This is a genomic window from Rhizobium album, assembly GCF_003122325.1.
GTDB lineage: Bacteria > Pseudomonadota > Alphaproteobacteria > Rhizobiales > Rhizobiaceae > Metarhizobium > Metarhizobium album.
In genome coordinates this window covers 115,343-172,428 of record NZ_QFBC01000015.1, presented here as the reverse complement: position 1 = coordinate 172,428, position 57,086 = coordinate 115,343, and the positions used below count along the sequence as shown (strand labels likewise).

General features: G+C 62.9%; 46 protein-coding genes and 4 pseudogenes (1 of these 50 cut by a window edge). 34 read left to right on the top strand and 16 right to left on the bottom strand.

All coding sequences use genetic code 11. From position 1 onward, the window contains the following. Positions 1 to 344: 344 nt before the first annotated feature. The 6 genes from DEM27_RS25575 to DEM27_RS25550 all read left to right on the top strand — a co-directional run bounded on the left by DEM27_RS25575 (position 345) and on the right by DEM27_RS25550 (position 7,498). Positions 345 to 1,004: an HAD family hydrolase gene (locus DEM27_RS25575; protein ID WP_109461072.1), complete on the top strand. Its 660-nt coding sequence runs from the start codon at positions 345 to 347 to the stop codon at positions 1,002 to 1,004. 27 nt (positions 1,005 to 1,031) lie between these two features. Further along, complete coding sequence (locus DEM27_RS25570; protein ID WP_109461071.1) at positions 1,032 to 2,213, top strand: MFS transporter; 1,182 nt, start codon at positions 1,032 to 1,034, stop codon at positions 2,211 to 2,213. A 145-nt stretch (positions 2,214 to 2,358) separates the two neighbouring features. Next, on the top strand, positions 2,359 to 3,966 hold the full coding sequence (locus DEM27_RS25565; protein ID WP_165823594.1) for a GMC family oxidoreductase: 1,608 nt from the start codon (positions 2,359 to 2,361) through the stop codon (positions 3,964 to 3,966). Positions 3,967 to 4,342: 376 nt separating this feature from the next. Further along, positions 4,343 to 5,416, top strand: a complete 1,074-nt coding sequence (locus tag DEM27_RS25560) for a substrate-binding domain-containing protein (protein ID WP_109461069.1) — start codon at positions 4,343 to 4,345, stop codon at positions 5,414 to 5,416. A 65-nt stretch (positions 5,417 to 5,481) separates the two neighbouring features. Beyond that, a complete protein-coding gene (locus tag DEM27_RS25555) occupies positions 5,482 to 6,282 on the top strand; it encodes an ATP-binding cassette domain-containing protein (protein WP_109461068.1) in 801 nt (266 codons plus the stop codon). Further along, the gene (locus DEM27_RS25550; RefSeq protein WP_205908961.1) at positions 6,275 to 7,498 is read left to right on the top strand and encodes a sugar ABC transporter permease; all 1,224 of its coding nucleotides are present in this window, start codon (positions 6,275 to 6,277) and stop codon (positions 7,496 to 7,498) included. The genes DEM27_RS25555 and DEM27_RS25550 overlap by 8 nt, the downstream gene beginning before the upstream one ends. A gap of 84 nt (positions 7,499 to 7,582) precedes the next feature. Here DEM27_RS25550 and DEM27_RS25545 read toward each other — a convergent pair whose 3' ends face one another. Beyond that, on the bottom strand, positions 7,583 to 8,548 hold the full coding sequence (locus DEM27_RS25545; protein ID WP_109461067.1) for a LysR family transcriptional regulator: 966 nt from the start codon (positions 8,546 to 8,548) through the stop codon (positions 7,583 to 7,585). A 117-nt stretch (positions 8,549 to 8,665) separates the two neighbouring features. On the opposite strand from DEM27_RS25545, the gene DEM27_RS25540 reads away from it, so the two are divergent. From DEM27_RS25540 to DEM27_RS25525, 4 genes and pseudogenes are all read left to right on the top strand, one after another. Further along, a complete protein-coding gene (locus DEM27_RS25540) occupies positions 8,666 to 9,652 on the top strand; it encodes an amidohydrolase family protein (RefSeq protein WP_165823592.1) in 987 nt (328 codons plus the stop codon). A 7-nt stretch (positions 9,653 to 9,659) separates the two neighbouring features. After that, positions 9,660 to 10,883, top strand: coding sequence for a metal-dependent hydrolase family protein (locus tag DEM27_RS25535; RefSeq protein WP_109461065.1), 1,224 nt, complete (start codon positions 9,660 to 9,662; stop codon positions 10,881 to 10,883). 113 nt (positions 10,884 to 10,996) lie between these two features. Then, the gene (locus DEM27_RS25530; RefSeq protein WP_109461064.1) at positions 10,997 to 11,239 is read left to right on the top strand and encodes a hypothetical protein; all 243 of its coding nucleotides are present in this window, start codon (positions 10,997 to 10,999) and stop codon (positions 11,237 to 11,239) included. Between the two features lie 103 nt (positions 11,240 to 11,342). Beyond that, positions 11,343 to 11,871: pseudogene (locus DEM27_RS25525) on the top strand (NAD-binding protein); the annotation flags it as partial. Here the strand turns inward: DEM27_RS25525 and DEM27_RS25520 are convergent. The 3 genes from DEM27_RS25520 to DEM27_RS33680 all read right to left on the bottom strand — a co-directional run bounded on the left by DEM27_RS25520 (position 11,762) and on the right by DEM27_RS33680 (position 13,941). Then, positions 11,762 to 12,154, bottom strand: a complete 393-nt coding sequence (locus DEM27_RS25520; RefSeq protein WP_165823589.1) for an aldo/keto reductase — start codon at positions 12,152 to 12,154, stop codon at positions 11,762 to 11,764. The pseudogene DEM27_RS25525 and the gene DEM27_RS25520 overlap by 110 nt on opposite strands. Next, a complete protein-coding gene (locus tag DEM27_RS25515; protein WP_109461063.1) occupies positions 12,154 to 13,671 on the bottom strand; it encodes a malonate--CoA ligase in 1,518 nt (505 codons plus the stop codon). Before DEM27_RS25515 ends, DEM27_RS25520 begins: the two co-directional genes overlap by 1 nt. Before the next feature lie 72 nt (positions 13,672 to 13,743). Further along, positions 13,744 to 13,941, bottom strand: coding sequence for a hypothetical protein (locus DEM27_RS33680; protein WP_128755569.1), 198 nt, complete (start codon positions 13,939 to 13,941; stop codon positions 13,744 to 13,746). Between the two features lie 416 nt (positions 13,942 to 14,357). On the opposite strand from DEM27_RS33680, the gene DEM27_RS25505 reads away from it, so the two are divergent. The 14 genes and pseudogenes from DEM27_RS25505 to DEM27_RS35285 all read left to right on the top strand — a co-directional run. After that, positions 14,358 to 15,713, top strand: coding sequence for an NAD(P)/FAD-dependent oxidoreductase (locus DEM27_RS25505; RefSeq protein WP_109461061.1), 1,356 nt, complete (start codon positions 14,358 to 14,360; stop codon positions 15,711 to 15,713). Positions 15,714 to 15,797: 84 nt separating this feature from the next. Next, positions 15,798 to 16,646 carry an IclR family transcriptional regulator gene (locus DEM27_RS25500; RefSeq protein WP_205908960.1) on the top strand — a complete coding sequence of 283 codons (849 nt, stop codon included), beginning with the start codon at positions 15,798 to 15,800 and terminating at the stop codon, positions 16,644 to 16,646. Positions 16,647 to 16,662: 16 nt separating this feature from the next. Next, the gene (locus DEM27_RS25495) at positions 16,663 to 17,016 is read left to right on the top strand and encodes a RidA family protein (protein ID WP_109461060.1); all 354 of its coding nucleotides are present in this window, start codon (positions 16,663 to 16,665) and stop codon (positions 17,014 to 17,016) included. 56 nt (positions 17,017 to 17,072) lie between these two features. Further along, positions 17,073 to 18,083: an ABC transporter substrate-binding protein gene (locus DEM27_RS25490; RefSeq protein WP_109461059.1), complete on the top strand. Its 1,011-nt coding sequence runs from the start codon at positions 17,073 to 17,075 to the stop codon at positions 18,081 to 18,083. Between the two features lie 69 nt (positions 18,084 to 18,152). Further along, the gene (locus tag DEM27_RS25485; protein ID WP_128755568.1) at positions 18,153 to 19,040 is read left to right on the top strand and encodes an ABC transporter permease; all 888 of its coding nucleotides are present in this window, start codon (positions 18,153 to 18,155) and stop codon (positions 19,038 to 19,040) included. Position 19,041: 1 nt separating this feature from the next. Beyond that, positions 19,042 to 19,821 (top strand): ABC transporter permease, encoded by a 780-nt coding sequence (locus tag DEM27_RS25480; protein ID WP_109461057.1) that lies wholly within the window; start codon positions 19,042 to 19,044, stop codon positions 19,819 to 19,821. Next, positions 19,818 to 20,924: an ABC transporter ATP-binding protein gene (locus tag DEM27_RS25475; protein WP_109461056.1), complete on the top strand. Its 1,107-nt coding sequence runs from the start codon at positions 19,818 to 19,820 to the stop codon at positions 20,922 to 20,924. The genes DEM27_RS25480 and DEM27_RS25475 overlap by 4 nt, the downstream gene beginning before the upstream one ends. A gap of 26 nt (positions 20,925 to 20,950) precedes the next feature. Then, positions 20,951 to 22,417 (top strand): 2Fe-2S iron-sulfur cluster-binding protein, encoded by a 1,467-nt coding sequence (locus DEM27_RS25470; protein WP_109461055.1) that lies wholly within the window; start codon positions 20,951 to 20,953, stop codon positions 22,415 to 22,417. After that, positions 22,414 to 23,571 carry an NAD(P)/FAD-dependent oxidoreductase gene (locus tag DEM27_RS25465; protein WP_109461054.1) on the top strand — a complete coding sequence of 386 codons (1,158 nt, stop codon included), beginning with the start codon at positions 22,414 to 22,416 and terminating at the stop codon, positions 23,569 to 23,571. Before DEM27_RS25470 ends, DEM27_RS25465 begins: the two co-directional genes overlap by 4 nt. A gap of 47 nt (positions 23,572 to 23,618) precedes the next feature. Further along, entirely contained in the window at positions 23,619 to 25,046 is a 1,428-nt protein-coding gene (locus tag DEM27_RS25460; protein WP_109461053.1) for an aldehyde dehydrogenase family protein, read from the top strand. Between the two features lie 235 nt (positions 25,047 to 25,281). Further along, positions 25,282 to 25,449 (top strand): annotated as a pseudogene (locus DEM27_RS25455) (class II glutamine amidotransferase); the annotation flags it as partial. 248 nt (positions 25,450 to 25,697) lie between these two features. Continuing rightward, a complete protein-coding gene (locus tag DEM27_RS25450) occupies positions 25,698 to 26,351 on the top strand; it encodes a helix-turn-helix domain-containing protein (RefSeq protein WP_109461052.1) in 654 nt (217 codons plus the stop codon). A gap of 245 nt (positions 26,352 to 26,596) precedes the next feature. Further along, positions 26,597 to 27,019, top strand: coding sequence for an SRPBCC family protein (locus tag DEM27_RS25445; RefSeq protein WP_420028858.1), 423 nt, complete (start codon positions 26,597 to 26,599; stop codon positions 27,017 to 27,019). Between the two features lie 4 nt (positions 27,020 to 27,023). Further along, a pseudogene (locus tag DEM27_RS35285) lies at positions 27,024 to 27,131 on the top strand (ATP-binding protein); the annotation flags it as partial. Positions 27,132 to 27,163: 32 nt separating this feature from the next. On the opposite strand, the gene DEM27_RS25435 reads toward DEM27_RS35285, so the two are convergent. From DEM27_RS25435 to DEM27_RS25395, 10 genes are all read right to left on the bottom strand, one after another. Then, positions 27,164 to 28,927, bottom strand: a complete 1,764-nt coding sequence (locus DEM27_RS25435; protein ID WP_109461050.1) for a sulfite reductase subunit alpha — start codon at positions 28,925 to 28,927, stop codon at positions 27,164 to 27,166. Between the two features lie 8 nt (positions 28,928 to 28,935). Next, on the bottom strand, positions 28,936 to 34,434 hold the full coding sequence (locus tag DEM27_RS25430; RefSeq protein ID WP_109461049.1) for a glutamate synthase-related protein: 5,499 nt from the start codon (positions 34,432 to 34,434) through the stop codon (positions 28,936 to 28,938). Positions 34,435 to 35,006: 572 nt separating this feature from the next. Further along, positions 35,007 to 35,156 carry a hypothetical protein gene (locus DEM27_RS34180; protein WP_165823587.1) on the bottom strand — a complete coding sequence of 50 codons (150 nt, stop codon included), beginning with the start codon at positions 35,154 to 35,156 and terminating at the stop codon, positions 35,007 to 35,009. A 34-nt stretch (positions 35,157 to 35,190) separates the two neighbouring features. Further along, positions 35,191 to 36,120: an FAD:protein FMN transferase gene (locus DEM27_RS25425; RefSeq protein WP_109461048.1), complete on the bottom strand. Its 930-nt coding sequence runs from the start codon at positions 36,118 to 36,120 to the stop codon at positions 35,191 to 35,193. 3 nt (positions 36,121 to 36,123) lie between these two features. Next, positions 36,124 to 36,705 (bottom strand): nitrous oxide reductase accessory protein NosL, encoded by a 582-nt coding sequence (locus DEM27_RS25420; RefSeq protein WP_109461047.1) that lies wholly within the window; start codon positions 36,703 to 36,705, stop codon positions 36,124 to 36,126. Further along, a complete protein-coding gene (locus DEM27_RS25415) occupies positions 36,702 to 37,523 on the bottom strand; it encodes an ABC transporter permease (RefSeq protein WP_109461046.1) in 822 nt (273 codons plus the stop codon). Before DEM27_RS25415 ends, DEM27_RS25420 begins: the two co-directional genes overlap by 4 nt. Beyond that, positions 37,520 to 38,419 carry an ABC transporter ATP-binding protein gene (locus DEM27_RS25410; protein ID WP_109461045.1) on the bottom strand — a complete coding sequence of 300 codons (900 nt, stop codon included), beginning with the start codon at positions 38,417 to 38,419 and terminating at the stop codon, positions 37,520 to 37,522. Before DEM27_RS25410 ends, DEM27_RS25415 begins: the two co-directional genes overlap by 4 nt. Beyond that, a complete protein-coding gene (locus tag DEM27_RS25405) occupies positions 38,385 to 39,713 on the bottom strand; it encodes a nitrous oxide reductase family maturation protein NosD (protein WP_109461044.1) in 1,329 nt (442 codons plus the stop codon). Before DEM27_RS25405 ends, DEM27_RS25410 begins: the two co-directional genes overlap by 35 nt. 3 nt (positions 39,714 to 39,716) lie before the next feature. Next, positions 39,717 to 41,645 (bottom strand): TAT-dependent nitrous-oxide reductase, encoded by a 1,929-nt coding sequence (nosZ, locus tag DEM27_RS25400; protein WP_109461043.1) that lies wholly within the window; start codon positions 41,643 to 41,645, stop codon positions 39,717 to 39,719. 18 nt (positions 41,646 to 41,663) lie between these two features. Continuing rightward, a complete protein-coding gene (locus DEM27_RS25395; RefSeq protein ID WP_109461042.1) occupies positions 41,664 to 43,820 on the bottom strand; it encodes a NosR/NirI family protein in 2,157 nt (718 codons plus the stop codon). Positions 43,821 to 44,091: 271 nt separating this feature from the next. Here DEM27_RS25395 and DEM27_RS25390 point away from each other — a divergent pair, with 271 nt between their 5' ends. Continuing rightward, the gene (locus DEM27_RS25390; RefSeq protein ID WP_109461041.1) at positions 44,092 to 44,340 is read left to right on the top strand and encodes a COG3415 family protein; all 249 of its coding nucleotides are present in this window, start codon (positions 44,092 to 44,094) and stop codon (positions 44,338 to 44,340) included. Positions 44,341 to 44,560: 220 nt separating this feature from the next. Here DEM27_RS25390 and DEM27_RS25385 read toward each other — a convergent pair whose 3' ends face one another. Then, the gene (locus tag DEM27_RS25385; protein ID WP_109461040.1) at positions 44,561 to 45,355 is read right to left on the bottom strand and encodes a DeoR/GlpR family DNA-binding transcription regulator; all 795 of its coding nucleotides are present in this window, start codon (positions 45,353 to 45,355) and stop codon (positions 44,561 to 44,563) included. A gap of 239 nt (positions 45,356 to 45,594) precedes the next feature. Between DEM27_RS25385 and DEM27_RS25380 the strand changes: the two genes are divergently transcribed. The 8 genes and pseudogenes from DEM27_RS25380 to DEM27_RS25350 all read left to right on the top strand — a co-directional run bounded on the left by DEM27_RS25380 (position 45,595) and on the right by DEM27_RS25350 (position 56,371). Then, positions 45,595 to 46,560, top strand: a complete 966-nt coding sequence (locus DEM27_RS25380; protein WP_109461039.1) for an ABC transporter substrate-binding protein — start codon at positions 45,595 to 45,597, stop codon at positions 46,558 to 46,560. Between the two features lie 99 nt (positions 46,561 to 46,659). Continuing rightward, positions 46,660 to 47,673 carry a quaternary amine ABC transporter ATP-binding protein gene (locus tag DEM27_RS25375; protein WP_109461038.1) on the top strand — a complete coding sequence of 338 codons (1,014 nt, stop codon included), beginning with the start codon at positions 46,660 to 46,662 and terminating at the stop codon, positions 47,671 to 47,673. A gap of 2 nt (positions 47,674 to 47,675) precedes the next feature. Continuing rightward, entirely contained in the window at positions 47,676 to 49,697 is a 2,022-nt protein-coding gene (locus DEM27_RS25370) for an ABC transporter permease (RefSeq protein WP_109461037.1), read from the top strand. Next, positions 49,694 to 50,602 (top strand): phosphotransferase, encoded by a 909-nt coding sequence (locus tag DEM27_RS25365; protein ID WP_109461036.1) that lies wholly within the window; start codon positions 49,694 to 49,696, stop codon positions 50,600 to 50,602. The genes DEM27_RS25370 and DEM27_RS25365 overlap by 4 nt, the downstream gene beginning before the upstream one ends. After that, on the top strand, positions 50,599 to 53,040 hold the full coding sequence (locus DEM27_RS25360) for a GcvT family protein (RefSeq protein WP_109461035.1): 2,442 nt from the start codon (positions 50,599 to 50,601) through the stop codon (positions 53,038 to 53,040). The genes DEM27_RS25365 and DEM27_RS25360 overlap by 4 nt, the downstream gene beginning before the upstream one ends. 10 nt (positions 53,041 to 53,050) lie before the next feature. Then, positions 53,051 to 53,563 (top strand): annotated as a pseudogene (locus DEM27_RS35000) (NAD(P)/FAD-dependent oxidoreductase); the annotation flags it as partial. Between the two features lie 31 nt (positions 53,564 to 53,594). After that, positions 53,595 to 55,460, top strand: coding sequence for a GcvT family protein (locus tag DEM27_RS34770; protein WP_280954536.1), 1,866 nt, complete (start codon positions 53,595 to 53,597; stop codon positions 55,458 to 55,460). Then, positions 55,457 to 56,371, top strand: coding sequence for a choline kinase family protein (locus DEM27_RS25350; RefSeq protein ID WP_109461034.1), 915 nt, complete (start codon positions 55,457 to 55,459; stop codon positions 56,369 to 56,371). The genes DEM27_RS34770 and DEM27_RS25350 overlap by 4 nt, the downstream gene beginning before the upstream one ends. 4 nt (positions 56,372 to 56,375) lie before the next feature. On the opposite strand, the gene DEM27_RS25345 is transcribed toward DEM27_RS25350, so the two are convergent. Continuing rightward, complete coding sequence (locus DEM27_RS25345) at positions 56,376 to 56,843, bottom strand: Lrp/AsnC family transcriptional regulator (RefSeq protein ID WP_420028856.1); 468 nt, start codon at positions 56,841 to 56,843, stop codon at positions 56,376 to 56,378. A gap of 119 nt (positions 56,844 to 56,962) precedes the next feature. On the opposite strand from DEM27_RS25345, the gene DEM27_RS25340 reads away from it, so the two are divergent. After that, positions 56,963 to 57,086, top strand: partial view of an alpha-ketoacid dehydrogenase subunit alpha/beta gene (locus tag DEM27_RS25340; protein WP_109461032.1) — the start only. The gene runs 1,955 nt beyond the window's last position; the window shows 124 of its 2,079 coding nt (coding positions 1-124); it begins with the start codon at positions 56,963 to 56,965; the stop codon falls past the right edge of the window.

Sequence of the window (57,086 nt, the reverse complement as noted above, 5' to 3'; positions counted from 1 at the left end):
AGCAGTTTCCTTCTGTGAGACGTCCAATCCGACATACTGTTTCACTGTGATGTCCTCCCGTTGTCACTGGGACCAATCTGCCACCATCGAGGAGACTGGGACATGCCGGCAGCAATTACGTCATCGTGTAAAAAATAGAACCACGGGAAACCTGATTGATATGAGTTATGTAAACGTTTACAAATAAAATGAATGGAATGCAACGTGCGGACCTTGCCGAAAATGACGATGCTTCGACGAGATCGATACCTCCCTTGCGAGGAGTGGTGCACATCGCATCCCGAATCGGGTATGGCACGGACGCAGCCAACCGCTTCCGTGCCCGTCTGCAGCCGGAGGATGACATGCCCTATCTCGACCGTTTCAAGACCGTCATCTTCGACTTCGACGGGGTGATCCTCGATTCCGCACGCCTGAAAACCGCCGCCTTCGCCGAGACATACCGTTGTGAAGAGCCTGATAAACTGGCCGAAGTCGTTGCCTACCAGCAGCGGCATGGCGGCATCGGCCGGCGGCAGAAATTCGAATATTTCGAACGCGAGATTTTTGGCCGGCCGGGCGACGAGGAAACGGTGAACCGACTTTGCAACCGGTTCGGACAGATCATCGAAGAAAGCATGCTCTCCTGCGCTTTCATTCCGGGCGCCGAGGCGCTTTTGGCGCACCTCAAAGACATTGTGCCTATGCATGTGGTTTCCGGCATGCCGGAGGACGACCTGAAAATCGTCATCGAGCGCCGCGGCCTGTCGCAGTATTTCCGCACGGTATCCGGCTCACCCCAATCCAAGCATGCCGCGTTCCTGGCCATCATGCAGATGGAAAATGCCGAGGCTTCCGAGTGCCTTGCCGTCGGCGACTCCTTGACGGAGTTTCATGCAGCCCGCAAGATCGGCAATCCATTCCTCGCAATCGTCGCGCCCGATGCGGCCGACCTCTTTCCCGCCGAGACCCAGAAAACAAGCGATCTCACTGACTTCGAGCGCGCCGCTCGCCAGGCCCGGTGACCCGCCGCAGTGACGAGCCCTTTTGACATGATAGCAGCGCATCAACGACCATATCTCTCATTTTTCCTGCTGGCGATTGCGACCGGGGCCTTCATGGCCCGTATTCCGGATCTGCAGACGCGTCTTGGCATCGACAAGGCGCAGCTTGGCCTGACGTTGATCGGCCTGGCGATCGGCTCGCTGATTTCGCTGTCGGCCTCGGCGCCGATCATCGAGCGCCTGGGCAGCAAGCGGACACTGTCCATCGCCATACCGGGGATCGCCTTTCTGCTGGCCTTCACGCCGATGATGCCGAGCGCGCCCTTCGTGTTCGGCCTGCTGTTTCTCGCGGGGCTTTTGGCCGGAACGCTGGAATTGACGTTGAACGTCGAAATCGGCCGGATCGAAGCGCAATGCGGCTTCAGCATCATGAACCGTGCTCATGGCTTCTGGAGCATCGGGTTTTTCGTCACCGCGGTGACCGCATCATTCATTCGCCAGGCGGGCATTCCGATGCAGACGCATATGGTCGTCGTGGCAGCCATCGTATTCGCCCTTGCTGTCGTCAACTTCAAGGGCATGGTCAATGCCCCGAAACCGGCGATCGTGACCGACGACAAACCGCCTCTCGTTGCTTTTCCGACGCTCGCCCTGATGCCGCTCTGCATCATCGGGATCTCGGCATGCCTGGTGGAAGGCGCCGGCATCGACTGGTCGGCGATCTACATGCGCGACGTCTTCCAGTCCGAGCCATTTGTCGGCGGATCGGGGCTGACGCTGTTCGCCTTCTTCATGGCGCTGACGCGGGTGACCATCGATCCGGTGGTGGATCGCTTCGGTGCAAGCGTGGTGGCGCGTGTGCTTCTGGTTGTCGCCGCGGCCGGCCTGTCGATGGTCTGGCTGGCCGACCACGAATATGTCGCGCTTGCTGGTTTCGCGTTGATGGGCGGCGGCTGCAGCGCCGTCTATCCGATGGCGATTTCCGCCGCCGGCCAGAAGACCGACAGGCCGGCGGCCATCAACGTCGCCGCCGTCGGGCAGATGGCCTTCGCCGTGTTCTTTCTTGCGCCGCCGCTTCTCGGTTTCGTGGCGGAAGCATGGGGCATGAAGGCGGTCTATGTCGTCTGCCTGCCCCTGATTCTGGTTTCCATCTTCGCCAGCGGCGCGCTGAAGTCCGGTTCGCGGTCGAAATCGACTGTGAGCCCGGCGAGCCACGAGACGGCGCTGTAGGCGTCCGGCAGGATCGCCATGCCGCGCAGATGGCCCTTGCGGCGTATAGTATGACTCAAAGTCATGGACGAACGAGTGCGCGTGGCTTGATGGAGGGGCCGCTTTGGGCGAGTTAGGAAAGAAAGCGAATGTGGAGCCGGTTGCCGTGAGCAGTGAAAATTTCGATTTTGTCATCGTCGGCGGCGGGTCTGCCGGAAGCGTTCTGGCCAACCGGCTGAGCGCACGCGGCGACCGCGTACTGCTTCTGGAAGCCGGCGGCTCGGGCCGCGAAATCTCCTACGACCTGCCGTTCCTGGCCGCCAAGCTGTTTTCGTTCAAGCGCAACAACTGGGCCTACAACTGCCTGCCGCAGAAAAACATGGACGGCCGCACGCAGTATTTTCCCCGCGGCAAGATGCTGGGCGGTTCGTTCATCTTCAACGGCGCGCAATATATTCGCGGCAACCCGTCCGATTTCGACACCTGGCGCCAACTCGGCAATCCGGGCTGGTCGTTCGAGGACGTGCTGCCCTATTTCCGCAAGTCGGAGAAATATTTCGGCGGCGACAATGCCTTTCACAGCACCCGCGGGCCGATGCCCGTCGCCAAGCCGCCGATGGTCAGCGAACTGACGGAAGCCTATCTCGAAGCCTGCCGGCAGGCCGGCTATCCGTTGAACGACGACTTCAATGGCGCTTCGCAGGACGGCTTTGGCGTCTACGACTTCAACATCGCCGGCGGACGCCGCCAGACGACGGCGAAGACCTTCCTGCGCCCCGCCATGAGCCGGCCGAACCTCAAGGTGGAGGTGAACGCCAATGTCCACAAGGTGGTAGTCGAGAAAGGCGTGGCGGTTGCCGTGGAATACGAGAAGGGCGGCGCGGTCCATCGGGTACGCGCCAACCGCGAGATCGTTCTGGCCGCCGGCTCGTTCAACTCACCAAAAATCCTGATGCTGTCGGGCATCGGCGATCAGGAGGCACTCGGCAAGCTCGGCATTTCCGCCGTAAAGCACCTGCCGGGCGTCGGCGCCAACCTGCAGGATCACGTCAACGTATCGGTGGCGCACAGTTCGAAGAAACCCGTGTCGATGGCTTCGTCGCTGCGCATCCATTCGCTGACGCTGGCGATGATGAACAGCCTGCTGTTCAAAAAAGGCCAGGTCTCGCAGAGCCCGCTCGAAGCCGGCGGCTTTTTCAGCACCCAGGCAGGCGTCGATGCGCCGGAATGCCAGGCCGTGTTCATTCCCTATTATCCGGGGCAGGGGCTGAAGATCTGGATGCCCTGGGCGGACAAGCTGGAGGGCCATTCCTATGTGGTGCATGTCTGGCCGAACCGCCCGGAAAGCCGCGGCAAGATGTGGCTGAAATCGGCCGATCCGAAGGAGGCGCCGATCTTCGATCCGAATTTCCTGTCGTCCGAATACGATATGGCGATCACGCGGGAGGCCATCCGGGTCACCCGCAAGATTTTCGCGCAGGAGGCTTTCGAACCCTATCGCGGGCCGGAATTGACGCCGGGCGCCGATGTCCGCTCGGACGCGGAACTGGACGCCTATATCCGCAGCACGTCCGGCATCGGTCACCACACCTGTGGTACGGCCAAGATGGGACAGGACGCCATGGCGGTGGTCGACGAGACGCTGCGCGTCCACGGCATCGCCAAACTGCGCGTCGCCGATGCGTCGATCATGCCGACCATGGTCAGCGGCAATACCAATGCGGCTACGATCATGATCGCCGAAAAGGCTGCCGACATGGTGCTTGCGGCCTGAACCATCGACTGAATGTCCCGACTGCCGCCCGGCGTGTGAGACGGCTGGCCAGGCACAGATGCGCAATGACAGATCCGGCCCCGATGACGCCTGGCGTCGTCGGGGCTGTTTTCGTCTGGTCCGACAGCTGATGTTCGGCTTTGCGGTGCGGTGTTCCTTGACGAACGTCATGCGGGCAAACGCATGAGAAAAAGTCATGATGGAATGACGGGGCTTATCTTGAGCACTCGAAGGCGCCGCAATAGCCTGTTCCTACCTGATGAAACGGAGGAAGCGATCCGCCGCAAGGCGGCCCCCTTCAGGCAATAAAAATAATGGTGAAATCTATGTCTTCTGCGGCCGGCTGGCCATATGGATTACAAAAGGGGAATGACCAATGAAAAGAACTATCTCCGCCGCGCTGCTATCGGCCGTTGCTCTCTTCGGCACCGTGCCCGCAATGGCCGCCGAGCCTTCCGGCACGGTCTACCTGCTGGTGCCCAACGTCACCACCAATCGCTGGGCCAAGTTCGATATTCCGAACATGACAGAAGCGATGAAGAAATACGCGCCCGGCATCGAGCTGCAGGTCCTGAACGCCAACGACGACATGCAGCAGCAGGTTTCGCAGGCTGAATCGGCGCTCGCCAGCGGCGCGCTGGGTATCATCCTCGTTTCCGTCGATCCGCCGCGTTCTGCGAGCATTCTCGCCAAGGCGGAAGCCGATGGCGTGCCGGTCGTGACTTATGCCCATGATCCCGGCCCCGGCCCGGTCTCCTACCACGTTTCCGTGCCGTTCAGCGATATCGGCGAGGCTCAGGGCAAATATCTCTCCGAGCACCTGCCGGAGCATCGCCCGGTCCGTCTCGCCTACATGCTGGGCGATCCGAAATTTGCCTTCTATGGCGAGCAGATGAAGGGTTTCGACAAGTATCTGAAGCCGCTCATCGATAACGGCACCGTCGAGATCGTCTGCCAGGCCGATGCCCTTCTGTATCTTGCCGCCAATGCCCAGAAGAACATGGAGCAGTGCCTCACCAAGACCAACAACGAGGTGGACGGCGCGGTTGTCATGAACGACGACACCGGCGGCGGCGTCATTGCCGCGTTGAGCGCCCAGGATATGGTCGGCAAGGTCAAGGTCTATGGCGGATACGATGCGACGCTGGAAGGCGTGCAGCGCGTGCTTCTCGGATGGCAGGCGGCTGACATGGCGCCACCCTACAAGGGGATGGCGGATGCCGCCGTGCAGTTGATCGTCTCGAAGATCAAGGGCGAGGAGGCACCCGAGGGTGTCGTCAACGGCACCTGGCCCAACAATTTTACCGAGGGCGGCGTTCCGGCCCGTCTGGAGCCGAACGTCTTCATCACTCCGGAGACCGTGCAGGCAAGCGTTATCGATGCCGGCCTGTTCACCAAGGAGGAATTGTGCGGCGGCATCGGCAAGGACGCCGAATTCTGCAAGAACTGAGCGAAACAAAAGGAGCCGTTCCTCACGGGACGGCTCCTGAAAATAATGAAAACGGGGTCCTAGTCATGAACAACAACGAACCGCCGATCCTGGAGGTCCGCAACGTGTCGATCCGTTTCGGAGGCGTTGCTGCCCTTACCAAGGTGTCGCTGAGTATCTGGCCGGGAGAGGTCGTCGCTCTGGTCGGCGACAACGGCGCCGGCAAGAGCACGCTGGTCAAGACGATCTCCGGCATCCAGTCGCCGGACGAGGGCGAAATCCTGGTCTCGGGAACGCCGCTTTCGCTGAAAAGCCCGCATGACGCCAACGCCGCCGGCATCCAGACCGTCTACCAGGACCTTGCCATCTGCGACAATCTCGACACCGTGCAGAACCTCTTCCTCGGCCGCGAATATTATCATCCATGGTACAAGGGCCGCCGGCTGGACCGCGCCCGCATGGAGGCGCGGGCAAAGGAGGTGCTGGCCAATCTCGACGTGAAGATTCGCGATATCAATGTTCCGGCCAACTCGCTGTCTGGCGGGCAACGCCAGTCCGTTGCCATCTGCCGCTCGATCCTCACCGATCCGCGTGTCGTCCTGCTGGACGAACCCACCGCCGCGCTCGGCGTGGCACAGCGCAAGCAGGTGCTGAACCTCATCGAGCGCCTGCGTGCGCAGGGCCGGGCGGTGATCGTCATCTCCCACGATCTGGGCGACGTACAGCAGGTGGCCGACCGGGTGGTGGTGCTGCGACTTGGCAACAAGGTGGCGGAGGTCAGCCGCGGCAAATACACCCGCGAGGAGCTGGTCAGCGCCATCACGGGAATGATCAGCAACGAAGAAATGGCGGCCCGGTCCCGCAACGAGGGAGCCGCCCATGTCTGACCACATCTCGACCTCGGCCTCCTTTGCCAAACCCGTCACGCAGGAATCTCAGAAAATGAAGTTTGACGTTGCCTTGGGAGCGTTGGCGACACGGTATCGCATGCTACCGGTCCTTCTGGCGCTCGTGCTCATCTGGGCCTATTTCGCCTGGGCGAACCCGCTGTTCCTCAGCCCGCGAAACCTCTCCAACCTGTCGCTGCAGATCGTCACCACCGGTATTGTCGCGCTGGGGCTGATGTTCGTGCTGGTCATCGGCGAAATCGACCTTTCCGTCGCCGCCACCGGTGCCGTCTCGGCGGCGATCACGGCGGGGATGGCGGTCAATCAAGGGTTCGACACCGTGACGGCGGTCGCCGCCGGCCTGATCATCGGCGCGGCGATCGGATGCGTGCAAGGCCTTGTCATCACCTATTTCCGGGCGCCGGCCTTCATCGTCACGCTCGGGACGTCACTCATATTGCAGGGCATCCTGCTCGACCTGCTGCCGGCAAGCTCGAACCTGATCTCGCTGGTCGGCCAGCCGCTGGGCAAGGTCGCGACGGTTTATCTCCCGGGCTTTGTCAGTATCGCCCTGCTCTGTATCGTCATCCTGCTCAGCCTCGTCTTCCGCCTGCAATCCTATGCCGCCAAGAAGCGCAACGCCTTGCCGGCGTCGTTCCTCTGGTCGGTGATTGCGCCCGCCGTGGCACTTGCCGTCGTCGGCGCCATCGTCATCGCCGTCTTCAATTCCTACAGGGGCGTTCCGCTTCTGGTGGCATTCCTGCTCGGTCTGCTGGGTTTCTTTGCCTACGTTACGACCCAGACCCGCTTTGGCGTCTACCTCTATGCCATCGGCGCGAATGCCGAGGCGGCCCGCCGCGCCGGCATCTCCGTCCGCTTCCTGCGTGTCACGGCTTTCACGCTGACCGGTGTTTTTGCCGCCCTTGGCGGCATGATCGCCGCCGGCCGCGTCCTTGGTGTCTCGCCGGATTCCGCCGATACCACGCTTCTGCTGGAGGCGATTGCCGCAGCGGTCATCGGCGGTGTCAGCCTCTTCGGGGGCAGGGGGTCGGTTTGGGCGGCGCTGACGGGCGCCCTGGTGATCGGCAGCGTTTCCAACGGCATGCTGCTGGTCAACGCCTCGACGCAAACCCGGCTGGAAGTGCAGGGCGCCATCCTGACCCTTGCCGTCATCCTTGACGCCTATCTCTCCCGCAAGGCCAACAGGGGCCGCTGATTTTCCCAGGTGCGGTTTCCCAAGCCGCATCACCATTGGACCGCCACGCACCCTAAAGGGCGGGCGGTCCTTTTTTTGCGCGGCCTATCGCATCAGCTGCAAGGTTTGTTCGGCCGTGCGCCGCGCCTCGGCCCGCAGAAACGTCCTGAATTTCTGGACGCCCGGTTTGCTGCGTTTGCCTTTGGGGTAGACGAGATAATACCGCCACGGCGTCGGCACCGGCACGCTGTGAAGCAGCACCAGCCGGCCGGACGTCAGTTCGTCGATCACCATGAACGGCGGCATCAGGATCGCGCCGAGCCCGGAAATCGCCGCTTCTATGCCCATCTGATATTGCTCGAAGCGCGGTCCCTGGTTGGGATGCGGATGGTCTATGCCGACATCCTTGAACCACTCCCGCCAGGCGGTCGGCCGGTGGGTGTGCTGGATGAGGGTGAGCTCGAACAGCAGCCGCGCATTCGGCGCGACACCCTTCCTGATCAACGCCGGCGAACACATCGGCACCAGCACTTCGTCCATGATCAGTTCCGACAGGCTACCCGGCCACGCCTCGCTGCCATAATGGATCGCGGCATCGATGTTGCTGCCATCGAATTCGAAGTGGCCGATCCTGCCGGTGACCGAAATGTCGATCGTTGGGTTCTGCTTCAGGAAGCGGATCAGGCGCGGTGCCAGCCAACGGCTGCCGAGGCTGGGGAGTGTCGCGATGCTGAGCGATTCATGCGTGCTCTTGTAGGTCGCGAGCCGGAGCGTTGCGGCTCCCAGTTCGCTGAGCAGCGTCGAGACCTCTTCGAAATAGGCCGCGCCCGATTCCGTCAGGACCAGGCCATGCCCGGTGCGCTCGAACAGCGGCGTCGCGGTGATTTCCTCGATGGAGCGCACGGCGCGGCTCACACCGCTCTGGGTGATGTTCAGCTCTTCCGCCGCCCGTGAAAAGCTCTTGTATTGCGCCGCCAGGATGAACGCCCGCAAACTCGTCAGGGAGGGCAGGCTGCCTTCGCGCTCGATGGCGTCGATCGGCGTGGAACTGTCGGGTCCGGTTCTTTTCATCGCATGTCCACCTCATGACTTTTCGTCATGGAGACACAACTCCGTTCGTATTGTCAATCAAGCCCGACAACGCAAAATGGCTTCCGAACGAGCAATTCTGTCGTCGGAACAGTCGTAATGGATGTTGGAAAAGAAATCGAGAACGTACGCAGCACCCCGGCAAAGGCGTCAGATGAGGGAAAGTCATATCGTCTGAAGGTTTTCGACCCGCATCACCATCTCTGGGATCTCGATCGCAACAGCTATCCCTGGATGGAGCCGGGCACGCCTTCCATCGTCGGCGACCCCGCTCCCATCCGCAAAAATTACCTGGCGGAAGACTATCTCGCCGACACAGCGGATTTCGATCTGATCGGCACGGTGCATCTGGACGGCGGGTTCGACCCCGCAAACCCGGTCGGAGAAACACGCTTCGTGCAGAAACTGCATGAAGACAGCGGTTTTCCCAATGCGATCGTCGGCCAGGTGGCGCTCGACGATCCCAAGGCTGCGGATGTGATCGAGGCGCACATGGCGGCGTCGCCGCTGTTTCGCGGCATCCGCCATATCGTCGCCTGGCATCCCGATCCGCAGCTTCGCTACGTCGAACGCAGCGATTATCTCCGGGACGAAGGCTGGATCCGCAACTTCGGCAGGCTGGCCGGCTACGGGCTGTCCTTCGACACGCAGGTCTATCCGCACCAGATGGGCGACGTCGCCAGGCTGGCGCGAACCCATGCGGAGACCCGGATCGTCGTCAACCAGGCCGGCATGCCGGATGGGCTGAGGACGGGTGACTTCTCGGAATGGAAGGCCGGAATGCGGCTGCTGTCGTCCTGTCACAACGTCTTCGTCAAGATCTCGGGCTTCGGCATGCTGCTGCCCGGCTGGACACGGCAGGACGTCAAGCCGCTGATTGCGGAACTGATCGATCTGTTCGGCCCGTCGCGGCTGATGTTTGCCAGCAATTTTCCCGTCGACAAGCTCTTCCGGCCGTTCCGCGACATCTACATGGATTACGCCGAATGCGTGCGCTGGCTTTCACCCTCCGAGCAGGAGGAGATGTTCAGCGGCACCGCCATGCAGCTTTATCGCCCCGTTTTCCCCAGCGTCATCAGAAAGTGAAAAGACAATGAGCCGGACCCTTCTCAAGAACGCATCTATTCTGGATGTGGACGCAGGGACACTTCTCGAGGAACGCGACGTTCTCATCAGCGACGGCAAGATCGCCGAGATCGGTGAGAGGAGGCTGGCGGCCACCGGCGCCCAGGTGATCGACGTCAAGGGAAAGGTGCTGATGCCCGGCCTCTGCGACGCGCATGTACACGTGATCGTACCGATCAACAGCTTTCTGCAGCTGACGAAATGGTCGCCCTTCTATACGGCGCTGAGGGCCATGCCGGTGCTGGAAGGCATGCTGATGCGCGGCTTCACCACCGTCCGAGATGCGGGCGGTGCCGATTTCGGCCTTGCCCGGGCGGTCGAGGAAAAACTGATCCCCAGCCCGCGCATCCTCTACAGCGGCAAGGCGATCTCGCAGACGGGCGGCCATGGCGACATGCGCGGCGCCGGCGAAAGCGCGTTCGACAGCCACTACTACGTCCCGAGCCTCGGCCGCATTGCCGACGGCGTCGATGCGGTGCGGCTCGCCGCCCGCGACGAGATCCGCCGCGGCGCCAGCCAGGTGAAACTGATGGTCGGCGGCGGCATTGCCTCCTATACCGATCCCATTCATTTCGTTCAGTTCTCCGGCGAAGAAATCCGCGCCGCCGTCGAGGAGGCGGAAAACGCCGGCAAATACGTCATGGCGCACGCCTATACGGCCCGTTGCATCCAGCATGCGGTCAGAAACGGCGTGCGTTCGATCGAGCACGGCAACTTCCTCGACGATGAGACGGCAATTCTCATGAAGGAACGCGACGCCATCCTCGTTCCGACCCTCGTTGCCTATACGACGATGTGGGAGGAGGGACTGCAGATCGGCATGCCGCCGGAACTGCACGCCAAGATCAAATATGTCCTCGACATCGGCTCGACGCAGCTCGAGGTGGCGCAACGCCATGGGGTGAAGATGGTCTACGGCACCGACCTGATCGGCCCGATCCACCGGCACCAGTCCATGGAATTCAAGATCCGTGGCGAGGTCTTGCCCACGATCGAGGTCATCCGCTCGGCGACGAGCTACGCGGCCGAACTGTTCCAGATGGAAGACCAGATCGGCAAGGTGAAAACCGGCCTGCGCGCCGACCTGCTGGTGGTCGACGGCAACCCGCTCGACGATCTCAACGCTCTGCAGGATCCGTCGAAGCTGTCACTGATCATGAAGGATGGCGATATTTACAGGAATACGCTTTGAGACTGGGGATGTCGTCCAAAGCCCTGCATTGCCAGCCGAAGGCTACTTGACGAGCGCAGGGTTCATCACGATAGGGTCAGGGCGAAAAATGTGATAGGCACCAGCCAGGCAAGATGAGGAATGCAACAGTGAGCGAATCGACCGTAGCCGATGTCATAAACCGTATCTATGAATCGCTCCAGGCGGACAATGCCGATATCGACGTGCATATCGCAACCCTCAAGGCAGCGTTGACGAAGGAGGGTCTGAAGGAAGCTGTATTCGATCCGGCCTGGCTCGTGCAGAACAACCGCTCCGGCAGAAAGCTGATGCAGGCCTATTTTCGGCAACGCGGCGTAACCGTGAAATTCTTGTAGAAAGTCAAAAAATCTCTGAGAGAGATTAGATAAATCAATGGGTTATATAAAGGAATTAATTCCCATGCGCCTTTAAAAGCGGCAGACATATGCCAAAATCGCGCTGGCAGCCGCGCTGGAACCCCGTGGCATCGTGCTGCTCGATGCGCCGCTGGGCCGCACGCCGAAGGAAGCGGCGGCGGCGAGCATGTCGCACGCGCCCGCCCGGTCGTCGAAGCCTTTGCCGGATACGTGGTGCACACCGGAGCGACAGGCAGCGGCCACACGATGAAGCTGCTCGTCAATCTCGTTTCGATGGGCTACTCCACCATCTATTCCGAGGCGCTGACCGTTGGTGCGAAAATGGGCCTCACGCCACAGGTCATCGACAGCGTGCTCAGCGGCAGCCGCACGGATTGCCCCTTCTATCAGGCCTTCTTCGATTTCGTTCTGAACCGCAATGAGGATGCGCCGCGCTTTGCAATGAAAAATGCGCTGAGGGACATGACCTATCTTGCGGCAACTGCGCAGGCGGCGGGGTCGTCAACCCGATCGGCGCGGCGGTTCGCAACAGTTTTGCCACGGCGGTCGCAGCCGGGCAGGGCAATGCCTTCGTTCCGGGCCATCCGCAGCGACAAGACCCTCTGTCTTGAGGTCGCTCCACAGCGCCGCCGGGATGGACAGGCGGCTATAGGCGAGGTTCTGCTCCAGCTCGGCGACGGAGCGTGCGCCGGGGATGACGCTGACGACCAGCGGATGACCGAGCGGGAATTGCAGCGCTGCCGCGGGCAGCGGCACGCCGTGGCGTTCGCAAACGGCCTCGATGCGGGCGACCCGTTCCAGCACGGCCGCCGGCGCGGTTCGCGTGTTGGCGACATTCGCTCCCGAAAGGCAGCGACCGTGAGGATGGAAAGACCTGTAGTCAAACCGGGCCATTACGAGGCGTTGGAATAGAGTTCCCTGAACTGATCCCGAAGCACGTTCTTCTGTACTTTTCCCATCGTGTTGCGTGGCAGTTCATCGACAAACAGGACGCGCTTGGGCAGCTTGAACTTGGCGAGGCGCTCGCCGATGATATCAAGAATGGTAGCCTCGGTGGCTGCGGATTGGGCGGTGCGGACGACGACCGCAGTCACGCCTTCGCCGAAATCCTTGTGCGGCAGGCCGATCACGGCACTCTCGCTGACGCCTTCGATCGCATCGATCTCTTCCTCGACCTCCTTCGGATAGACGTTGAAGCCACCCGTGATGACGAGGTCCTTGCCGCGACCGAGAATGTGGACATAGCCACGTTCATCGATTTTGCCGAGATCGCCGGTGATGAAGAATCCGTTCTCCCGAAGCTCGGCGGCGGTTTTCTCCGGCATGCGCCAGTAGCCCTGGAAGACATTCGGTCCTTTGACCTCGATCATGCCGATCTCGTCGACGCTAAGAGCACTGCCGACCTCGGGGTTGGTGATCCGGACCGAGACGCCGGGCAGGGGCAGGCCGACGGTGCCGGGAATGCGCTCACCGTCGTACGGGTTGGAGGTGTTCATGTTGGTTTCGGTCATGCCGTAACGCTCAAGGATGGCGTGTCCCGTGCGCTTGCTCCATTCGATATGGGTTTCCGCCAGAAGAGGTGCGGAGCCGGAGATGAACAGGCGCATGCCAGCGGTCGCCTCCGCAAGCCTTGGGCTCTGGAGAAGGCGGACATAAAATGTCGGCACGCCCATCAGGACCGTGGCGTTCGCCATGTGGTCCAGAATTTGGTCGCGATCGAACTTCGCCAGGAAGATCATCGAGGCCCCGGAGAACAGGGTCACGTTCGTGGCGACGAAGAGACCGTGCGTGTGATAGATCGGCAGCGCGTGGATAAGCGTGTCGTCCGCCGTGAAGTGCCAGGCGTCGATGAGACTCATGGCGTTCGAGACCAGATTGTCATGCGATAGCATGGCCCCCTTGGAGCGCCCTGTTGTCCCCGAAGTGTAGAGAATGGCGGCAAGGTCATTCCCATCCCGCTGTACGGTCTCGAATTCCGGGGATGAGGTTGCTGCAGCCGACGCCAGGCTGCCGTCACCTGCGGGGTCGAGTGTTTTGACCGAAGCACCGATCCTGTCGGCGATGGCTGCCATTCCCGTCTGCACCATCGGATCGCAGACGATCAGCGAAGGTTCTGCATCGCCGACGAAATAATCGATCTCGGCGAGCGTGTAGGCGGTATTGAGCGGCAGGAAAACTGCACCGGCGCGCACCGTCGCCAGGTATAGCGCCAGCGCATTGACGGATTTTTCGACTTGCACGGCAACGCGGTCGCCGGGCTTCACGCCGTCCGATACAAGGACGTTGGCCAGGCGGCCTGATAGCGCGGCGAGGTCGCCATAGCTGTATACCTGCCCGCTGGCGTCGGTGATCGCTATGGCGGCGTCGTCGCGAACGGCCGATTGCAGGCGAGCGAAAAGGTTTGCGTTCATTTTTTCTCCCGGGCGGCTTTGCCACTCAAGTCTTCTGTACGGTGAGTTCCCGTGACCGCATCGTCGCAAGGATCAGTTTTCGAATTCCTCATGCATGTCGCGCAAATGTGTGCAGCGGTTTTGCGAAAACGACACGTGGAAACAAAGAGCTAAAGCGTGCGAGCGAATCTGAGAGATCGCGACACGCTTTTGCGTGTTGGCAATGATGCCCGCCTCCGCGAAGGTGTCAATGGTCGATCTCGATCCTGTCGAGCTGATATGGATGGTCATGGCTCTCAAGGAGGATCCTGGCGGCCCTCCTGCATCGTCAACCTTGTCGGGCGCGTTTGCCAACTGCGCCAAGCAGGCGCTCGACCCTAGGTCCGTTCTGATCGATAAAAGCCAGGCACTTCCGGCGATCCCCGCTGGCACTCACGGACGGCACCTTCGGTGACATTGCCGGAACCGAAAACGACACGGTCCGACGGGGGGTAAAGGCGAAGCCCTGTCGATTGACCGGTCTGCAAAGATGGGCTCTTCGACTCCACGAATAAGCTCCCAACAGGCCTGTTCTCACCTTCGCTGTGCCGCTGCAACTGCTTTTCGACGCCAAGGCAAGTGGCATATGTCGATATTGACAAATCGTATAATCTGGAATTACATACTATTATCGATATATAGATATCGCATAGCGATAGCAGGTAAGAATGTACGATCCTCTCGTCCACAGTTTTCCAGATCAGAAACAGTCCGGCCCGGACTCCTACTGGCTGAAAGTCAATACGAAAGCGCCTGAGGATGACGGTGCTGTCACGGGAGATATCGATGTCGACGTTGCTATCATCGGCGGCGGATATACAGGCCTGTCGGCGGCGCTCGCCTTGGGGCGTGATCATGGGATCAAGGCCACAGTCCTTGAGGCCCGCTCCTCCGCGTGGGGCTGCAGCGGCAGAAACGGAAGCTTTGCCCGCATTTCCGGCGGACGCGTGCCGTGGTCGACTTTGGTCAAGACCTATGGCGCCGATATCGCCAGGGCGTATTTTGGCGAACTCCGGCAGGGCCTCGATACCGTTCGCGCACTGATCGCAAGCGGCGAATTCGAATGCGACAAGCAGCCGGACGGGGTCTACAAGGTTGCCACCTTCGCGAACCACGCAGCCGCGCTCAGGCGGGAAGAGGAACTTTACAACACTGTCCTCGGCTATCCCGCCCGCTATGTCGATGCCGGCCGTTTGGGCGGTATTCACGAGGGGCCGGAAAGCCATGGTGCGCTCTACCTGCCCGATGGATTCTCCCTCGATCCGCTGAAGCTCGCGCAAGGGATCCATCGCATGGCGCGCAGCCATGGCGCGCGCATTCACACGAATTCTCCGGTCATCGGCTGGAAGACAGCGGGTGATACGCACCACCTCTCGACGCCCGCCGGCACGGTCCGCGCCAAACGGGTGATCGTGGCCACCAATGGTTATACGTCGTCGCAATTGCACGCGCGATTGGCAGCGCGCATATTGCCCGTTCATTCCCAGATCATCGTCACCGCCCCGATGACGCAGGCGCAGGTCGAGGCAAGCCTTCCGTCGGGCAACTGCATGTTCGATACCCGCGGGCTGCTCTTTTATTATCGCCGGCTGCCCGACAACCGGATGCTGTTCGGTGGACGCAGCGCCATCTCCGGCGCCGATGCGTCCGCCCCCCGCCACCGGCAATATCTGTACGATGCAATGACGCGGAAATTCCCGGCACTTGCCGGAATCGACGTGGATCACTGGTGGGGCGGCTGGGTTGCGGTCACCCGCAATTCCCTGCCGTTCTGTTATCGGGTTCCAGGCCTCGGCGAGGTCTTCACTGCTGGCGGCTACGCGGGGAGCGGCGTGTCCTTCTCCGTGCATCTCGGCACCAAGCTTGCGATGATGGCGGCAGGACTGCCGTTCGAGACGGGCGCGACGTTCCTCACCCGTGAGCCGGACCGTTATCCCTTCGCATCCTTCATCCGGTTTGGCCAGTGGATGGCCTACCGCTGGCTGAATGCCAAGGATGCGCGTGAAGCGCGCAGGGCTGGCTGACATCATGGCCGGGCGCTTTTCACGATCGATGTATGAGAGAGCCGCACGTTTCCGTGGGCGCGTGACAGCCGGAAGGGGAGTGTTATGACTGCACGTCCCTCCAACCTGACGCGATTGGCCACAATGACCGTAGCTGAAGATTCTCCTCTTTATGTCACCGCTCTTGCAAAGGGCCTTTCAGTCCTGACAGCGTTCGGCCCGTCCAGGCCGGCCATGAACCTGTTGGAGCTGGCGGATGCCACCGGCCTCAACAAAAGCACCGTCCAGCGTTCCGTGTTCACGCTCGAAGCCATGGGTTACCTGGCGCGCGACGGCGGCTCCAAGCGATATCGGCTGACGGTGAAATCCCTGGAAATGGGAACCGGCTATCTCCAGACCGCAGAACTGGTCGAGCGAGCCAATCCCTTCATCCAGCAATTGAACCGCCAGACGGGCGAGAGCTGCAACCTGCTCGAGCCGTGGGAAACGGACATGGTGTATGTGGCCCGGTTCACGAGCCATAAGGAAATGCCGATTCACGTTCCGATCGGGCAACGCCTGCCGATGTACTGCACGGCGGCGGGTCGCGCCTATCTTTCGGCCCTGCCGAAGCAGGTGGCGGCTGTCTATATCGAGCGGTCCAACCGGGCGGCGTTTACGGCGCATACCGTGACGGATCCCGCCATGTTGATGGAACTGTTGCAGCGTGCCCGCACCGACGGCTTTTCCCTCATCACCGAGGAAATCTACGTCGGCGACATCGCGATCGGCGCCTGCATCGTCAATGCCGAGGGGCAGCCGCTCGCGGCGATCAATATTTCCGTGCCGTTCAGCCGCTGGCGGCCCGAGCAGGTTCTCTCGGACCTCGCTCCGCAGCTGGTCAACACCGCGCGGGCCATTTCGAGCGCCGCAAAAGGGCTAAAACCCTCCGGCGCAATCAAGCACCAAACCTAGACGCCAAGGAGACTGCATGTCCATTCAACGCTTTGAACCCAACGGCAAGCGCCTGAGCCACGTGCTGGTCCACAACGGCATCGCTTATGTCACCGGCCAGGTTCCGGCCGATCGCAGCCAGGACGCCGCCGGCCAGACCGCGCAGGTGCTGGCGCGCATCGACGAGCTGCTTGCCAAAGCGGGAACCGACAAGTCCAGGATTCTCTTCGCGCAGGTCTGGCTGAAGCATGTCGTCGCGGATTTCGCAGCGATGAACAAGGCCTGGGAGGACTGGATTCCGGAAACCGCATTGCCCGCCAGGGCGACGGTGGAGGCCAATCTCGCCGCCGAGAACATTCTCGTCGAGATCGCCGTCCAGGCGGCCGTCTAGCCCGCTGGCACATTCAACGTCGAAAGATTCCAAAGCAGAAGGATGGGGAACTGAACATGCGTAATATCCTTGCACTCACAGCGATGGCCACGCTTCTTGCGGGCACGGCCGTCAATGCCGCCGATACGACCCTGACGATTTCGAGCTATGGGGGCGTCTACCAGGAAGCCCAGTCGAAATCCTACTTCCAGCCGTTCATGGCGCAGAATCCGGATATCAAAATCGTCGAGGACAGCTCGTCAAGCAATGCCAAGCTGAAGGCCATGGTGGAAACCGGCAATGTCACGCTGGACCTGCTGCTGACCGATGACAGCTTCGGCCTCGACGCCGACGCGCAGTGGCTGGAGCCGATCGACTATTCCGTCGTCGACAAGTCGAAATTCATCGACGGCGCGGCAGGCACCTACCGCGTGGCTTCGGACATCGAGGGCACCGTGCTGGCCTACAATGCCGAGGAATTTGGCGGCGAGGCGCCGAAGGGTTTTGCAGACTTCTTCAACACCGAAAAATTTCCCGGCTCGCGTGCCGTCTGGAAGTATGCCGCCTCCGGGATTTTCGAGGTGGCTCTGATTGCCGACGGCGTGAAGCCGGAAGAGCTTTACCCGATCGACGTGGAGCGTGCGCTCAAGAAGCTCGATACGATCAAGGACGATCTCGTCTGGTGGGAAAGCGGTTCGCAGTCGGAGCAGCTGCTGTCGAGCGGCGAGGCGAGCATGGCGCTCGTCTGGGTCGGGCGCGCGGTGAACGTCGCGGAAAAGGGCATCAAGATTGACTGGACCAACTGGACGTCCCAGACCGGATACTGGGTGGTGCCGAAGGGCACCAGGAACAAGGAAGCGGCAATGAAGGCCATCAGCTTCTTTACCGAGCCGGCCCAGCAGATCGAGTTCACCAAGTACATGCCCTATGGCCCGTCCAACAAGAACGCGCTCGCTTCGGTTGACGCTAAGTTCAAGGGCAGCCTGCCGACGGACCACCTCGACACCCGCGTTCTGATGAATGCCGACTGGTGGGCCGAAAACGGCGCGAAGGTCGATCTTCGTTTCCAGGAATGGCTCCTCCAGTAAGGCAAACCGGCATGCGACCCGCCCGCAGGCGTGGGCGGGTCCTGCTTCAACTTCGTGTTCGGACATACGATGACTGTCTCAACCAACGATCGCGGCCTGCCCGTAGCGACTGCACCACGGACGTTTCGGGTTCCGCCGGCCTTCTGGCTGATTGCACCGGCGATCCTGTTCCTTGCGCTTTTCTTCGTCTTTCCGTTGCTAAAGCTCGTGGCGATTTCGCTACCGGGCGGCAGCATCGAATATTACGAGCAGATCTTCACGACACCCGTCTTCCTGCGGGTGATCGGCGAGACATTTCGGGTGTCGCTTATCGTGACGGTGGTCACCGTCGCCGTTGCCTATCCTTATGCCTATGCCATGGCGCATGGCGGGCGGGCGATCCTTCTCGTCCTGACGATCGCGCTGCTCATCCCGTTCTGGGTGAGTCTGTTGTTGCGTAGTTTTTCATGGATCGTGCTGCTGCAGAACAGCGGCCTCATCAACGACTTTCTGATCGCCACGGGCTTGATCGAAAAGCCGGTCCGGCTGATCCGCACGCCGTTCGGGGTGATGATCGGCATGGTCCACATCCTTCTGCCTTACGCCGTCCTGCCGCTCTACACCGTCATGAAGAAGATCGATCTCCGTCTCATGGAGGCATCGTCCATCTGCGGCGCCAGCTGGTTGAAGGGATTTGCCCGGATCTATTTCCCGCTGTCTCTGCCGGGCGTCATGGCCTCCGCCATTCTTGCATTCACGCTGGCGCTGGGCTTCTACATCACGCCGGCCCTGCTCGGCAGCCCGCGCGACATGATGATCGCGCAGATGATCGCCGGCCAGTTCAACGAACAGCTCAATTTCGGCCTTGGCGCGGCGCTTGCGGTCGTCCTCATGGTGCTGACGGCCGTCGCCTTCGGGCTTTTCGGCGCCGTTCGCACGGCGCTTCAACTCCGCGGCCGGTCGAAGGACGGGATGTGACATGGACAAGCTGAGGCGCATTCTCTTCTGGCTCGTCGTTGGCTTGACGGCGCTGTTCCTGCTCCTGCCGACCCTGATCATCGTGCCGATGTCGTTTACGACGACAACGACGCTGGAGTTTCCGCCGGTGGGCTTCACGCTCGATTGGTATGGAAAGGTCATCGGCGCCGCCGACTGGCAAAGCGCTCTGGTCAACAGCCTCCTTGTCGCGGTCGCCGCCGCAACGCTCGCCACCGTCATCGGCACGGCTGCCGCGCTCGCCCTTCACGCCCATCGTTTCCGCGGCAAGGCGCTGGTGATGGGGTTGCTTCTCAGCCCGATGATCACACCGGTCATCGTGCTTGCCGTCGGCATGTACATGGTGTTCTCGGGCTGGGGCCTCGTCGCGACGCGGCTGGGGCTTGTCCTGGCGCACACGGTGCTCGCGATCCCGTTCGTCGTCGTCTCCGTGCTTGCCAGCGCCGGCATGGTCAACCCTTCGCTGGCGCCGGCCAGCCTTGGCCTGGGGGCGAGCCGCTGGTTCACCTTCCGGCGCGTCACGCTGCCGCTGATCATGCCGGGCGTGCTGTCCGGTGCCGTGTTCGCATTCATCACCTCGTGGGACGAGGTCGTCATCGCGCTGTTCCTGGCCGATGCGCAGACCCGCACCGTGCCGATCATGATCTGGAACCAGGTTCGAACCAATCTCGATCCGGCCACGGCCGCCGTCGCGGCCATCCTGATCTTTCTGTCGGCGCTCGGCGTCCTCCTTTCATATAAATTCAGGGAAGCCAGGCCATGAACGCCTCTCTCCAGACCACCGCCGGCACGGCCATGAAGCTCGAAGGCGTCTCGAAGCTCTACGGGCCCGTAAAGGCCCTCGACAATATCTCCTTCGAGCTGCGCAAGGGGGAGTTCCTGACGATGCTGGGGCCTTCGGGATCCGGCAAGACCACGTCTCTGCGCGCCATCGCCGGTTTCATCCAGCCGACCGCCGGCCGCCTGCTGATCGACGGTCGTGACATGACGGGCGTGCCGCCGCAGAAGCGCAACATCGGCATGATGTTCCAGGACTACGCGCTCTTCCCGCATATGACCGTCCTCGAGAATGTCGCCTATCCCCTGGAGACCCGCGGCATCAGGCGTGCCGAGCGTGAAAAGCGCAGCATGGAGATGCTGGAGATCGTCGGCCTGGCGCATTGTGCCAAGCGCTATCCGAAAGAAATGTCCGGCGGGCAGCAGCAGCGTGTCGCGCTCGCCCGGGCGCTGGTCTTCAAGCCGGACATCGTGCTTCTGGACGAGCCGATGGCAGCCCTCGACAAGAAGCTTCGCGGGCAGATGCAGATCGAGATCATGCATATCACCCGGCAGGTGGGCGCAACCGTCGTCTCCGTCACGCATGATCAGGAAGAGGCGCTGGTCATGAGCGACCGCATCGCCATCTTCAAGGATGGCTGCCTCGAGCAGATCGGCAGTCCAAACGAGCTTTATCAGCAGCCGTGCTCCGAATTCGTCGCGGACTTCATCGGCGAGGCAAACCTCTTGCGTGGCAAGGTGCGTGCCATGCCTGATGGCGTGGTGGTCGAAGGGAACGGCTGGGGCGCCCGTCTGCCGGCAGGCGATCCGCGGGCGCAAGCCGTTGCCGCGGCGCAGAACGTCTGCGTCGTCCTTCGACCGGAGCGGATCCGCGCCGTGGAGGCCGGTTCCGAAAGCGGCAATGCCGGTGAAGGCATGATCGAGGACAAGATCTATCTCGGCGTCGAATACCGGCTCGTGGTGCGGATGAACGACGGCAGCAAGATCAATATCCGCAGCCGCGATATCGCAGGGATCGCCGGCATGAAGGCCGGGGACAGGATCGGCATGGCCTGGTCGCCGGACGATATCGTCATTATCGGCGCCTGAGACACTACGATACAGGGGAGGGGGATATGGAGCAAAACAACCGGCAGATCGAGGTAACCTTTCTCTGGAACGGGACGCCTGTTACCGGCCGTTCCGGCGACAGCGTTGCGGCAGCCCTTTGGCGCGCGGGCATCACCACGCTTGCACGGTCGCGGAAGGTCCATCGCCCGCTCGGTTACAGCGGCTCCTATCCGACCGGCGTGCTGGCCCGTGTCAATGGCCGCCCGAACGTACGTATCGATCAGGTGGCGGTCGAGGCGGGCCTTGTCGTCGAAATGCAGAATACCTGGCCTTCGCCGCGCTTCGATCTCCTGCGCCTTGCCCAGGCACTGCCGCCGAAACTCGTCTACGGCGGGTTCGAGCATGGCGCATGGATGCCGAAAAGCGGCCTTGCCTACCGCCTCGCCGAGAGGGCCATGGCAAATCTCGCCGGCGTCGCCCGTCCGGCCGACACATCCCTCGCCGCAACGGCTGTCGCCGGCGAACGCCTGGACGTGGACTGCCTCGTCGTCGGTGGAGGACCTGCCGGAATTGCGGAAGCCAACAGACACGCGGAACGCGGCGGGACCGTGGCACTCGTGACGCGAGGGGACAGCCTCGCCCGCTTTGCCTCGTCCATGGGGGCGACGCTCGAAATTCTCGATCCCCGGGTCCGTCTCTTCCCGGGCATGGAGCTGTTCGGCGCCTATCGGGACGGTGCCCTCATGGTCGGCGCACCGCATGATAATCGGCGCGGTGCGGTCGCATTCGTGCCGAGGAAAACCGTTCTGGCGACGGGACGCCGCTCGATCCCGCCGATGGTCAGGGGCAGCCAGTTGCCGGGCGTTCTGGATGCGTATGCCGCCCTGCAGCTTGCGGCCGTGCATCGTGTGATGGCCGGCCAGCGCGTTGCGGTGGTGGGCACCGGAGCAGAGATGGATATTGCCGAAAAACTCGCTGCCCTCGGCGTCGATGTCGTCCATCGCGGGCCGGTTGCCGAACTCTCTGAAATCATGGGGCGGCGGCGCGTGACAGGCATCCGTGCCGGCACGCAGATCCGCTGTGATGCCGTGGTTCACGCCGGACCATGGCGGGCGGACCCGAGTCTCGGCTTCCAGGCGTCGGGCGAGGGAATGTTTCAGGTTCAGGCCCACCCGCTGCCGCAGTCGTTTTCCATTGTCGGCGCCGCGGCGCGCGGCGATGAACGCATTCACGCCGCGCGGCACGTGCATCCGGACACGCTGGTCTGCCCCTGCATGGATGTCACGGCCGGTGAACTCTATTGCCATATCGATGCGGGAGAGACGGACCCGGAGGTGCTGAAGCGGCTTACTTCCTGCGGCATGGGAACCTGCCAGGGTTTTCCCTGCTGGGAAAACATGCTGGCGCTGTTGGCCGCCCGCATCGGCGTCGAGCCGGAGATGTTCGCCCGCCCGACGCACCGGCCGCCACGCCGGTCGATCACCGTCGCGCAGGCGGCAGGACTTGCAGCACTGGTGGAGCCTGACCAATGAATACGTTGCCGCTTCCCAAACGCGCCTCCGTCGTCATCATCGGTGGTGGCGTCCAGGGCCTCTCCGTTGCCTTCAACCTGGTCGAACGCGGACACAAGGACATCCTCGTCCTTGATGCCGGCTATTGGCAGGGCGGCGCTTCGGGCCGCAATGGCACGCTCATCCGGCCGGGTTTTGCGTCGGTGCCATGGACGGAACTGTTCATCCTGACCGTCGAAGAATGGCGAAGCTGGTCGAAGCGCCTCGGCGAGAACGTCATGTTCACCCAGCGCGGCTACTCGGTGGTCTCCGAGGCCGAAAAGAGCGAAGCGATGCTGCTCGAAGGGCTGAAGGTTCAGCAGAGCCTGGGCGTCAACAGCCGGATGCTGTCGCGTCGCGAGATCGACGATCTGCTTCCGGCGATCAACAAGGCCCGCGTCCGCGCCGTGCAGCACCAGCCGGAGGGCGGTGTGGCGCCGCACCACGCGGTCATGAAGGGCCTGCTGGCATTCTGCCAGCGCAATGGTGTCGATGTTCGCTACCGAACGAAGATTTCCGGCCTGGAGCGCACCGGGCCTCGCGTCAGTGCGGTGCTGGTCGGCGATCACAGGATCGAGGCCGATTGCGTCGTCTCCTGCGCCGGTCCGAACAATCCTGATATCGCGGCAATGGCCGCCGTGCCGCTCAACGGCTTCGGCATGCGCATCGAAGCGATGGCGCTTGAGCCGACGCGACCGCTGATCAAGCCCGCCATCGCGCTGATCGACAGCCTGGCCTATTTCCACCAGACCGCGCGGGGCGAAGTGGTGGGGGGAACCGAGGTGCCGGAAAGACCGCGCATGTCCCTGAAAGTCGACGTGCCTGTCATGGCCAACATGGCGAAAGTCTATCTGGAGATGTTCCCGCAGCTCGGCGAGGTGCGCATCCTGCGCCATTGGGCCGGACAGTTCCATGCCTCGACGGACTACGCGCCGCTTCTGGGCGAGCATCCGGACCTGAAGGACCTCTGGTTCTCGGCCGGCTGGTCCTACGGCTTTGCCGGCGCGCCGGCCGCCGGCAGGCTGTTGGCGGAGGCGATCGCAAAAGGCCGGATCGACCGTCGCATGAAGCCATTTGCACTCGATCGTTTCGAAAAGACGGGACCGATCATCGAAGGCGGCATCGTCCTCGCGTGAGGTTTTGCGGAAGAACGCCTTCAAACAATGACAGAAAGGACAGCTCGATGAGCTATCACGAACATTTCTATATCGACGGCGAATGGGTATCGCCGGTTTCTCCCAAGACGCTCGATGTGATCAATCCGGCAACCGAAGAGGCCTTCACCCGAATCGCGGTCGGCTCCGCGGCCGACGTGGACAAGGCCGTTGCCGCCGCCAAAGCGGCCTTCGAAACCTTTTCACGGACGTCGCCTGCCGAACGGCTAGCGCTCCTGAAGCGCATCCATGAGGTCTATCTCGAACGTTTCGAAGATATCGCGCAGGCCGTGTCGTCCGAGATGGGGGCGCCGCTGGCCTTTGCCCGTGATGCGCAGGCCTGGGCCGGGCGGGGACATCTCGAATCCACCATCAAGGCGTTCGAAACCTACGAGTTCAGCGAAAAGCGCGGCAGCACGATGGTGGTCAAGGAGCCGATCGGCGTCTGCGCACTCATCACGCCGTGGAACTGGCCGCTCAACCAGATCGTCTGCAAGGTGGCGCCGGCCATTGCCGCCGGCTGCACCGTCGTGCTCAAGCCATCGGAAATCGCGCCGATTTCCGGCATCGTCTTCGCCGAGGTCATGCATGCCGCAGGCGTGCCCAAGGGCGTGTTCAATCTCGTCAACGGCACAGGTGCGGACGTCGGCCAGATCATGGCCTCGCATCCCGATGTCGACATGGTCTCCTTCACCGGCTCGACCAGGGCTGGCATCATCGTCGCGAAGGCTGCTGCCGACACGGTCAAGCGCGTTGCACAGGAGCTCGGCGGCAAGTCGGCCAACATCATCCTTCCGGATGCCGATTTCGAGACCGCGGTTACAAAGGGCGTCCGCGGCTGCTTTAGCAATACCGGGCAGTCCTGCGATGCGCCGACACGCATGCTGGTTCCGCGTGCGCGCCACGAGGAGGCGCTTGCCATCGCAAAGGTTGCTGCGGACGCCTTCCGCACCGGCGATCCGAACGCGGAAGACACAAATCTCGGTCCCGTCGTGAGCGATATCCAGTTCGACAAGATTCAGCGTCTGATCGAGACGGGAATCGAGGAGGGAGCTACTCTCGTGACCGGCGGTCCGGGGCGACCGGAAGGCCTCAACCGCGGCTACTACATCCGCCCGACGGTTTTCGGCAACGTCACGCCTGAGATGACGATCGCCCGGGAAGAGATTTTTGGTCCGGTCCTGTCGATCATCTCCTACGAAGATGAGGAAGACGCGATCCGCATCGCCAACGACACCGTCTACGGCCTCGCCGCCTACGTCCAGTCAACCGATATCGCAAGAGCCCGTCGCGTGGCATCGCGCATGCGCGCCGGTTCGGTCTATCTCAATTATCCCGACTGGGACACGATGGCATCGTTCGGCGGCTACAAGCAGTCGGGCAACGGCCGCGAATATGCCGATTTCGGCATCCACGATTTCCTCGAGATCAAGAGTGTCGTCGGCTACGGGGATTGATGCTTCGGCCTGAAATGAATGTCCATGCAGAGGGGGAACCTTCTGCGTGGACGACTATACCGGCAGGCAAACCTCGTCTCGTGCAAGTGCCAGCGATACCAGCGTCTGGCCATTGGCTCGCATGCGCGGTGTCGAGGCATATTGCGGCGCCGAAACCGGCCGGATGCTTAACCCTTCCCGGGCAAGGCGGTATCGTCGATCACAAGCAATGCATCGTCGGCGCCGAGCCGACTAGTGCCTCGTGCACAATGGATCGCTGTCCAACCACAACAATCTGCGTCACGACCTGGCGCGCAAAGGCATGACTTTCGAGACGCAGAACGACTCGGAAGTCGCGGCCGCCTATCTCACCTCGGAGATGGCCCAAGGCAAGGGTCTGGGTCAGGCGCTGGAGGGCGCCCTGCCGCAGCGGCGCAGGATCTGATCTATGCGAAGATATCCAAACAGCGACTTGCGGACGTTCGAAAGATTTTGCCCTGCCTTGAGCATCGCCGCTATGCTGTGATCCCTCGGTAGCAGCGCCGTCAGCCAACCGATCGCTTCGACCGGGGGCCTCCGGAAAACGTCACGCGGCATAGATGACGAAACGTATTTTCTTCTCAGGAAAACGGCATTATGTCTGTCACAGGGTGATATTCAAAAGAGGCTGAGATGGCTAGCAAGAGCGTATCGACGAAGGCGGCGCCCAGTGGATTTGGTCAGGATCCCCATGCGGTAAGGGAACCGCGTGAGAACAATCTCGAAATGGCGATCGGGCATGAGGTGCGTGCCTACAGAAAGACACTCGGCGTTACCGTGGCAGATCTTGCATCCGCGACCGGGATGTCCGTCGGCATGCTTTCCAAGATTGAGAATGGAAACATCTCTCCATCGCTTACCACGCTGCAAAGTCTGTCCAGGGCGCTTGGAGTGCCGCTTACCGCGTTCTTTCGAAGTTTCGAGGAGCCGCGGAATGCGACGTTCGTGAAAGCCGGCCAAGGTATAAACATCGAGAGGAGAGGGACACGAGCCGGTCATCAATACAGCCTTCTCGGTCATCTCGACAACAACAGCAGCGGTGTGAATGTAGAGCCGTACCTGATCACATTGACCACTGAATCCGATGTTTTTCCGACGTTTCAGCACGAAGGCAATGAACTGATCTACATGCTCGAAGGCGAGGTCGTGTATCGGCACGGCGATCAGCTATATACCATGCAGGTGGGGGACAGCCTGTTCTTCGACGCCGATGCGCCGCATGGCCCCCAGGTGTTGGTAAAGCTGCCTGCCCGGTATCTTTCGGTCATCAGTTACGCTCAAAGATAAGGCCGGCCGCTACCCCAGGCTGTTGCGGTTATCCTGGAAATCCACCGGTTACGGCAATGCGGGCAATACAGGATGGGAGGAGCGATTGTCGACTGATCCGACGCACGAACCGATGAACCGACCGGTGGGGCGAACCCGGCATGGCCGGAGCCACGTTACTGGCACGGCGGTTTTGGTCGTGCTTCCTGGGTATTGATGTCCGCGCACCCCCTGGCCGAGCGCTCGGCCAACGGTCGCGGCTATCTCTGTTTCATCTACGACACGCTGCTTCGCTACGACAGCGATGTGAACATCGTCCCAAAAGGCTTGAGAAGTCGACGGATACCGATATGGCTGCCACCGTCGTCCTGAAGATCGGCCCGATCAAGGCGCGCTTCGAGGGATCGGTGCAGCTTTGCGATCTCAACCCTCCTTTTTCGTATACCATCGTCGGCGAGGGCAAGGGTGGGGTTGCCGGCTTCGCCAAAGGCACCGCAGACGTCATCCTGACGGAACAGGCAGACGGCGGAACGCTTCTCCAATACAATGTCAAGGTCGATATCGGCGGAAAGATCGCCCAGTTGGGCTCCCGGCTGATCGACTCGACCGCGCGAAAACTCTCGGCGCAGTTTTTCAGCAAATTCGTGAACTCCCTGGAAAAGAGCATGTCCGGGCTTTTCGGGGGCTAATTCAGGAGACCTTCCGTTCAGTGCCTCAGGCGGCGCATGGCTATTTCATCTGCCGAGCAAGCTTTATGAGCGCACCGGTGTCATCATCGCCACCGACCTCAGCTTCAGCGAATAAGCGGCGGTCTTTGATGATGCCCGGATCGCTCAATAAACATCTCGGAGGTAACGCTTCTCCCGTTTCAGGCCGGCGATGTAATCGGAGGCCTTCTCTTGCGTCAGGTTTCCATGGCTGGCGACGATGTCGGAGAGCGCGGCGTCCACGTCGCGGGCCATGCGGCTGGCGTCGCCGCAGACGTAGAAGAATGCGCCTTGCTGCAGCCAGTCGAACAGCGCCTTGCCGTTTTCGCGCATGCGTGTCTGGACGTAGATCTTTTCCTGCTGGTCACGGGAGAAGGCGAGGTCGAGGCGGGAAAGCAGGCCGTCGCGGCTCATTTCGGCCAGTTCGTCCTGATAGATGAAGTCGCTGTCGTGGTGCTGGTCGCCGAAGAACAGCCAGTTGCGGCCGCGGGCGCCGCGGGCCTGGCGCTCCTGCAGGAAGGCGCGGAAGGGAGCGATGCCGGTTCCGGGGCCGACCATGATCACCGGCGTGTCGTTGTCTGCCGGCAGGCGGAAATTTTTGTTCTGCGATACGAAAATGCCGGCAGCACCATTCTGCGCCACGCGGTCGGCGAGGAAGGTCGAGCAGACGCCGCAGCGGTCGCGGCCATCGGCATGATAACGCACGCTGGCGACGGTCAGGTGAACGTGGCCGCTTGCCGCATGCGGACTGGAGGAGATCGAATAGGCACGGTGCTGCAGCGGCTTGAGAAGCGGCAGGATATCGTCGGCGGAAAAGGAGGACGGCGGTGCAAGCGCGACGAGATCGCAGATATCCTTGCCCCAGAGAAACGCGTCGAGCGCTTCCTTGTCGCCGTTGCGCAGTAAATGCGTCAGCTCTTCATTGCCGGCGCGGCGTTCCACCTCGGCGATCAGGTCGCGTGGCGGTGTCGAGATTTCGAGGCCGGTGGTCAGCAACGCTCCAAGCGACGTGTCGCCGACGGACGTGTCCGGATCGGCGTCGAGGCGCGTCAGCAGCAATCGGACAAGGGCGGGATCGTTGACCGGCATGACGCCCAGCGCGTCGCCGGCTTCGTATTGCAGGCCGCTGTCGCCAAGATCGAATTCGTAGTGGCGGATTTCCTTGGCCGATGTGCTTCCGGACAGGCGGCGATTGACGGCAAGCCGGGCGGCATAGGGATTCTTGCGGCTCCAGCCGGTTGTCTGGCGTGCCGGTGAGGCCGCGGCGCGGGGCAGCGCGGCGGGCTTGCCGCCAGCGCCGTCGTCCGGCACCGTCAGCGGCAGGGCCTCGGCGATCCAGGCGTTCGCGGGGTCTTCGTAGTCGATATCGCAATCGCGGCGGGCAAGAATGCGGCTTGCGCCAAGTTGCTCCAGGCGCATGTCGATCAGCTTGCCTGCCTGGCAGAAGCCGTCATAGCCGGTATCGCCAAGGGCGAGCACGGCAAAACGCAGGCCTTCCAGCCGGGGTGCGGTCGAGGCGGAGAGGGCATCCCAGAACAGCTGGGCATTGTCCGGCATCTCGCCTTCGCCATAGGTGGAGGTGACGACGATCAGCCGCCGCATCGTGGCCAGCCGCTCCATGCCGATGTCGTCGAGGCCGGCGACTTCGGCGGTAAAACCCATGGCTTGGGCTGTCACCGCCGCATCCATGGCGACACGTTCGGCATTGCCGGTCTGGGTGCCGTAGAGGACGAACAAGGGCTCTGTTTTGGCTGAGGCAGCGGACCCGGTTGCGGCCGATGCCTCCGGTGCAATGGCGAGGCGGGAATGCAGGCCGGCGAGGAAACCGCCGAGCCAGGCCCGCTGATCGGTGTTGAAGGGCGCATCCTCGGGGATATAGGGGATCTTCATGGTCGGTCTCACATCTGGCGGGCGGCAGGGGCAAGGCCGGCGAGCGCGCGCCGGGCGAACAGTTCCTCGAAGCTCGGCAGGCGGCCGATGCGCTCGATGTTGCGGTTCGTCTGGTGGATGATCCAGCCGTATGTGCCGGGGCTGTCCATCGACAGCGTGTTGCGGCCTGCAAGCGCCTGGCGGTAGTCATCGAGCCGCTTGGCGGCGATCATCACCGCCAGGGCTTCCTCGTCGTGATCGGCGACCGCTTCGCGGGCATAGCGGGCGATCTTCTGCATCAGCGCAAAATCCTCGGTCAGCAGCAGGTTGCGCACCGCCTTCTCGACCACCGGATCGGACGGGCCGCCGGCATTCGGCACGCGGGCGAGCGCCACGGACTGGGCCATGGACAGCACGGTGTAATTGTTGATGAGGGTGAACATTTCCTCGGTATCGGTCTCGCCGTAACCCGGCACGCGGCCGTTCAGAACCGGCCGGCGGTCGCGATAGGCCAGCTTGAATTTTCGCACCTGATGGGCGGCGAGTGCAGTTGCGAGTTCCTCGACCAGATCCTTGCGGTTTTTCGCCTGCAGTATCGCGTCGCTGTCCTGGTAGAGCAGCAGGGCACGCGGCATGCCGTAGACGAAATTGTGCTTCTCGCTGTCCCAGTTTTCGATCAACCAGCGGGCCTTCTGCGAACCGGTCGCCTCGACATGCCATTGCAGCAGGCGGAGGATGGCATCGGCATGCACCGCCGCCATCGGATCGGTTTCGTTATCGATGGCGCCGAGCAGGATGGAATCGTGGCTCATCTTCTTCGGCAGGTCGCCGTAGGGATCGTATTGATAGACGAAACCGCCGCTCATGCCGTTGCCGAACCCCTTGCCGAAGCTGCCGAGGTTGAGCACTGCGCCGTTGGTCATGTATTCGCAGCAGAAGTCGCCGACGCCTTCGACCACGGCGGTGGCGCCGGAATTGCGCACGGCAAACCGGTCGCCGGCCTGGCCTTCGACGAACAGCCGGCCGCCGGTGGCGCCGAAAAGGGCAAAATTGCCGACAAGCACGTTGCCGCCCGCTTCGTCCGAACCGCCGCCCGGCGAGCGCACGGAAATCGTACCGCCGCCGGCGCTCTTGCCGACGCCGTCGTTGCAGGTGCCGGTGTGCGTCAGCGCCATGCCGTCGTTGCAGAAGGCGCCGAACGACTGGCCGGCCGAACCCGAGGTGGAGATCCGCACGCTGCCCGCATCGAGGAAGCGGCGGCCGCGGCGATCCTGCCGGACGGCCGGCAGGTTTGCTGCCGTTTGTTCGTCCAGTTCGTAGTTGAGAAGGCGTTCGATATCGACGGAAAGCCGGCCGCCGACACTCTTGTTGCAGTTGTTCAGATGCCGGTTACCGCCAAGGCTGATGTCGGCGCGCCGTTCGTCGATCAGCGCCGAGCGGACAAGCGAAATGAAATCGTCGTCGACGGCGTATTCGGCCTCCATGTAGACCGGATGCTCGATGACCTGTTCCCGGACGATCGCCAGCATGGCGCGGAGGTCGAGCTGGCCGACGCTGGCGGGATGGTCGAGCAGGTGCAGAAGGTCGGCGCGGCCTCGTGCTTCCCGCAGCGAGCGCACGCCGATCGCGGCAAGGATTTCGCGGGTTTCGTGGGCGATGTTCAGCAGATATTGCGCCAGCGCCCGCGGATCGCCGTCGAAGACTTCCGGATTGGTGGTGAGGCCGGCGGGGCACTTGATGTTGCAGTTCTTCGCCATGACGCATTTCAGCATCATCAGCGCCGTGGTGCCGAATTCGAAACTGTCGCCGCCGAGCAGCGCCGACTTGACGACGTCGCTGGCCGTCTGGTGCGCGCCGGAGCAGCGCAGCAGCACCTTCTGGCGCAGGCCGTTGGCGAGGAGCGCCTGGTGCACCTCGGCGATGCCGATTTCGGCGGCGCGGCCGGTATATTTCAGGCTGGTGACGGCGGCTGCGCCCGTGCCGCCGGTGTTGCCGGCAACGTTGATGACATCGGCGCCCGCCTTGGCGACGCCGACGGCGATGGTGCCGATGCCCTCCGACGAGACCAGCTTGACGATGACCCGCACCCGCGCCGCCTTGCAGTCGTGGATGAGCTGCGCCAGGTCCTCGATGGAATAGGTGTCGTGGTGCGGCGGCGGCGAGACGAGTTCGACGCCGGGCGTGCCGCCGCGGGCGGCGGCGATTTCCACCGTCACCTTCTGCGCCGGAAGCTGGCCGCCTTCGCCGGGCTTGGCGCCCTGGCCGATCTTGATTTCCAGCTCCTCCAGCATCGGATCGGCGAGATAACCGGCCCAGATGCCGAAGCGGCCGGAGGCGAACTGCTTGATGCGCGAGGCGCGAATGGTGCCGTAGCGCGAGACGTGCTCGCCGCCCTCGCCGGAATTCGACATGCCGCCGACCATGTTGGTGCCGTGGGCGACGGCCTCGTGGGCATTGGCGACCAGCGCCCCATGGCTCATGGCGCCGGAGGCGAGCAGCGGGGTGATCTCGCTGGCATTCTGCACGGTTTCCAGCGGAATGCTGTCCGGCGCGGTGCGGATCAGCGCCAGATAATCGCGGGCCTCGCCGGCGGCCTGAACCATCAGCGCACCGCTTTCGATCCAATGGCCGCGCAGGTCCTCGCCGAAGCGCATGACCAGCGATTGGCCGAGCGCGCCGAGGCGTGCCAGTTCGTCGTCGGCGGGCCGGGTGAAGGCAAGCCGGAACGTGTTGTCGCCGCGGTTTTCGCAAGCGAGGCCGCGCACCAAAAAACTGTTGTTGCCCTTGCGCGAGAAGCGGCCCATTTCCTTGCGGAAATCCTCTGCCGAGGTCAGGTAGGTGACGTCGGCCGGAAAGGCGAGCACGTCACGCAACGCCGCCGGGCGGCGCATGCGTTCGTCGGTCATCAGGCGGATGAAGTTGCGATAGCCGGGCGTGATGGCGAAGCTATCGATCGCTTTCGGCGTCAGTTTTTCGAAGCTGTTGTTGCGGTAGGCATCATCGTCGATGCCGAAGGCGTCGTCCAGGCGGTTGAGGGTCAGGAGGCGCAGGAACGGGTCGTCCGCGTCCTTCCTGTCGAAGGCGATGGTTTCTTCCGTCATGTCGACGAAACCGCGCACCGCCGCCGTGCCGAAGGAGTGGCCGGCGCCTTCCGCCCGTTCCTTGAACAGGCCGAGCAGCGGGATGTCGTCTTCACGCGTCACCGTCAGCGCCTTGGCGTGCCAGTCCGCCACCGCGCCGGCAATCACCTTGAAATTCACGCCGCCGACCGGCGTCTTGACGTTGGGAAAATAGCGGTTCAGCACCGGATCGCTGGTGTCGAGAAAATTCGGCTCGAAGAATTCGCCGCCGATATAGCTTTCGGCGGTGCAGAGGCCGACCTTGCCCATGGTCTTCATCAGCGCCTTTTCCGCTGCCTTGGCGAAACGCTTGAAGGCCTTGTCGGCGTCAGCGCCGAACTTTTCTTCGGCGCGGAACTGCACGCCGAGCGGATAGACGGCCGATGCGCCGAAACCGAGCACGGCGGCGATGTGGTGCGACGAGGCGATCTGGCCGCTTTCGACCACCAGCGACAGCCGCAGCCGCAGGCCTTCCTCGATGAGTTTCTGGTTGATGGCCGAAACCACGAGGATCATCGGCAGGGCGGCGCGGTCCTTCGCCACATGGCGGTCGGTGACGACGGCGATGCCGCCTTCGTCGCGGGCAAAGCGGGCAATCGCATTGCAAAGATCGTCGATCGTCGCTTCCAGTGCCTGTTCGTTCGCAGCCGCATCCGTCAGATCAGGCGCATACAACATCTCGAAGCGCCGCACCGGCGTTTCGGTTTGCTCGCGGATGCGCAGCATGTCGAGATGGGTGAGGATCGGCGAAGGAACGACGATCTGGCGGGCGGCCTTGGCGCCGATGTTCGGCTTGGCGCCGAGCGCCACGCGCAGCGTCATGCCGTCTGCCTCGCGGATCGAATCGAGCGGCGGATTGGTAACCTGGGCGAAACGCTGCGAGAAATATTTCGCCACGCCGCCTTCCTGGTCGGACAGCGCGTTGATGGCATTGCCATAGCCCATGGCCGAAATCTTTTCGGCGCCTGTCGCCAGCATCGGGTCCATCAGGAACTTGAAACTTTCCTGGTTGAGCGAATAGGCGACGTAGCGCTGATGGCGTTCGAGGTCGCCGTTGTAACGCAACGGAGACCCCTGTGCTTCGGCTGGAATCTCCGGCAATTCCGCCAGCCGCACGCGCGCCTCGCGCAGCAGGTCGCGGTAGGGACGGCGTGCCGCCAGCATGTCCAGCGCTTCGTTGGTCGCAAAGGCGCGTTTGGCAACGTGGTCGTAGCACAGCATGCCACCGGCCTCGATGCGGCCGCGGCGCAGCACGGTTTCCGGCGGAAAGCCGATCTGGCCGGCTTCCGACATGACGCAGAGATAGTCCTCGGTTTCCACCGTGCGCAGCGGCCTGAGGCCCAGCCGGTCGAGCCGGGCGCCGATGACGTCGCCGTCGCCGAAAATCAGCGCTGCCGGTCCGTCGTTCTTTTCTTCGTAGAGCGAAAAATATTCGAGCATCGCCACGACGTCATCCGGCAGGGTATCGTCGTTCTCCCAGGCCGGCGGCATCATCGAAACCACGGCGGTAACGAGGTCGAGCCCGTCTTCCAGCACCCGCATCTGCAGCGTCTGGTCGAGGCGGCAGCTGTCCGACTGGCCCTTCGGGCGGATGATCGCGGCATTCTTCGATAGGGCGATCGCCGCTTCCGAAAGACGGTTCTTGCGGTCGGTGTTGAGTTCGCCGTTGTGGGCCATCAACCGGAAGGGCTGCGCCATGGAAGGGTGCGGATCGGTGTTGGTGGAAAACCGCGTGTGAAAATAGAGGGTGTGCACCGCATGGGCCGGATCGACCAGATCGCGGAAATACGGCATCACCTCGTTGGAATTCAGCCGGCCCTTGAACACCTGCATGCGGGCGCTGAGCGACAGCGGATAGAGCCCGGCGAAGCGCGGCTCGGTATAAGCCTGCGCCTCGATGGCGAGCAGCGCCTTGTGGATGCGGAAATCGAATTCGGCCTGGGTCGCGCCGGTCTCGTGGCAGCCGAACACCCATTGGCGGATCGGCAGCTGGTAGCGCACCGCCGCGGGACGGATGGCGCTTTCGTCGACGGGAACGACACGCTTCAAGAGCAGCGGGAAGCCCTGCTCGGTGAGTGCGGCCTCGATCAGCCGTTCCGCTTCGCCGTGACAGGCGGGATCGTTGGGCAGGAAAAAGTTGCCGACGCCGAAGCGGCGCGGCTGAAGATCGGCGATCCCCGTCAGCTTGCGGAAGAACGGCAGGGACAGATCCACCGACACGCCGGCCCCATCCCCGACACCTTCGGCCGACATGCCGCCGCGATGCGGCACGGCGCACAGCGCCTCGTGGCCCTTGCTCAGCACGTCATGTGTCTGGACGCTGTCTTTTCGCGTGATGAAACCGACGCCGCAGCTGCTCTTCTCCTGCGAGCGGTCGTAAAGGCCGGTGGTTTCTTCAAGCTGCGCCAAGTCGCATCCTCCTGTGTCACGATGTGTCAGTGTTGCTGACCTATATTATCAGGAGTTAGCGAGTCAAGTTTTTGTTCGAAAAATTCGCAAAATCACAAATCTGTGAAATAAAATTACTCAAATGCTTATCGTGACTTTCCATTTCGGAAAGAGATCGGCGGAAGGCCTGGATTCCGTCACTCTCGGACTGCTCCCGCGAGCATCCGGTTTAGCTTGATTTGAACATCAGGGAGAGTTGTGCCCATTGGGCTTGGCGGCCTTTGTGAGGTCTTCGCAGGTTGCCAATAGGCCCTCGTGAGCCGGGGCGTCCGGCTTGCAAAGACTGCCATAGCCGCCGCCAGCTTCACGTCCGACAGGTGTCATCGGATTGATCACAGTGCCGCCTTGAACAGGGCGAGCGCCTGGCCGACCGGTCCCCGGTCGATTGTACGGCCGAAGTTGCCCGACCCGCCCGACGACAGCCCGTCATCCGCCTCGATCATTCGACAAAGGTCGTGAATCGTCAATAAAATCAGTCAGCTATAAATTCCCGCACGCAGATCTCAAAAGTCCTGCTGCTGGCAGCCGATGGGTTAGACGAACACCATCACGGCGACATAACCGATCCCGATCAGTACGAGCCCGGCGAGAAGCATCGGCACGAGGCTGCTGCCGTTGGCATCCCGGCCGCTGACATGCTCGCCGGAAAACACCAGGCGCTTGCGTTCGTCTTTCTTGTCCATGATTTCCTCCTCCGTTGTCCTGATCGGCAAGCCGCTACGCCGCAGCTTCCAAGCGTGCCTGTTCGAAGCTGCCGAGCATGGTGAGGATCGCAGCGCGATCCGTCATCAGGCAGCCCGCCGTCGCCAGCGCGTCGGCGATCGCGGCTGATGGGGCCGAGATCGAAATCGACCGCCAGCCTGGCGGTGCAGGCATCCCGGTGGCCGGGTCGAGGATATGGCCGTCTTTTCCAGCCTGGTCGAAGGTCGTGCCCAGGGGGGCGGACGTCGCGAGCGCGCGCTGGCGCAGCGAAAGGCGTTCGCCCGTCTGCAGCCGCACCGGCCAGCCCGGCCCGGAGGCGCCGCCGTCCTCAGGCTTGCCGCCGAGGGCGCGGAACTCGCCGGTGTCGATCAGGATGTCGGTCAACCCCTCGGCTTCCAGCAGCGCGGCGATCCGGTCGGCGACATAACCCTGGCCGATGCCGTTCAGCGTCAGCGCCATGCCCGGCTGCAGGGTAATCTCGGTGGTATCAAGCGTCACCTTGCTCCAGCCGGTATTGTTGCGCGCCGTTTCGATGGCTCGGGCTTCGGGCCGTCGGCCGTTGGCGGCGGCTTCGGCCCAGAGTGCCCAGAGCGGCTGCACGGTCGGATCGAAGCGGCCGCCGCTCGCCCGGTGCACGGACCCAGCCAGCGACAGGCATTCGAGAAGCTCGAACGGCGGTGCCGCAAGGTGTCCCTTGCGGTTCAGCTGCGAAAGCGCGCTTTCCGAACGATAGAGGCTGAGAATGTTCTCCAGCCGGTCGATCTCCGTCATGACACGGGCGGCGATGGCCTCCGCGTCGGGATGGTCGAGGCGGATCGAGGCGCGCGCACCCAGCGCCTGTCCTGTCCACAGGCGGGTGGTTGTGGTCGCCGCTGCGCGGGCGGCAGCGGGGAGAATGGCCAGGGCTGCGGAAATCGCGATCAGGCGACGGCGGGTTATCGGCATGGTTCAACCTCCGGCTTTGTTGGGCAGGGCACGCAGACGATCGTCGAAATCCGCGTCGTCGACCGCTTGGTCCGCGACGGCCTCGACCGGCGCCAAGACCATGTCATCGGTAATATCGTTCAGCGTCAGCACATGGCCGCCCTCGGCGACAGCGAAAGCCTCGGCGCGCTCCTTGCTGGAAAAAGGCACGGTTTCAGGCGCGCCCATGCCGCCCATGCGCTTGGAGCCGACGACGTAGAAGGCTTCGGTGGCAGCGATCCAGTTGCCGTCGCCGGGCCGGTCCCACGTCGCCCCCGCCTTTCCCATGTCGTTGACGTAGAGGATGAGGATCGGCGCCACCTGTTCCGGCCCGCGCATGTAAGCGATGGCATCACGCACCTGGCTGAAGAACAACGGCGCCGGATTGCCTTCGAGGAAAACCTGGGCCTTGGGGCCGGGATGCTCCAGCAGGTTCATCTGGCAGTAGTGGCCAAGCGTCTCGGGCGTCATGTCCTTTGGCGTGGTGTTCTGCGCCACCTCCTGCTTGCAGGCGGATAGGAGCAGCAGCGCGGAAACGACAAGCAGGGGGCGAAGGCGAGGTCTCATAGGGTTACCTTCCGGAAAGCTGCGACGGCGAGCCCGATGGCGGCAAGCGGCCAGAGGAAGAGCGAGGCGGCCGATTGCCACAGCGGGATAGCGCCTGCGGCCCCGCCGATGCCGCCGGCTGCGGCAACGGCTTCAGCCGCCGAAAGATTGAAGACGCGGAAGGCGTCGGCCGGATTGGCAAGCAAGGCGACGGGCAGGGCTCGCGTGGTGAAGGCCCCGCCGCCATCCGTGACGATCAGCGCCAGGAGAGCGAGATCGTAGAGCACGACCGCCACCAGCCAGAGGGCTATGGCCAGTCCCGCAGCACCCGAAGGCCGCCGTGCCAGCGCGGAAAGGGCATAACCGGCGCCAAGGAAGGTCGCGCCGAGCAGCACCGACGTCCAGATCAACCGCCACAGCGAACCGAGCCCCTGGACCGCACCCGGATCGGACCAGACGGCGACGAGCGCCGCTGCGCCATAACCCAGCGTCACCGCAAGAGCGAGGATCGCCAGATGCGCCAGAAGCTTGCCGAGCAGGATCTGCAGGCGCGAGACGGGATAGGTAAGGAGAAGCGGCAGCGTGCCGCGCTCCACTTCGCCCGCCACCGCATCGAAACTCATCAGCAGCGCCAGCAGCGGCACCAGGTAAACCGCGAGCGAGGTGAGCGAGGCGACCGTCACGGACAGCCGGTCGACACCGACATCGCCCGTCGGAGCCGAGCCGGCGGCGGCGAGCACCAGCGCAAACAGCACCATCATGCCGGTGGCGATGGAAACCCAGCGGTTGCGAAAGGCGATGCGGAATTCGCTGATCGCTGTGGCGAGGATACGGCTCATTGTCCATCCCTCCGGCTGAAATGGCTGTAGATATCCTCAAGGCTGGGCGGGACGACATCGAGATCGGCGACGTGATCTCCAAGCGCTGCGATCCGTGCGATGAGCGGCAATTTTTCCGCCTGGGTGCAGGAGAGGCGCAGATGACCGTCCGCGTCGGCAGCCGCTTCGGGAAAGGCCGCCGCCAGCGATGCCTCATGGCCGGGAGCGGGAAACACCGAGAAGGCGACGGGCAGGGCGGCGCGGGCGCGCAGGGCGGCGAGCGTGCCTTCCGCCACCAGTTGCCCGCCGGACAGGATGAGGATGCTGTCGGTGCGGGCTTCCACCTCGGTCAGCACATGGGATGAGAGCAGGATCGCGGTTCCTTCGGCGGCAAGGCCGTCGAGCAGGTCGTAGAAATCACGCCGCGATACCGGATCGAGGCCGGAGGTCGGCTCGTCCAGCACCAGCAGGCGGGGGCGGCCGATCAGCGTCTGGGCGAGGCCAACGCGCTGGCGCATGCCCTTGGAGTAAGTACCGATCCGCCGCTGCGCGGCATGCGCCAGCCCCACCCGGCCAAGAAGCTCCATGGCCTGGCGCGGGCTCTCGCCGCGCAGCGCCAGATAGTGGCGGAGTTGCTCTTCTCCCGTCAGCGCCGGGTGGAAGGCGACGTTTTCCGGCAGGTAGGCCACCTGTGCCCGCGCCGAAGGCGAACCCGGCGCGGCGCCGCAGACCGAAACCTCGCCGCCGTCGAACGGGATGAGGCCGAGCACGATCTTCATCAGCGTCGATTTACCTGCGCCGTTATGGCCGAGCAGCGCGGCGCGCTTTCCCGGCTCCAGAGAGAGGGAGACCGCCTTCAGCGCCTCCATGCCGCCGAAGCGTTTAGTGAGCCGAGAGAGTGTCAGCGTCGGTGTCATCATAATTTCCTTCGGTCCAGCGCCCGGCAGCCTCGGCCTCATAGGCGAGGATTTCGGACGGGACGGATATGCTCAGGGGGCGCATCAGCGGCGCGCTGTCGCGCACGCCTCCGGGCAGCGTTGCGGGAAAATCCCGCTGGCTCCAGCGCACCAACTGCACGGCGGGCGAGCCGGTGAGCAGGCTGGCCGCCGGTTGTGACCAGAGGATCTGGTCCATCAGGTCGTTGGGTCGATAAAAGCTGTCGGCGATGCCGTCGCCGTTGAGGTCGTAGGCCGGATGGTCCGACCAGAAATTGCCGCGGCCCTCATGGCTCCATTCCATGTTGCGGGTGCCGACATATTTCACCTGCTCGCGATTGGCGACGAAGGCGTTGCCGGTCAGGACGTTCTTTTCCGAGCCGGCGGTGAAATGGATGCCGATGCCGCAGCCCTCGAAACGGTTGTCCCATATGAGATTCTTGTGGGCGTTGTAGATGAACAGGCATTTCTTCGTGCCGCCCCGCACCAGATTGCCGGTGACATCGGCATTGTTGGCATAGTTCAGCATCAGCCCGTGTTCCCGGTCGCCGAGGCTGAGATTGTTGCGGATCCTGGCGCGATCGGAAAACATGATGGCGAAGCCGAGATGGTTGCCGATCGAGATGTTGCCGGAAACCTCGGTGTTGCGCGTGTACATGAAATGTACGGCAAACCGCAGGTCGCGCATGATATTGCCGCGATAGATGCTGTCGGCGCTGGCATTGGAAAAGATGCCGTCGCGGCCGTAGCGGATGACATTGTTTTCCAGGAGCGTGCCGGGGCTGTTCCAGACATAGATGCCGTTGCCGCGCTCGTTCATGCGCGGGCTGTCGGTGCCGACGATCTCGTTGCCGATGATGGCGCTGTTGCGCCCGCCATGCACGTCGATGCCGTGCATGTTGCCGGTGACGAACAGGTTTTCGACACGGGCACGGTCGGCGCCCTTGACGATCTTCACGCCTGAATCGAGATCCTGGTTCACCCGACCCGAGCCGGTGACGGTAAAACCGGTCAGGGTGACGTCCGGCACGGTGACCGTCAGCACGCTGCCCTCTCCCAGCCCATCCACCACTGCCGTGCGCGGGCCGACGATCGTCAGCGGCCGGTCGATGGTGACGGGGCCGGCATAGGCCCCGTCGGTCAGTGTCAGCACGTCGCCGGGCAGAGCCCCGGCGACGGCTGCGGCAAGGCTGCCCGGACCCGGCGCGACCGCATGCTCCGCCGCGGCAAGCGGCGAAGCGAGAAGAAGACCGATCAGCAGGACGGACAGGCGCATCGCTCAGGCGTCCTTCGGTTCCACGAACATCCGGCCGCGCATTTCCATGTGCAGGGCATGGCAGAACCATTGGCAATAGTACCAGTAGACGCCCGGATTGGCCGCCACGAAGGTGACGGAGCTCGTCATCTGCGGCCCGACCTCCATGGCAACGCCATGGTTGCCCATGGTGAAGCCGTGCGTCAGGTCGTCGATCTCGTCGAGGTTGGTGACGATCACCGTAACCTCGTCGCCTTCCTTCACCGTGAAGCTCTCCTGGCTGAAGCTCGGTGCCACCGAGGTCATGTAGACGCGCACCTTGTTGCCGTCGCGGATGACGGCGTCGGTCCACTCGTCGATGTTGACCTGATCGGCCTCCGCCTGCTTGCGCGTCTCGGCCCACAGGTGATCCTGGCGGTCCCAGACCGAGCGGATGTTCGGCAGGATCGAGGGGGCGACGGCAATCGCGTCATGCGGCTCGGCAAAGTTCGGGCCGTCGTGCACCAGCACCATCTTGTCGCCGGAGATATCGATGAGCTGGTCGTTTTCCGGCTTCAGCGGACCGACGTTGAGGAAGCGGTCCTTCGAGAACTTGCAAAGGCACACCAGCCAATCACTGGAGGCATCCAGCGTCTCGCCCATCACAGTCTTCAAGTGGCCCGGCTGGTACTGGACGTCGAGCTTGTCCTTGATCGGGTTGATCTTTTCGCCGGCATAGGCGCGGATCGCCTCGTCGATGTTCCACTTCACCACCTGGCTGTCCAGGAAGAGGGAGGTATAGGCGTTGCCGCGGCCGTCGAAGGCGGTGTGAAGCGGGCCGAGGCCCAGTTCCGGTTCCGCCACCACGGCGCTGCGTGGCTCGGCATTGTCATAGAACAGGGCGTCGAACTTGGTGACATCCAGCACGGTGACGGTGGGCGAGAGCTTGCCGGCGACGCACAGGTGTTTCTTGTCCGGCGCCATGTTGCAGCCGTGCGGATTGTTGGCGATGGGGATATAGCGGGTGAAGAGGGACTTGGCCTCCTTGCGGCCGTCGACCACCTTGACGCCGTTGACCTCCTCGTATTGCCCGGCGGCGATCGCCTTCTCGATCTCGGCGAGGTTGAAGACGACGACATGGTCCATCTCGGACTTGGTCATCTCCTCCAGGCTCATGCCCATTTCGGAGTTGTAGCTGGTCGAGAACGCCCACTTGCCCTCGTAGTCTGCATCGCAGTTGTCGAGATTGCCGGAGACCTTGACCTGCCAGGCCACCTCCCACTTGTCGGCATCGACGGCCGTGAAGATGTTCACGTAGGTGGATACGTCCTTCATCGTCGAACCGTCGTTGACGAGCGGCGCTTCGTCCTCGCCGTTGCAGAAGACGTAGTTCGAGCGCGGCCATTTCTGCGGGCGCAGGCCGTGGATGCCCTTGGCGTTGGGGATTTCCAGGATGGCATCCGTCTTCATCACGTCGCAGCGCACGCGCGCCACCCGGGTGTTGGCCTTGTCGTTCATGAAGAGGTATCGGCCGTCATATTTGCCCTCGGTGAAGGACATGTGGACATGGTGAAGGTCGCCGTTGTCGTGGATCTTCTTGCCGTTGGCGGCAAGCTGCTTTTTCGTCTTCTCCGTCATCGTGCGCTGGTGGATGCGGATCGATTCATTGGTCTGGCCCCAGCCTGTCGCGGAGCAACGGTTGAACACCGGCACCCGCATCAGCTCGCGCATCGAGGGAATGCCGAGAATGCGCATCTCGCCGCTCTGGCCCGAGGACCAGAAGCCGTAATAGTCGTCGAGCTTGCCGGGTGCGACCGAGCCATCGGCTCCGGCCGCGGCGCGGGCCGGGGTTGCAAGGCTTGCCGCGCCAAGGCCGAGTGCCGCCGGCGTCATCGCGCCGGCCAGCACGGCGCTGCCGGCCGTTGCGCTGAACAGCGCGCGACGACTCAGCCCCTTGTTTTCTTTCGATTCCATGATCGGCTCCTCTTTCTGTTAGACTTTTGCTACGGGTTGTTGGATCGGTGCAGCCCCTGAACTCGCCGCGAGCTTGGCCCGCGACTTCATCTTCTTGATCACCACGGGACAGACGGATTCGGACTGGTAGAGCACCTGGCAGTGCAGGCAGTTGATGCATTCGTTCGGGTTGATCTCGCCGGTGCGGTGAATTGCCTGCACCGGACACTGGTTGGCGCAGGTCTGGCAGGGATTTCCGCATTCGTGGTAGCGCTTGAGCCAATCGAACATGCGCATGCGCGCCGGGATCGCAAGGGCCGCCCCCAGCGGGCAGAGGTAGCGGCAATAGAACCGCTCGACGAAGAGCCCGGCGACCAGCAGCGCCACCGCATAGGCGACGAAGGGCCAGGCGCGGATGAACTTCAAGATGATCGCCGTCTTGAACGGTTCGATCTCCGCCAGATGTTCCGCCTGCTCGACGCTCATCAGCGAGACGCCGAAGAGGCCGAGGAAAATCATGTATTTGATCGGCCAGAGCCGCTCGTGCAGGCCCCAGGGCAGCGTCCATTGCGGAATGCGCAGCTTGCGGGCGATCTGGTTGGTCAGTTCCTGCAGGGCGCCGAAGGGGCAGAGCCAGCCGCAATAGGCGCCGCGCCCCCAGAACAGCAGGGCGGCCGCCAGAGAAAACCACAGGATGAAGGTCAGCGGATCGAGAAGGAAGGCCTGCCAGCTGAACCCGGTCACCAGACTGCCGAACAGTGCCATCAGATTGACGACCGAAAGCTGGGCATTGGCGTACCAGCCGAGGAAGACCAGCGTCACCGTCAGGAAGACGATGCGGAAGATATAGAAGGCCTTGGCATTCCTGACCGCATAGGTCTGGAAGAAGAAGACGCCGGTCAGCGCCACCAGCATGGCGACGAGAACGCCGATCTTCAGCTTCGAATCCTGCCAGATGCGTTTCCAGAGGTCCGCCTGGGCCGTGCCTTCGTCACGATCGGCGACGACGGCGACGTCCTTGACCGGCGGCGCGACGGCGAGCAGGTATTTTTGCGGCAGCTGGTAGCCGAGGTCGAACGTGTGGAAGATCTTCTCGATCGGCCCGACGTCGCGATGCGCCAGGAGCTGGATGCGGAAGGGCTTGGCCGGATCGAACCCGACATTGGCCGGAATGCGGAACAGGTCCATCTCGGTGAATTCCGGCGCGCCGGCAAGCGCGATGGCGCCGAGGCGGCGGTGGTCACGGTCGCGGAAGCGCACGGACACGTCGTCCTGGATCAGCACGATGCGGTCGAAGATGCCGCCGCGCACATAACCCGAGCCCTTGAAGGAATAGAGGCCGCGTCCCATCACGGCTATGGCATTCTCGCCGTCGCGCAGCCAGGTTTTGAGATTGGCCTCTTCGGCCGGGCCGAGCAGCGCCTTGCCGATGGCGGGAACCGAAACCAGTGCAGCCTGCATGTCGATGAAAGTCGTCTGCGGTGCTTCGGTGATCGCACGTTCGCGGGCGCGCTCGTCGGGATGCTCGGCAAAGGCGGCGTTGACCTGCGCCACGTCCAGCGACAGCCGGCGCAGCGTTCCGTCACCCTCGGCTTCGATCCAGTCTGCCGGCGAGGTGGCGGCGGGATCGATCTCGAAACGGGGGCCGGCATTTTCCGCCTCGCGCGCCAAGCCGCCGAGGCCGAGCGCACGCGCCACCTTCAGGCCGGAGCGGACGATCGAATCGTCGATCACCATCACCGTCACCGTTGCGCCGGAAATGATGTCCACCTCATGCGCCGTGCCGCCGGATTTGGCCTCGGCGACAAGGTCGAGGCCGGCATAACCGGCAACCAGCGCTTTCACCTTTGCTTCGGGAATGCCGATGAGAACGATGGGCTCGGAATGTTTCACCAGTTGCACGCTGATGATCTTGGCTTCAGGCCCGATCGCCACGAGCGTGTGGATCGGCTTGCCGGAGTAGCCGGTCGTGCCGACGAAGTCGGAGGTGAGGAACACCCAGGCGATGGTCTCCCCGCCTTTCAGGACCGGTGCGACCGCCAGGTCTTCGCGTATCGGTCCAAAGCTGTCTGCGCCCGGAACAAGCTCGGCTGCCTTTACGGCAGGCAGGTATTCCTGCAACACCGTGCGTGCACTGGCATGACCGGCCAGGAACAGGCCGGCGCAAAGCAATAGGACCAGACGAAGAAGTTTCATACCAGGGCGGCTCCCGCAATTTATTACCGGAGCATTGGAGTGTTCGTGCGCGGCGGTCTTTGATGTGGCTCAAACAAGTGGCGATTAAACTAGCCTTCCTCTCAGCTTAGCTGCGATCCTTGTGTGGGGCCGATGATTTACGGCCCTGCTTTTGCATCATCAAGCGTGCTGTGCTTGTGAAGCCATTAATACGCCGCCTCGCTGACCTCGACTCTTTGGCCTTCCCAAATTGCGGTGAATCTGAATCTCTGGTGCAAACCGGAGGTCAGCGATGCGATCAGGGATTTCATTGCGTGACGATTTTGATGGCGAGGGGCTGCGGCTGCTGGCACGGCAGACGAAAGACGCAGCCCAGGCACGGCGCTTGTTGGCGCTCGCCTCGATTTACGACGACGGCTCGCGCTCCGATGCCGCCCGCCTCGGCAGAGTCACGCTCCGGATTGTCCGGGACTGGGTCATGCGCTTCAACGCCCGAGGGGCCGACGGACTGGGAAGGCTCCCGGTCATCCGTCGCGGCTGAACGATCAGCAGCGTGCGGCGCTGGCACAGGCCATCGAACGTGGGCCGACCCTATCTCGACGGTGTCGTTCGCTGGCATCTATGCGATCTGGCCCAATGGCTTTGGGCAGAGAAGTGGAAGGAAATGTGGAATGCATAACGGTTCCATAATTCAGCTTATGCGATTTATCTATGTAGCCAGGGCAGATTCCATTTTCGAATGTGACGCCTCCACCCATCACCTAAGAAATCACCTCAGCCGCCGCCCCCCGTTGCGAAACCGATGAAAGCATCAGTTCCACACCGGCGGCCTCCAGCACCCTGGCGATGTCCTCCGGCGGCGCAAAATCTGTGGCGAGCTCGGTTACCCTCGGGAAATCGCAAACCTTTACAAGGCCCTGGCGGCCGAACTTGCTGTGGTCCGTAACCACCACGCCGCGTTTTCCCCGGCTGACCACCATGCGGGCAAATTCCGCTTCTTCCAGGTCGTAGTCCCAGACGCCATCAATGTTGACGGCCCCGGTGGAAATCACCGCATGCGTGACGCTGAAGCGGCTGACGAATTCGATGGCCGTGGCGCCGAACGCCGCGCCGTTGTCGCTGCGCAATTCTCCGCCGGCCATGTAGACCTTGTTGCCGTTCACCGTCGCCAGCGTACGGGCGATGTCGGAGGAATTGGTCACCACCGTCAGGCGGCGATGGCCGAGAAGCTCCCGCGCCAGAAAGCTGGTCGTCGTGCCCGTATCCATCATGATCGAATCGCCGTCGCGGATGCTGCGCGCCACGGCACCGGCTATATCCTTTTTCGCCTCGCTGTTTTCACGCATGCGCTTTTCGAACGGTGCCTCGCCGACGACGGAAGGAAGGCAGACGGCGCCGTGGATCTTGATGACGCTGCCGTCCCCCACCAGCGGCTTGACGTCGCGGCGCACCGTTTCCAGCGAAACGTTGAGCCGGCGCGCCAGGTCGGCGATGGCGACGGTGCCGTCGCGCTCCAGAAGCCGCAAGATATCCCTGTGCCGTTTCGATGTGGCCATGTGTGTTGTCCTGCCCGTATATGAGAAAGTCATACTGGAGCGCATGCAAGGCGACAATCCCATGCCGCACAATCGGTCACAAAATCACATCAAAACCACAAAACGCATTGACAAGTGACGCCAATTGACGCGACATTGTCGCTGCGCACTCTCGTCACAAGATACAAAAGTACGGGGAACGACGGTCGGGTGCCTCACCAGAGATAAGAAATTCAACGAGCTCTACTGGGAGACCTCGAATGATTGATTTTGCCCGCCTGCCAAAAATTACTGCCGCCGCGTTGATGCTGGCCGGCGCCTCCATTGCCACGCCGAGCTATGCTCAGGAATCCACAGATCCCATCAAGCTGACGCTGCATGACTGGACTGGCCAGCTCATCACCACCCACATCATGGGCGACGTGCTGAAGAAGGCCGGTTATTCGATCGAATACGTCCAGGCCGATTATCTCGCCCAGTTCGCCGGCCTCGAAAGCGGCGACCTGCATGTGGCGATGGAAATCTGGGAAACCACCGGCCGCGAAGCGATGGATGCCGCCACTGCGACCGGCAAGGTGGAAAACCTTGGCGAAACCGGCATGGAGGCCAAGGAAGAATGGTGGTTTCCGGAATACATGAAGGAAAAATGCCCGGGCCTGCCGAACTGGGAGGCCTTGAAGAGCGAGGCCTGCGCCGAAGCCTTTTCCATTCCCGAGACCGCGCCAAAAGGCCGTTATCTCGGCGGCCCGGTAACCTGGGGCGGATTTGACGACGAGCGCGTCGAGGCCCTCGATTTGCCGTTCGAAGTGATCCATGCCGGCACGGACGCTGCCCTGTTCGCCGAACTGGAAAGCGCCTACCAGCGCAAGGCGCCGATCCTGCTGTGGATCTACGCGCCGCATTGGGCGCCGATCAAATACAAGGGCGAATGGGTGGAGTTCCCGCCCTTCTCCAAGGCCTGCTACGAGGATGCCTCCACCGGCGTGAACCCGGATGCCGCCTATGACTGCGGCAAGCCGTTCGGCCCGATCTGGAAGGTCAGCTGGGCTGGCCTCAAGGACAAGTGGCCGGGCGCCCACAAGGCGATCACTGCCTTCAAGCTCGACAACGACGAAATGGGCGCCATGATCGCCAAGGTCGATCTCGACGGCAAGAAGGTCGAGGACGTGACGGCCGAATGGATTGCCGCCAACGAAGCCCGCTGGTCCGAATGGATCAAGAAATGACGTGAAGGCAGTGGCGCCTCCTCCAATCCCTGCCCGGAGGGGGCGCCATTCCCTGCCAGCTTTCGATGGCCTCGGGGCCGTCCGCTCACTGGAAATTTCATGACCTCCGAAACAAAACTCGTCTGCCGCAATGTCTGGAAGATATTCGGCGCCGGCGCTCGCGACCGGCTGCGCGCGGGCAATGCGCCCGATATCGAGGCATTGATTGCCGCAGGCATGGTTCCGGCGGTGCGCAATGTCGATCTCGATGTCAGAACCGGCGAAATCTTCGTCATCATGGGCCTGTCCGGCTCCGGAAAATCGACGCTGGTGCGCTGCCTTTCGCGCCTTGTCGAGCCGACCTCGGGTGAGATCCTCTTCAACGGTGAAAATCTGCTGGATGCCGGCGAGGCGCGGATGATCGAGATCCGCCGCCACCAGATGGGCATGGTCTTTCAGCATTTCGCCCTGCTGCCGCATCTCACCGTTCTTGCCAACGTCGCCTTCCCGCTTGAGGTCCAGGGCGTCGACCGCCGGCAGCGGGAGGAACGCGCCCGGCGAATGATCGAGCTCGTCGGGCTTTCGGGCAAGGAAAACGTCTTTCCGCGGCAGTTGTCCGGTGGCCAGCAGCAGCGGGTCGGCATTGCCCGCTCGCTGGCCGTCGAGCCGGAACTCTGGTTTCTCGACGAACCTTTTTCGGCGCTCGACCCGCTGATCAGGCGGGAAATGCAGGACGAATTCCTGCGGCTGCAGGCAGCGTTGCAGAAGACCATCGTCTTCATCACCCACGATTTCGACGAGGCGATCCGTCTTGCCGACCGCATCGCCATCATGAAGGACGGCGTCGTGGTCCAGGCCGGTACGCCGGAGGAACTGGTGCTCAATCCGGCGACGCCCTATGTGGCGGAGTTCACTCGCAATATCGCCCGCGCCAAGGTGATCCGCGCCGGCTCGATCATGCGTGCCGTCGAGGCGGCCTTTCCCGCAACCACCATTCGCGAACGCGCGACCATCGCCGAGGCGGCACCGCTGTTTGCAGGCACGGGTGAAACGATCGGCGTGGTCGATGCCGAAGGCAGGCCGAGCGGCATCCTCACCCGCAACGACGTCGTCGACCTGATGATGCGGGGCTGACGATGACGCACGCGCCAACCGACCGCATCGATGTTCACGACACCGCCCTTCCCGGCAGCACGGGCACGCGTGACGCTTTGGTCTTCGGCGGTGCCTTGGCGCTGCTGCTGATCGTCTGGCAGATCGGTCCCGGTCTGGCGAAATGGGCTTTCGATTATCCCAAGGCGTGGCAGATCCCCGCCGCCCGCCATATCGGCCGCTGGACGAAATGGCTGCTGGACGACGCCACGTTCGGCCTCTTCACCTTCACGGACCTGACCCGCTTCATCGCCGCCGTCATCGACGTGCCTTACCGGCTGGCGCTCAGCCTGCTTGCGACCGGCTTCCTCTCGGGGCAGGGATCGAGCGCCGTGCAGGTGTTTCCGCCGCTCTCCTATATCGCCGTGCTGATGCTGGTGACGCTGGCGGGCTATTATGCCGGGGGGCGGCGGCTTGCCGTTCTGGTCGCCGCCTGCTTCGGCTTCCTGATCGTCTTCGGCCAGTGGACCAGCGCCATGGTGACGCTGGCCTCCATCCTCGTCGCCGTGCCGATCGGCGTCGTGCTCGGTCTGCTGCTCGGACTGGGCGCCTATCGCTGGCCGCTGTTCGAGAAGGCGCTGACGCCGCTGCTCGACCTGATGCAGACCATTCCGGTTTTCGCCTATCTGGTGCCGATCCTGTTCTTCTTCGGGTTCGGGCCGACGGCGGCGATCGTCGCGACGCTGATCTACGCCCTGCCGCCGATGGCGCGCATCACCGTGCTCGGCCTGCGCTCCGTGCCCTCGGAAATCCGCGATCTTGGCCATATGGTCGGCTGTTCGCGCCGGCAGATGACATGGAAGATCATGGTGCCGTCGGCAGCCGACGCGCTGATGGTCGGCGTCAACCAGGTGATCATGCTGTCGCTGAACATGGTGATCATCGCCTCGATGATCGGCGCCGGCGGCCTCGGTTTCGATGTGCTGGGCGCCCTGCGCCGCCTCGATATCGGCGCCGGGCTGGAAGCCGGCTTCGCCATCGTCGCCCTCGCCGTCGCCCTTGACCGGCTCAGCCAGGCTCTGGCGCAAAAGACCGGCGCGCCGTTGCCTGCCGGAAAACGTAGATCGATTGTCGCCCGCCATCCCTATCTCGTCGCCAGCCTCGCCATCATCGTCGTCGGCTTCGTGCTCGGGTTGATCATCCCGCCGCTGCAAACCTTTCCGGAAGCATGGACGCTCTCCACCGGCGGCTTCTGGAACGAGGTGGTGCGCTGGATCAACGTCAATTTCTTCGACGCGCTTGAAGCGCTGCGCAACCTCGTCCTGCTTAACGTGCTGGTGCCGTTCAAGCGTTTTCTCGGCGAACTGCCCTGGCTCGGCGTCGTGCTTTTGCTGGCGCTTGCCGGCTACCGCCTCGGCGGGCTCCGGCTGGCGCTGACGGCGGGCATGCTCTCCTTTCTGATCGCAGCCACCGGACAGTGGGAAAAGGCGATGATCACCGTCTATCTCTGCGGCATCTCGGTGATCGTCGCCAGCCTGATCGGCATTCCGCTCGGCATCCTGGCTTCGGAGCGCGAGCGGTTGTGGCGCTGGCTGCAGGTGGTCATCGACACGCTGCAGACCCTGCCCTCCTTCGTCTATCTGATGCCGGTCGTCATGCTGTTCCGGGTGGGCGATTTCACCGCCATGATCGCCATCGTCGCCTACGCCGTCGCGCCGGCGATCCGCTACACGGTGCTCGGGCTGCAGCGGGTCGATCCGCAGGTGGTCGAGGCCGGGCGGGCCATGGGCTGCACCCCGCGTCAGATCCTGATGAAGATCAAGCTCAAGCTGGCGCTGCCGGAAATCCTGCTCGGGCTCAACCAGACGATCATGTTCGCCCTGTCGATGCTGGTGATCACCGCGCTCGTCGGCACCCGCGATCTCGGCCAGGAGGTCTACATCGCGCTCACCAAGGCGGATACCGGGCGCGGGATCGTCGCCGGCCTGGCCGTCGCCTTCATCGCCATCATCGCCGACCGGTTGATTTCGGCGGGTGCCGCTCGCATGAAGGAGAGAATGGCATGAGCGAAACGATCCAGCTGTCCCACGTGGAAGATCGCATTGCCGCCCTGCCCTGCTGGAACGGCCGCATCGATATCGCCGTGCTCAAGGGCGGATTGAGCAACGAAAGCTTCGTGGTTTCGGATGCGAACGGCCGCCATGTCGTCCGCTTCGGCGTCGATTATCCCTTCCATCACGTTTTTCGCGCCCGCGAACTGATGACGGCGAAGGCGGCGCATGACGCCGGGTTTGCGCCCCGCGTCGAATATGCCGAACCGGGCATCATGGTCTCGGCCTTTCTCGGCGCCCGCACTTTCGGCGGCGAAGATGTCGCCCGCGAGCGAAAAAGGGTGGCCGGGCTTCTGTCGCGTTTCCACCGGCAGATGCCGCACCATGTCTCCGGAGCGGGTTTCATGTTCTGGGCTTTCCACGTCATTCGCGACTACGCCCGCACCCTGGACAACAGCAACAGCCGGATGCGCCCATACCTCTCCGGTTATCTGCATCTCGCCGAACGGCTGGAAGCGGCACAGGCCCCGCTGCCGATCGTGTTCGGTCACAACGACCTGCTGCCGTCGAACATCCTCGATGACGGCGAGCGGCTGTGGCTCATCGATTTCGAATATGCCGGCTTCTCCACCGCCATGTTCGACATCGCCGGCGCCACCTCGAATGCCGGGCTGACGGCCGAACAGTCGGACGAATTCCTCACCGCCTATTTCGGCCACGAGCCAACATCCGAAATCCGCCGCTCGATGGCGGCGATGCAATGCGCCTCGCTGCTGCGCGAGGCGATGTGGAGCATGGTTTCGGAACTCTACCTTTCCGCGCCGGGAGCCGATTATGTCGGCTACACCGCCGATAATCTCAGGCGCCTCGAAGAAGCGCTGGACCACTATCAGACAACCTACGGGAAACACGCATCATGACCCTGCCATCCCATGCTGAGATCGTCGTCATCGGCGGCGGCATCATCGGCTGCTCGACAGCCTATCACCTCGCCCGCGATCACAAGGCAGACGTGGTGCTGCTGGAACAGGGCACCCTGACCTCGGGCTCCACCTGGCATGCGGCCGGCCTCGTCGGCCAGTTGCGCTCCTCGGCCTCGATCACCCGCGTGCTGAAATATTCCGTCGATCTCTACAAGGGGCTGGAAGCGGAGACGGGGCTGGCGACCGGCTGGAAGATGACCGGCTGCCTGCGGCTTGCCACCAACCAGGACCGCTGGACGGAATTCCGCCGCCTGGCGACGACCGCCCGCAGCTTTGGCATGGACATGCATCTGGTTTCGCCGGAAGACGTCAAGAAAATGTGGCCGCTGATGAATGTCGACGATCTCGTCGGCGCAAGCTGGCTGCCGACGGACGGTCAGGCCAGCCCCTCCGACATCACCCAGTCGCTCGCCAAGGGCGCGCGCATGCATGGGGCGAAGATCGTCGAGAATGTCCGCGTCACCGGCTTCGAGATGAAGGACGGCCGCATCGTTGCGGTCAAGACGACGCTCGGCGACATCGCCTGCGAAAAGGTGGTCAACTGCGCCGGCCAGTGGGCGCGGCAGGTGGGCGCGATGGCGGGCATCAACGTGCCGCTGCAGCCGGTCAAGCACCAGTACATCATCACCGAAAAGATCGACGGGCTTTCCACCGATGCCCCGACGATCCGCGACCCCGACCGGCGCACCTATTTCAAGGAGGAGGTCGGCGGCCTCGTGATGGGCGGCTACGAACCCAATCCGCAGCCCTGGACCACCGGCGACGTGCCGGACGAATGGGCCTTCCGCCTGTTCGACGATGATTTCGACCATTTCGAGCAGCACATGACGCAGGCGATCGAGCGCGTTCCGGCGCTGGAAAAGGTTGGCGTCAAGCAGATGATCAACGGGCCGGAAAGTTTTACACCGGATGGCAACTTCATTCTCGGCGTCGCGCCGGAATGCAAGAACATGTTCGTCGGCGCCGGCTTCAACGCCTTCGGCATCGCCTCGGGCGGCGGCGCCGGCTGGGTGCTGGCGCAATGGGTGGTCGATGGCGAGGCGCCGCTCGATCTCTGGGTGGTCGATATCCGCCGCTTCGCCGGCATGCACCGCGACCGCCAGTGGGTGCTCGACCGCACGCTGGAGGCCTACGGCAAGCACTACACCATCGGCTTCCCGCACGAGGAATATGAAAGCGGCCGCCCCCGGCTGGTCTCGCCGCTCTATGAACGGCTGAAAAAACATGGCGCCGTCTTCGGTTCCAAGCTCGGTTGGGAGCGCCCAAACTGGTTCGCGCCGGCAGGGACGGAGGCAAAGGACGTCTATTCCATGGGCCGGCAGAACTGGTTCGATGCCGTCGGCGACGAGCATCGCCATGTTCGCGAAGCGGTGGGCATCTTCGACCAGTCGTCCTTCTCGAAATACGAGATGAGCGGCTCCGATGCGCTCAAGGCGCTCGACTGGATCTGCGCCAACGATGTGTCGAAACCGATCGGCCGGCTGACCTATACCCAGCTCCTCAACACCCGCGGCGGCATTGAGGCAGACCTCACGGTGGCACGGCTGGCCGACGATAAATTCTACATCGTCACCGGCACCGGTTTCCGCACCCATGATTTCGGCTGGATCGAAGACCATATCCCGGTCGGCCTCGATGCGACCCTGATCGATGTCACCGAGGATTGGGGCACGCTGTCGCTGATGGGGCCGAAGGCACGCGACGTGCTCGCCGCCGTCACCGAAGCGGATGTCTCCAACGCCGCCTTCCCCTTCGGCCACGTGCGTGAACTGGAAATCGCCGGGCATACGGTCCGGGCATTGCGCGTTACCTATGTCGGCGAACTCGGCTGGGAACTGCATGTGCCGATCGCGGCCATCGGCGCCGTCTTCGACCGGCTGATGGAGGCCGGTGAGGAGCATGGCATCCGGCCGGTCGGTTATCGCGCGCTGGAATCGCTGCGGCTGGAGAAGGGATACCGTGCCTGGGGTTCGGATATCACTCCGAACGATATGCCGGTCGAAGCCGGCCTCGGCTGGGCGGTGAAGCTGAAGAAGAACACCGATTTCTTCGGCCGTAACGCCTTGCAACAGATCCAGGGCAAGCCGCTGAAAAAGCGCTTCATGGGCTTTACGGTGGACGATCCGGACGTGGTGCTGGTCGGCCGCGAAACCATCCTGCGCGACGGCAAGCCGGTCGGCTACCTCACCAGCGGCGGCTTCGGCTACACCATCGGCAAGAACATCGGCTACGGCTATGTGCGTTACGAAGACGGTGTTACCGACGACTACCTGAAGGCCGGCTCCTACGAGCTGGTCGTCGCCTCGGAAAAGACCCCGGCCAGCCTGCATTTCGGGCCGATGGTCGATCCCGACATGGCAAAGATCAAGGCGTGAGGAAGAGACCATGACATTCCCAGCGGATCGCCACGCCCATATCATCGTTATCGGCGGCGGCGCCATCGGCACCTCGGTGGTCTATCACCTCGCCCGCGACGGCGCCAAGGATGTGCTGCTGCTCGAAAAGGCGCAACTCACCCACGGCTGCACCTGGCATGCCGCCGGCCTCGTCGGCCAGCTCAGGGGCAAGCGCAACCTGACGCGGCTGATGCAGAACTCCGTCGCCGTCTTCGACCGGCTGGAGGAAGAGACCGGCCAGCACATCGCCTGGAAGAAGGTCGGCTCGCTTAGGCTCGCCGGCAGCGAGGCGCGCTGGAGCGAAATCCGCCGCTCGATGACCCAGGCGAAAAGTTTTGGCGTCGAGTGCTATTCCCTGTCACCGGAGGAGGCGGCCTCGCGCTTCCCCTATATCGTCAAGGAAGGCATCGAAGGGGCAGCCTTCATCCCCGGCGACGGCTACATCGACCCCTATTCGCTGACCATGGCCTATGCAAAGGGTGCCCGCCACTATGGCGCGCGCATCGAGGAAGGCGTGCAGGTCGAGGAGATCATTGTCAAGAACCGCCGCGCCGTCGGCGTCGTCAGGCACGATTTCCTGCGATATCCTCGTCAACTGCGCCGGCCTCTGGGCCAAGCGCGTCGGCGAGATGGTCGGCGTGCCGCTGGCGGCCGGCGTGGTCGAGCATCAATATTTCCTCACGGAAAAGAAGCTTACCCTGCCGCCGGACCTGACGACGCTGCGCGACCCCGACAACAATTTTTACCTGAAGCCGGATACCGGCAGCTTTGCCATCGGCGGCTGGGAAGACGGGTCCAAGGGCTGCTGGCGCGGCAAGCCGCCCTTCGATTTCGGCCGGGAACTGTTCGAGCCGAACATGGAGCGGCTGGAACTCTTCGCCCTGCCCGCCGCCGACCGCCTGCCGGTGCTGAACGAGATCGGCATCCAGACGATCATCAACGGCCCGATCCCCGTCTCCTTCGACGGCGAGCCGATCATGGGCCTGGCGCCGGAACTCGACAATTTTTACGTCGCCTGCGGCTTTACCGCCGGCATCGCCGCCTCGGGCGGGGCCGGGCTTGCGCTCTCCAACCTCATCCTGCACGGCGACGCCGGCATGGATCTCTGGCCCTTCGACGTCCGCCGCTTCGGCGCCGTGCATGCGCAGGGCCGCTACCTGGAAGAACGTGCCATCGAAGCCTACGGCGCCTATTACAAGATCCACTGGCCGGGCGAGGAACCGGCGGCGATGCGCGGCCTGCGCCGCTCGCCGCTGCACGACACGCTGGCGAAACGCGGCGCTGTCTTCGGCTCGAAATTCGGCTGGGAGCGGCCGAACTGGTTCGCGCCGGCAGGCACGGAAGCAGAGGACATTCCCTCCTTCGAAGGCAAGCCGAACTGGTTCGATGCCGTGGGCGAGGAGGTCCGGGCCATCCGCGAACGGGCCGCGCTGATCGACCAATCATCCTTCTCGAAATTCGAGATCAGCGGCGAAGGGGCGCTTGCCGCCCTGCAGCGCATCGCCGCCAACGATCTCTCCGGCCCGCCCGGCAAGGCCGTCTACACCCAGCTCTGCAACGACAAGGGCGGCATCGAGGCCGACGTCACGCTGCTGCATATCCGCGACGACCTGCTCTACCTCGTCACCGGCTCCGGCTTCGGCCTGCGCGACTCGAATTGGGTGGTGCGGCACCTGCCGGATGGCATCACCTTGCGTGACGTCACCAACCGGCTGGCGACGCTCAACATCTGCGGCCCCCGCGCCCGCGACATCCTGCAGGCCGTCTCCGACGACGACCTGTCGAACGAAGCCTTCCCCTTCCTGACGGCGCGCAGCATCGAGGTCGGCGGCGCGACGGTGCTTGCCGTGCGTATCGGTTACGTCGGCGAGCTGGGTTACGAACTCTATATCGACCAGGAATACGCCGCCCACGTCTACGATACGCTGAGGGCCGCGGGCGAGCCGCACGGCATCGCCGATGCCGGCTACCGCGCCATCGATGCCTGCCGCATGGAGAAAGGCTATCTCTACTGGTCCGGCGACATCACGCCCGACTACAACCCCTATGAAGCCGGCCTCGGCTTCTGCGTCGCCCTGGACAAGGGTGATTTCATTGGTCGGGCGGCCCTTGCCGATATCAAGGCGAAGGGTGTCGGCCGCAAGCTCGTCTCCTATACGGTGGACGGTTTTGCGCCGTTCCACGGCGGCGAGGCGGTGATGGTGGACGGCAAGGTGGTCGGCTCCACCTCCAGCACCGGCTACGGCTATACGCTCGGCCGCACCATTGCCTTCGGCTACCTGCCGGCCGATGTCGCCGCCCGCACGGACTTCGAGATCGAAGCTTTCGGCAAGGTCTACGCCGCCCGCCGCGGCGCACGCACCCTCTACGATGCCAAGATGGAAAGGCTGAAAGCATGAGCGGCGAGACCGAAATCGAGCTTGCGACCGCCGCCATCGCCGCCATTCCGCTGCTGTCGGGCTATACCGGCCCGATCGAGCGCCAGGGCGGCATGACCAACCTCGTCTTCAGGGCCGGCGATTATTGCCTGCGCATTCCCGGCAAAGGCACCGAGGAATATATCGACCGCGCCAACGAACTGGTGGCGACCCGCGAAGTTGCCGAAGCCGGTGTCGGGCCGGAGATCTTGCACGCCGATACTGAAACCGGCATCTTCGTCTCCCGCTTCATCGACGGCGCAGTTACCATGTCGCCGGAGCGTTTCCGCAGCATAACCGGCGCGCCCGGGCGCGCCGGCGCGGCCTTCCGGCGGCTGCATGACAGCGGCGCGCAATTTCCCGCCCGCTTCGAACTGTTTGCGATGATCGACAGCTACCTCGAGATCCTGTCGACGAAAGACGTCGATCTTCCCGAGGGTTATTACGACATCCTCAAGGAGGCGGAGAGCGTGCGGGCCGCACTCGCCGCCCATCCCCTGCCCTCCGTCGCCTGCCACTGCGATCCGCTCTGCGAAAATTTCCTCGATACCGGCGACCGCATGTGGATCGTCGACTGGGAATATTCCGGCATGAACGACCCGATGTGGGATCTCGGCGACCTCGCGGTGGAAGCCGGCTTCGACGCGGCTCAGGAAGAAGAGATGATCCAAGCCTATTTCGGCGGTGAGCCGAAACCGGCCGAACGCGGCCGCATCGTCATCTACAAGGCGATGTGCGACTTGCTCTGGACGCTGTGGGGCCTCATCCAGCTTGCCAACGACAATCCGGTCGATGATTTTCGCGCCTATGCCGATGGCCGCTTTGCCCGCTGCCGGACGCTGATGCGCACGCCCGGTTTCGCCACGGCCGTCGCCGCCGTTGCCCGCGGCTGACCGGCTACAGCGGCAGTTCCGTCGTGTATTTCACGCTTTTCAGCGCGAAGTGCGACGATGAATTGGCCACCGCCGGATGGGTGAGGATATCGTGCATGAGCAGGCGTTCGTAATCCTTGACGTCCCTGACGGCGATGCGGATGAGATAGTCCCATTCACCGGACATCGAGTAACACTCGATCACCTCCTCATAGGTCTGGATGATATCCTCGAAATCCCGGCGCGCTGCCGGGTCATGCGATTTCATGCGCACCTGGCAAAAGACGTTCAGTCCCCGGCCGATCCGGTCGGGATCGACGAGCCGGACGGTCGGCCCGAGAACGCCCTGCTCCTCAAGCGCCTTGATCCTGCGCCAGCAGGAGGCCGTAGACGCGCCCACCTCCTCGGCAAGCACGGCATGGCTGACATCGCCGCGGCGCTGCAGCACCTTGAGAATCTTCTTGTCGATGTCATCGATGTGAACTGTTTTCATCATGAATCCCAAGGATGCGAATTATCCCGATCAAAACCATAGCCGCGAATGCCGTCTTTGAAACGCATTTTCGTGGAGGACGCCTATAATTTTGCAATCTGGAATTATGGGAGGAAACCATGGCGCAGGTTGCACTCAAACAGGTTGTTCGCACCGCCCCGGACGAAACCGTCGACTGGAAGCGCATTTCTTATCTTCTGCACCTGTCGCGTGCTCTCGATGAGTTGGAAGAAACCCGCCTCA

Excerpts from the sequence above, each read along its gene's own strand:
- DEM27_RS25575 (WP_109461072.1), top strand. The coding sequence starts at position 345 with ATGCCCTATCTCGACCGTTTCAAGACCGTCATCTTCGACTTCGACGGG.
- DEM27_RS25570 (WP_109461071.1), top strand. The coding sequence starts at position 1,032 with ATGATAGCAGCGCATCAACGACCATATCTCTCATTTTTCCTGCTGGCG.
- DEM27_RS25560 (WP_109461069.1), top strand. The coding sequence starts at position 4,343 with ATGAAAAGAACTATCTCCGCCGCGCTGCTATCGGCCGTTGCTCTCTTC.
- DEM27_RS25555 (WP_109461068.1), top strand. The coding sequence starts at position 5,482 with ATGAACAACAACGAACCGCCGATCCTGGAGGTCCGCAACGTGTCGATC.
- DEM27_RS25550 (WP_205908961.1), top strand. The coding sequence starts at position 6,275 with ATGTCTGACCACATCTCGACCTCGGCCTCCTTTGCCAAACCCGTCACG.
- DEM27_RS25545 (WP_109461067.1), bottom strand. The coding sequence starts at position 8,548 with ATGAAAAGAACCGGACCCGACAGTTCCACGCCGATCGACGCCATCGAG.
- DEM27_RS25540 (WP_165823592.1), top strand. The coding sequence starts at position 8,666 with ATGGATGTTGGAAAAGAAATCGAGAACGTACGCAGCACCCCGGCAAAG.
- DEM27_RS25535 (WP_109461065.1), top strand. The coding sequence starts at position 9,660 with ATGAGCCGGACCCTTCTCAAGAACGCATCTATTCTGGATGTGGACGCA.
- DEM27_RS25530 (WP_109461064.1), top strand. The coding sequence starts at position 10,997 with ATGAGGAATGCAACAGTGAGCGAATCGACCGTAGCCGATGTCATAAAC.
- DEM27_RS25520 (WP_165823589.1), bottom strand. The coding sequence starts at position 12,154 with ATGGCCCGGTTTGACTACAGGTCTTTCCATCCTCACGGTCGCTGCCTT.
- DEM27_RS25515 (WP_109461063.1), bottom strand. The coding sequence starts at position 13,671 with ATGAACGCAAACCTTTTCGCTCGCCTGCAATCGGCCGTTCGCGACGAC.
- DEM27_RS33680 (WP_128755569.1), bottom strand. The coding sequence starts at position 13,941 with ATGACCATCCATATCAGCTCGACAGGATCGAGATCGACCATTGACACC.
- DEM27_RS25505 (WP_109461061.1), top strand. The coding sequence starts at position 14,358 with ATGTACGATCCTCTCGTCCACAGTTTTCCAGATCAGAAACAGTCCGGC.
- DEM27_RS25500 (WP_205908960.1), top strand. The coding sequence starts at position 15,798 with ATGACTGCACGTCCCTCCAACCTGACGCGATTGGCCACAATGACCGTA.
- DEM27_RS25495 (WP_109461060.1), top strand. The coding sequence starts at position 16,663 with ATGTCCATTCAACGCTTTGAACCCAACGGCAAGCGCCTGAGCCACGTG.
- DEM27_RS25490 (WP_109461059.1), top strand. The coding sequence starts at position 17,073 with ATGCGTAATATCCTTGCACTCACAGCGATGGCCACGCTTCTTGCGGGC.
- DEM27_RS25485 (WP_128755568.1), top strand. The coding sequence starts at position 18,153 with ATGACTGTCTCAACCAACGATCGCGGCCTGCCCGTAGCGACTGCACCA.
- DEM27_RS25480 (WP_109461057.1), top strand. The coding sequence starts at position 19,042 with ATGGACAAGCTGAGGCGCATTCTCTTCTGGCTCGTCGTTGGCTTGACG.
- DEM27_RS25475 (WP_109461056.1), top strand. The coding sequence starts at position 19,818 with ATGAACGCCTCTCTCCAGACCACCGCCGGCACGGCCATGAAGCTCGAA.
- DEM27_RS25470 (WP_109461055.1), top strand. The coding sequence starts at position 20,951 with ATGGAGCAAAACAACCGGCAGATCGAGGTAACCTTTCTCTGGAACGGG.
- DEM27_RS25465 (WP_109461054.1), top strand. The coding sequence starts at position 22,414 with ATGAATACGTTGCCGCTTCCCAAACGCGCCTCCGTCGTCATCATCGGT.
- DEM27_RS25460 (WP_109461053.1), top strand. The coding sequence starts at position 23,619 with ATGAGCTATCACGAACATTTCTATATCGACGGCGAATGGGTATCGCCG.
- DEM27_RS25450 (WP_109461052.1), top strand. The coding sequence starts at position 25,698 with ATGGCTAGCAAGAGCGTATCGACGAAGGCGGCGCCCAGTGGATTTGGT.
- DEM27_RS25435 (WP_109461050.1), bottom strand. The coding sequence starts at position 28,927 with ATGAAGATCCCCTATATCCCCGAGGATGCGCCCTTCAACACCGATCAG.
- DEM27_RS34180 (WP_165823587.1), bottom strand. The coding sequence starts at position 35,156 with ATGGACAAGAAAGACGAACGCAAGCGCCTGGTGTTTTCCGGCGAGCAT.
- DEM27_RS25425 (WP_109461048.1), bottom strand. The coding sequence starts at position 36,120 with ATGCCGATAACCCGCCGTCGCCTGATCGCGATTTCCGCAGCCCTGGCC.
- DEM27_RS25420 (WP_109461047.1), bottom strand. The coding sequence starts at position 36,705 with ATGAGACCTCGCCTTCGCCCCCTGCTTGTCGTTTCCGCGCTGCTGCTC.
- DEM27_RS25415 (WP_109461046.1), bottom strand. The coding sequence starts at position 37,523 with ATGAGCCGTATCCTCGCCACAGCGATCAGCGAATTCCGCATCGCCTTT.
- DEM27_RS25410 (WP_109461045.1), bottom strand. The coding sequence starts at position 38,419 with ATGACACCGACGCTGACACTCTCTCGGCTCACTAAACGCTTCGGCGGC.
- DEM27_RS25405 (WP_109461044.1), bottom strand. The coding sequence starts at position 39,713 with ATGCGCCTGTCCGTCCTGCTGATCGGTCTTCTTCTCGCTTCGCCGCTT.
- nosZ (WP_109461043.1), bottom strand. The coding sequence starts at position 41,645 with ATGGAATCGAAAGAAAACAAGGGGCTGAGTCGTCGCGCGCTGTTCAGC.
- DEM27_RS25395 (WP_109461042.1), bottom strand. The coding sequence starts at position 43,820 with ATGAAACTTCTTCGTCTGGTCCTATTGCTTTGCGCCGGCCTGTTCCTG.
- DEM27_RS25390 (WP_109461041.1), top strand. The coding sequence starts at position 44,092 with ATGCGATCAGGGATTTCATTGCGTGACGATTTTGATGGCGAGGGGCTG.
- DEM27_RS25385 (WP_109461040.1), bottom strand. The coding sequence starts at position 45,355 with ATGGCCACATCGAAACGGCACAGGGATATCTTGCGGCTTCTGGAGCGC.
- DEM27_RS25380 (WP_109461039.1), top strand. The coding sequence starts at position 45,595 with ATGATTGATTTTGCCCGCCTGCCAAAAATTACTGCCGCCGCGTTGATG.
- DEM27_RS25375 (WP_109461038.1), top strand. The coding sequence starts at position 46,660 with ATGACCTCCGAAACAAAACTCGTCTGCCGCAATGTCTGGAAGATATTC.
- DEM27_RS25370 (WP_109461037.1), top strand. The coding sequence starts at position 47,676 with ATGACGCACGCGCCAACCGACCGCATCGATGTTCACGACACCGCCCTT.
- DEM27_RS25365 (WP_109461036.1), top strand. The coding sequence starts at position 49,694 with ATGAGCGAAACGATCCAGCTGTCCCACGTGGAAGATCGCATTGCCGCC.
- DEM27_RS25360 (WP_109461035.1), top strand. The coding sequence starts at position 50,599 with ATGACCCTGCCATCCCATGCTGAGATCGTCGTCATCGGCGGCGGCATC.
- DEM27_RS25350 (WP_109461034.1), top strand. The coding sequence starts at position 55,457 with ATGAGCGGCGAGACCGAAATCGAGCTTGCGACCGCCGCCATCGCCGCC.
- DEM27_RS25345 (WP_420028856.1), bottom strand. The coding sequence starts at position 56,843 with ATGAAAACAGTTCACATCGATGACATCGACAAGAAGATTCTCAAGGTG.